This window comes from Pseudomonas sp. 50_B (genome assembly GCF_017491625.1).
GTDB classification, from domain to species: domain Bacteria; phylum Pseudomonadota; class Gammaproteobacteria; order Pseudomonadales; family Pseudomonadaceae; genus Aquipseudomonas; species Aquipseudomonas danubii.
In genome coordinates this window covers 1-56,535 of record NZ_JAFGYX010000004.1, presented here as the reverse complement: position 1 = coordinate 56,535, position 56,535 = coordinate 1, and the positions used below count along the sequence as shown (strand labels likewise).

The window sequence follows — 56,535 nt, the reverse complement described above, 5'->3', positions numbered from 1 at the left end:
CGTCGGAAGTGGAGTGCGGGCCGGCGCGATAGGTGACCCACTCGATCAGGGTCGGGCCGAGGTTGCGCCGGGCGCGTTCGGCGGCCCAGCGCGAGGCGGCGTAGACCGCGATGAAGTCGTTGCCGTCGACCCGCAGGGAAGCGATGCCGCAGCCCACGCCGCGTCCGGCGAAGGTGGTGGCTTCACCGCCGGCAATGGCCTGGAAGGTGGAGATCGCCCACTGGTTGTTGACCACGTTGAGGATCACCGGCGCGCGGTACACGTGGGCGAAGGTCAGGGCGGTGTGGAAGTCCGATTCGGCGGTGGCGCCGTCGCCGATCCAGGCCGAGGCGATCTTGGTATCGCCCTTGATCGCCGAGGCCATGCCCCAGCCCACGCCCTGCACGAACTGGGTCGCCAGGTTGCCGGAGATGGTGAAGAACCCGGATTCCTTCACCGAGTACATGATTGGCAACTGGCGTCCCTTGAGCGGATCGCGCTCGTTGGACAGCAGTTGGCAGATCATCTCCACCAGCGGCACTTCCCGGGCCATCAGGATGCTCTGCTGGCGGTAGGTGGGGAAGCACATGTCGTCGATGTTCAGGGCCAGGGCCTGGGCGCTGCCAATGGCTTCTTCACCCAGGCTCTGCATGTAGAAGGACATCTTCTTCTGGCGCTGGGCGACCACCATGCGGTTGTCGAAGATCCGCGTCTTGAGCATGGCGCGCATGCCCTTGCGCAGGATTTCCAGCGGCACGTCGTCGGCCCAGTCGCCCAGGGCGTTGCCCTGATCGTCGAGCACACGGATCAGGCCGCGGGCCAGGTCGGCGCAGTCGGCAGGTTCGATATCGATGGGAGGTTTGCGGGCCAGGCCGGCGTCGTTCAGACGCAGGTAGGTGAAGTCGGTCTTGCAGCCGGGACGGCCCGAGGGTTCGGGAACGTGCAGGCGTAGCGGTGCATACGCTGTGGTCATGGCTTTCTACGCTCGATCTTGTGGATTTCTTGTAATTGGGCGCGCTAGCTGACAGTCATTCTTTGGATAAAAGAAATCTTGTCCTACAAACATCATAGGCCGGGCGTAGGAGAATATTTATCTCTGTTTCATTGCGCTGGAAGTTATTTGCAGATAAAAAATCTGCATAAACATAAAAAACAGGTTGTTTTGTCTCATGCGCAAACTGGACCGTACCGACATCGGCATTCTCAACAGTCTTCAGGAGAATGCTCGCATCACCAACGCCGACCTCGCCCGTTCGGTGAACCTTTCACCCACGCCGTGCTTCAACCGGGTCAAGGCCATGGAGGAGCTGGGGCTGATCCGCGAGCAGGTGACCCTGCTGGATGCCGACCTGTTGGGGCTGCACGTCAACGTGTTCATTCACGTCAGCCTGGAGAAGCAGGTGGAGGAGGCGTTGCAGCACTTCGAAGAGGCCATCGCCGACCGCCCGGAAGTCATGGAGTGCTACCTGATGGCCGGCGACCCGGACTACCTGATCCGCGTGCTGGTGCCGACTATCCAGTCCCTGGAACGCTTCATGATGGACTTTCTGACCAAGGTGCCCGGTGTGGCCAACATCCGCTCCAGCTTCGCCCTCAAGCAGGTGCGCTACAAGACCGCGCTGCCGCTGCCGGCCAACGGCCTGACCCTGGGCACCTGAGGCTCAGGCGGAGACTCCGCTCCAGAGCCGATCCAGGTTCTTGAACTCCCAGTCTTCCGGGGCTTCGCGAGCGACGATGCGATCCTGGCCGTGGATCTTGGCCAGGTCGACCACGTTCTGTTCCAGGGGCAGGTTGGAGCGGGTGGAGAAGAACACCCGGACCTTGGGCGTCAGCAACGACTTGGGGTTTTGTTCGATCACTACCGCCAGGCGACCGCTTTTCAGGCGCACCAGGGCCCCAACGGGATAGATACCCACGCTCTTGACGAAGGCCTGGAACACCCGCTGACCGAAATGACCTTTCCAGGTGGACATGCGCTGGATCGCTTCGGCCGGGTCCCAGCCACGGTTGTAGGGACGATTGGAGGTCACCGCGTCGTACACATCGCAGACCGCGCCCATCTGCGCGAACAGGCTGATCTGGTTGCCGGCCAGACGGTGCGGATAGCCCGAGCCGTCGGCCTTTTCGTGGTGATGCAGGCATACATCCAGAACCAGCGCATCCACATCGGGGCTTTGACGCAGGATCGCGCCACCGGCTTCGGGGTGCAGCTTGACCCGTTCGAACTCGGTGTCCGAGAGCTTTTGCGGCTTGTTGAGAATGCTGTCGGGGATGGTCAGCTTGCCCACGTCATGCAGCAATCCGGCAACGCCTGCCAGGCGGATATAGTCCTCCGACAAGCCCAATTGCCGCGCCGTGGCCAGCATCAGCGCACAGACCGCCACTGAATGCATGTAGGTGTAGTCATCGGCGTTCTTGAGCCGCGCCAGACTGATCAGCGCATCGGGATGACGCAGCAGCGACTGGCCGATCTGCAGCACCAGATCCTCGGCTTGCTGCATCTCCAGGGCCTGGCCCATGCGCACTTCCTGGAACATCGCCATTACCGCCTTGCGCGAGTGGGCGCAGAGCTTGAGGGCGCGCTGCACTTCCTCATCCATGCTGGCCCGGGGCGTGGGCGCGGTGGCTGGTTGTGCCGTCGGCGGCAGGTCCGGCGTGGTGGTTGCACTGGCCTCGGGCAGGTCGCCACCTTTGCTGGTGTCGATCCACAGGCTGCTGAGGTTGGAGCTTCGCAGGCGTTGCAGGTCGGCATGGCTGTCGAGGACAAAGCCAGCCTTCCAGAAAGAGTGGTCCAGCCAGGAGCCACAGAACTGATGGATGTACATGCCCATCTGCAACTGATGGATCGAAATCAGTTTCAGCATCAACAACACTCCCTTTCAGGGCAGTCGGCCATTGCCGGTCATCTGGCTCCTACAGACCCGTGTAGGAGCCGGATCGCCGGCTAACAGCGCCAGCGCTTTTCTCTACCTGACGTCTTACCGGGCCTGGGCCCGCCTCACAGGGAGAAGCGTGCCACCAGTTTGTTCAAACTCACCGCCAGGGACGACAGTTCATTGCTGGCAATGGACGTCTGGCTGGCGGCGGACGAGCTTTGCAGCGACAAGTCGCGGATGCTCATCAGGTTCTGATCCACCGAGCGCGCCACCTGGGCCTGTTCCTCCGAGGCGGTGGCGATCATCAGGTTGCGTTCGTTGATCTCGCTGATGGCCTGGGCGATATGGCCGATGGCGGCGCCGGCCTCGTGGGCGATGGCCAGGGTCTGGCTGGCATCCTCGCTGCTTTGCTGCATCGACAGCATGGCCTTGCTCGAACCGTTCTGGACGCCCTGGATCATCTGCTCGATCTCCTGGGTCGAGAGCTGGGTGCGGTGGGCCAGGGCCCGCACTTCATCGGCCACCACGGCGAAACCACGGCCTTGCTCGCCGGCCCGAGCGGCCTCGATGGCCGCGTTGAGGGCCAGCAGGTTGGTCTGCTCGGCAATGGCGCGGATCACGTCCAGGACCTTGCTGATGTCCTGGGCCTGTTGCGCCAGGCCGGCCATTTCCACCCGGGTGTTTTCCACGGTGCCGGTGAGCTTCTCGATGGAGTGGATGGTCTGCTCGACCCGCTCCTTGCCCAGCCCGGCGGAGCGCTCGGATTCCTGGGTCGACTGCGAGGCGGACACCGCGTTGCGCGCCACTTCCTCCACCGCGGCGGTCATTTCGTTGACCGCGGTGGCGGCCTGATCGGTCTCCATGCTCTGTTGCTGGATGCCGGCGTTGGACTCACGGGTAATGGCGCTCATTTCCTCGGCGGCGGAGGCCAGCTGGGTCGAGGAGTCGGCAATTTGGCGGATGGTCGACTTCAGGTTGTCGAGCATGGACTGGGTGGATTTCTGCAGGTCGGTGAGTTCGTCCTGGCCGCTGACTTCCACCTGGGTTCGCAGGTCGCCCTCGGCGATTTTGCGCGTGGTGGCCAGCAGCGATTGCACCGGGCGGGTGATGCTGCGGGTGAACAGGGTGGCGATGAGCACGGTCAGGACAATCGCCAGGACGATGATCAGCGAGGTCAGGGTCAGGCCACTGTCGAACTGATGGTCGGCCAGGGTCGCCGAGTGCGCGGCACCGCTCTCGTTGATCGCGATCAGGGCTTCGATTGCGCTTTGCAAGGCATTGGCCAGGGGCACCGTGACCTGATTGATGTAGTCACTGCTCTGCTGCGCGGTGTTGGTCTTGCTGGCATCGATCAGCACCGCCAGCTTGTCCAGGTAGTCCTGGGCGCCGCGCTTGACCTGATCAAAGGCGGTTTTCTCTTCGGCGCTGGACACCAGCGGCTCGTAGTCCTTGATGGCCTGGGCCAGGGTGGCTTTCAGGCTACCCAGCTTGTCCAGGGATGCGCCTTTCTGGGCTTCGCTTTCAGTGGCGTAGTGCAGGGCCTCCAGGCGCACACGCAAGGTGGAGGATTCGATTTTCGTGGCTTGCCTGACGCTGGGCAGCCAATTGTTTCGCAGGTCCAGTGCAGCATCGTGAATCTGTCCCATTCTCCACAGCGCCAGTCCCCCCAGACCGACCACTAGTACACAGATAGCGCCAAAACTCAGGAGCGCCCTGGACGTCAGTTTCAAGTTTCTTGTCACCATACAGGCACCTTGCAGGTTGGAGTGATACCGCCAATTGCTTTTCGACTCCTTGTCGCCCTGATAGCACTGTGACTCCAAAGAGATGAAAAATCTGTAGGGATGTAAAAATATTTCTTTGCGTCCAACGCGCTTCAACCTAGCGTCGCCGCAAGGGCGGGCAACCCCGCGGCTTGACCTTTATCAACGCGCTTTTGGCGGTTTTGTAGCAAGCTTGGCGCCTCTCCAATTGCAAAGGAAAAGGCCCATGACTACGCCTCCGACAACGGCGCCCGCGGCCAAGGCTGTACTACCGATTGGATTGCTGATCGCCGTGCTGGCCATGATCGGGGTGCTGTTTCTGCCACTGCCCGCCGACCTGCCGGTGGCCGGCCAGCGGATGCTGGCGATCCTCGCCTTCGCGGTGGTGGTGTGGATCAGCGAAGCGGTGTCCTACGAGGCCAGCGCGATCATGATCACTGCACTGATGGCGTTCCTGATTGGCACCGCGCCGACCCTGCAGGACCCGACCCAGGTCTATGGCAGCTCGGCGGCCATCAGTCTGGCGCTGACCGGGTTCTCCAATTCGGCCCTGGCCCTGGTGGCCGGTGCCTTGTTCATCGCCGCCGCCATGACCCACACCGGCCTCGACCGACGCATCGCCCTGGTGACCCTGACCCGGGTCGGCACCAGCACCCGGCGCATCCTCATCGGTGCCATTGCGGTGACCATCCTCCTCAGCCTGCTGGTGCCCAGCGCCACGGCCCGCAGTGCCTGCGTGGTGCCGATCATGATGGGGGTGATCGCCGCGTTCGGCGTCGACAAGCGCTCCAATATCGCCGCCGGGCTGATGATCGTCGTGGCCCAGGGCACCAGCATCTGGAACGTCGGGATCCAGACCGCCGCGGCGCAGAACCTGCTGACCGTGGGCTTCATGGACAAGATGCTCGGCCAGCGCGTGGCCTGGCTCGACTGGCTGATCGCCGGGGCGCCCTGGGCGCTGATCATGTCCCTGGTGCTGCTGTGGCTGGTGCTCAAACTGCTGCCGCCGGAAACCGACAGCATCCCCGGCGGCAAGGAGGCGGTGGCCCAGTCCCTGGTGGACATCGGGCCCATGACCGGGCCGCAGAAGCGCCTGTTGGCGGTGTCGCTGTTGCTGCTTTTGGCCTGGTCCACCGAAGGCAAGCTGCACCCCTTCGACACCACGACCACCACCTACGCCGGGCTGGTGATCCTGCTGTTGCCGCGAGTCGGCATCATGACCTGGAAGGACGTGCAGTCGCGCATTCCCTGGGGCACGGTGATCGTCTTCGGGGTCGGCATCAGCCTCGGTTCGGCGCTGCTCAGCACCCAGGCCGGGCAATGGCTGGGCGGGCAGGTGGTGGCCCACACCGGCCTGGACCAGGTCGGGCCTTTGGCGGTGTTCGCGATTCTCGCGGCGTTCCTGATTCTCATTCACCTGGGGTTCGCCAGTGCCACGGCCCTGACCTCGGCCTTGCTGCCGATCCTGATTGCCGTGCTGCAAACCCTGCCGGGCGAGTTCAGCCGCCTGGGCATGACCATGCTCCTGGGCTTTGTCGTCAGCTACGGTTTCATCCTGCCGATCAACGCGCCGCAGAACATGGTCTGCCTGGGTACCGAGACCTTCAATGCCCGGCAGTTCGCCAAGGTCGGGCTGCTGGTGACGCTGATCGGCTACCTGTTGATGCTGGTGTTCGCCATGACCTGGTGGAAATGGCTGGGCTGGATGTAGAGCCCTTCACAGTGACCCGCTGAACACCCGGGTCACGCTGCCGGCCAGGCGCACCTTGCCCTGGCCGTCCCAGCTCACCGTCACCGGCCCGCCGTCGCACAGCACCCGCACCGGGCTGTCGAGCAAGCCGCGACGGATGCCATTGACCGCCGCCGCGCAGGAACAGGAACCGGAGCCCAGGGGGATGGCGCCATGGCGCTCCCAGATGCGCAGGCGGATGGTCTGGCGGTCGATCACCTGGATGAAGTGCACATTGGTCTTGTGTGGAAACAGCGGGTCGCTCTCGATCGTGGGACCCAGGGCGGCCACGTCCAGTTGCTCCAGATCGTCGACGAAAAAACTGCAATGGGGGTTGCCCATGCTGCATGCCGCCGGTGTTCCTGGCAGCGGCAGGTGCAGGCTGTCCAGCTCTCGGGCCAGGGGGACGTCCCGCCAGTCGAACGATGGTCGGCCCATTTCCACGGACACCGACTGATCCTCAAGGCGCAGGCAGTGCTGCAGGCCGCGGGCGGTTGTCACCTGCACCGAGGTGGCACCGCTTTCCTCCATCAGCAGGTCGGCGGCGCCGCGGGTGGCGCTGCCGCAGGTGTCCAGGCTGGAACCATCGGCGTTGAAGAAGGTCAGTTGCGCCGCACTCTCGTGGCAATCGCCGAGCACCACCAACTGATTGAAACCAATGCCGCGTCGGCGATCGCCCAGGGCCCGGGCCCGTTCGGCAGTGATCGGGTTGTCGCGGCCACGGGCATCGATCAGCACGAAGTCGTCGCCATTGGCGTGCATCTTGACAAAGTTCAGCGACATGCGAGCTCCGGTGGGCGAGGGCAGGCGACGCCCGCTTCGCCGGGCGCCAGCGAGGGCAGAATTGCGAAAAAACGCCACCGGCGCCAGCGCCTTAAAATAAAATTCATCCTGCAAGCCTGGGTACTGCCTGGACGGCGGGTTTTTCCGGCACACTGCCGGAGCACCGCGAACATCGCCGGGCGCTGCAACAGCGGCCGGTACAGCACAAGGTCACGGCATGGATCACTACGCCCCGCGCAACTGGCAGCCCCACGAAAAGCCCAGCTTGCCCGGTTCCCCCTCGACACCGCTGCACCCCGGCCACAAGCGCCTGGCCTATGCCCTGGTGGGCTTGCTGGTGGCGATTACCGGCGGCCTGGGCAACTCGCTGGTGATCGCCAATCTGCCGTACCTGCAAGGGGCGCTGGGGGCGACCACCGCGGAAATGGCCTGGTTGCCGGCGGCCTATGTGATGACCAATGTGTCGATGAACCTGCTGCTGGTGAAGTTTCGCCAGCAGTTCGGCCTGCGTGCCTTCACCGAAGTGTTCCTGGTGCTCTACGCCCTGGTGACCTTCGGCCACCTGTTCGTCAACGACCTGAGCTCGGCCATCGCCGTGCGCGCGGCCCATGGCATGGTCGGCGCGGCGCTGAGCTCCCTGGGCCTGTACTACATGGTCCAGGCCTTCCCGGCGAAATGGCGGCTCAAGGCCCTGGTGCTGGGGCTGGGTACTTCGCAGCTGGCCTTGCCCCTGGCCCGGCTGTTTTCCGAGGACCTGCTGCAGATCGCCGAATGGCGCGGCCTGTACCTGTTCGAACTGGGCCTGGCGCTGACCTCCCTGGGCTGCGTGTTCCTGCTCAAGCTGCCGCCGGGGGACCGCTTTCGCACCTTCGAGAAACTCGACTTCCTGACCTTCGCCTTGCTCGCCACAGGCGTTGCCCTGCTGTGTGCGGTGCTGTCCCTGGGGCGCATCGACTGGTGGCTGGCAGCGCCGTGGATCGGCTATGCCAGTGCCGGTTCCATCGTGCTGATCCTGGCCGGGCTGTGCATCGAACATAACCGCAGCAACCCGATGCTGATGACCCGCTGGCTGGGCAGCGGGGCGATGATCCGCCTGGCCCTGGCGGTGATCCTGATTCGCATGGTGCTGTCGGAACAGTCCACCGGCGCCGTGGGGTTTCTCCAGGCGCTGAACATGAGCAGCGAGCAGATGCGCCTGCTCTACGGGGTGATGCTGCTGGGCAGCATCGCCGGGCTGGCCACCAGCGCGCTGACCATCAACCCGGCGCACCTGTTGATGCCGCTGGTCATTTCCCTGGCGCTGATGGCCGTGGGCTCGGTGATGGACAGTTTCTCCAGCAACCTCACGCGCCCGGCCAACATGTACCTCAGCCAGTTCCTCCTGGCCTTTGGCGGCACCTTCTTTCTCGGCCCGACCATGGTCCTGGGCACCCGCAATGTGCTGACCAACCCGCGCAATCTGGTCAGCTTCTCGGTGCTGTTCGGCATCTGCCAGAACCTCGGCGGGCTGATCGGCTCGGCCTTGCTCGGGACCTTCCAGATCGTGCGCGAGAAGTACCACTCCAGCCATATCGTCGAGCAGTTGACCCTGCTCGATCCCCAGGTCCTGGCCCGGGTGCAGAGCGGCGCGGCGGCCTACGGCAAGGTCATCGCCGACCCGGACCTGCGCACCCTGCAAGGCATTCGCAGCCTGGCCAGTGCGGCCACCCGCGAAGCCAACGTGCTGGCCTATAACGATGTATTCATGCTGATCGCGGTGATTGCCGTACTCACCATGCTCTGGATATTCATCCGCAGCCTGTGGCTGATGAGCACGACCCGAGCGGTCGCGCCCGCGGCTCCCGTTCAACAAAGTGGTGCCCCAACTTCATGAGCGAAACCGTCAACCCCACCACCAATGCCATCGCCTCGACTCCCGAGCCCAACGGCCCGCCGAGTCTTCCGGCGACCGAGCCGCGCCCGCTGGCGGTGCGCATCCTCTCGTCCCTGGGCTTTGCCGCCATCGCCATCGTCGGTGTGCTGATCGTGCTCTATGCCTGGCAGCTGCCGCCGTTTTCCAGCGCCATCGAAAGCACCGAGAACGCCCTGGTGCGCGGGCAGGTGACCATCATCGGCCCGCAGCTCAGCGGCTATGTGTTCGAGGTGCCGGTGCAGGACTTCCAGCAGGTCAAGGCCGGCGACCTGCTGGTGCGCCTTGACGACCGCATCTATCGCCAGCGCCTGGACCAGTCCCTGGCGCAACTGGCGGTGCAGAAGGCGGCCCTGGCCAATGCCCTGCAGCAACGCAACAGCGCCGAAGCCACGATCAAGCTGCGCCAGGCCGCTCTGGTCGACAGCCAGGCCCAGGCGCGCAAGAGCGCGGCCGACCTGCAACGCAACCAGGCGCTGATTGCCGACGGTTCGGTGTCCCAGCGTGAGCTGGACGTGACCCGCGCGGCCAACGCCCAGACCGTCGCCGCCGTGGCCCAGGCCCAGGCGCAACTGGACATCGCCCGCCAGGACCTGCAGACGGTGATCGTCAACCGCGGCTCCCTGGAAGCGGCGGTGGCCAGCGCCGAAGCCGCGGTGGCGCTGGCGCGCATTGACCTGTCCAACACCCGCATCCTCGCGCCCCGCGACGGGCAACTGGGGCAGATCGGCGTGCGCCTGGGGGCTTATGTCAACTCCGGCGCCCAGCTCATGGCCCTGGTGCCGAACCAGCTGTGGGTGATGGCCAACATGAAGGAAACCCAGATGGACAATGTGCGGGTCGGGCAGCCGGTGAGTTTTACCGTGGACGCCCTGAACCACCGCACATTCAGCGGCAAGGTGCAGCGGATTTCCCCGGCCACCGGTTCCGAATTCGCCTTGTTGCAGGCCGACAACGCCACCGGCAACTTCGTCAAGATTGCCCAGCGCGTCCCGGTGCGGATCAGCGTCGACCCGGATCAGCCGGAGTTGGAGCGGTTGCGGCCAGGGTTATCGGTGGTGGTCAGCATCGACACCTCCGTCATGCCTTGAACCCTCTCGCCGCGGATCCTCTGTTGCCGCTGCCGCAGGCTGCGACCGGCTGCGCAGCAGACGCCAAGGATGGCGCTCCACCGCGATGCTCCAGACCAGGAGGGGGAGGCCTTGAGATCGCTGAAGGTCCTGCGGACCTTTTCGCCGCCTGCGGCAGCGGCTACAGAGGCGCGGTGCGCGGGAGGTCATGCCGCCTGCATCGGCGGCAAGGTGCCCAGTAACGAAACGGCGGCCACGGCGGCCACACCCAGCAGCCACTCCACCTGCACGCTGCTGCGCAGGCTCGACAGGCGCTGGTCGCAGCCGCGGATGCGCAGGCGATTGAACAGCGCCAGCCCGAGCATGCCCGCCACCAGCAGCACCTTGATCAGCAGGATCAGGGCAAAGCCGCTGAACAATGGCGTCGGCCACCACTGTCCGGTGAGCACCCGGACGTTGATCAGACCGGTGATCAGCAAGCCGCTGACCAGCCCGTAACCCACGCCGCTGAAGCGCTTCAACAAGGGCTCGAGAGACAGCCCCGCGGGTTGGCGCAACACCAGCAACAACACCAGCAAGCCCCCCAACCAGATGGCGACGCAACTTAGATGCACGATCTGATTGAGGATCAGCAACTGCCCCTGCAGCCCATCGAGCATGGCGCCGTGACCCACCGGAGCCAGGGTGGCCAGGAGCAGGGCGCCCAGCCCCAGTTGCAGCGGCAGGCGCCGGCCCAGCGGCGTCAGCAGCAGCCCCAGCAACAGCAGATTGAGCAGTAGGTGCCAGGTCCAGACCTGACCGAAGAAGGTCTTGCCCAGCACCAATTGCACGGTCGCCGGGTCCAGCGCCGCCGACCAGGAGCCGGCCATGCTGGCGGTGATCAGCAACAGCCAGCACAGGCCGCTGCAAAGGCCGATCAGCGTCAACCAGCGGCTGAGCCGATCGAGCTGTCGATGCACGGCGCCATGGCCGTTCTGTGCTGAATCACGGCCCAGCAACAGCGGGCGAAACACCCAGGCCCCCACCAGGGTCAGTACTACCGCAAAGTGCACGAAGCGGCACAGCACCAGCCATGACGCCACGGCTTACGGGCTCACCTTGAAGCTGTAGCTGCCTTCGCTCTTGTGGGTGTCCACCGACACCGCGTGCCACTCCACCTTGTACTCGCCAGCGCGCAGCGGCGTGGCGGCCGGGGTGACCACCAGGGTCTTCTTGTCCGCACCTTCGGTGGCCAGGCTTTTCACTGCGAGGGGGGCACCGTCCTTGCTGATCGTCACTTGAGTGAAGGCCGCTTCCACGCCTTCGGTGAACACTAGGCGCAGTTCATTGGGCGCGGCCACGCTGCTGTCGGCCGCCGGGTTCGAGCTTTTCAGATGGGCGTGGGCGAATACCGAGGAGGCGCCCAGCAGCGAGGCGAGCAGGGCGGTGGTGGTGAAGAGGTTTTTCAGTGACATGAGAGGGTTACCTTTATATAGAGGGCAGGGGCTCAACGATCGCGCAACTGCATGTGGATGATCGGAAACGGCCGGCCTTCGCCATCGGTTTCCGAGCGGCCGCAGTCGACGAAGCCGTAGTGACGATAGAAACCGTGGGCCTGTGGGTTCTGTTCATTGACGTCGACCTTGAGGCCGGGACGGCGAACGTGATTCAGAAGCGTTCGACCGATGCCCTGGCCGCGTTGGGCCGGTTCGATGAACAGCATCTGTACGGTGTTGTCGCTGGTGGCGATAAAGCCTGCGGGGCTGGCGTCGGGGTTTTCGAAGACCCAGGTCTCAAGGGCCGGCAGGTAGCTGTCGCGTACCAGCGGGTACAGGCGCTGGATGTCGTCTTCAGCAATGAAGTCATGGGTGGCGCGTACCGAACGCTCCCAGAGCGCGGTCAGCAGGGCGTCGTCCGCAGCGACGCGAGGGCGAATCGTCATGAGTGTGTTCCATCAGTAACAGGACAGATGGCCGGCGGTGGGGCAGGGCCGGCATTCGGGCAGAGACCTGTATGCCCGTGTCGCGAGTTAACGCCTGGACGGAGCACCGCAGTGGCTGCTGCAAATGAGCGGGAGGCCGATCCTACTCAATCCGGCCGGGCGGCGAAAGACCCATCGGCGGCGCGCAATGTCGCGGCCCTGACAGCCCCCGCAAGACCCGGGCGAATGCTAGTCTTGCCGCAGACTGTTTTCGTAGGAGCCCTCATGGGCAATCACAAGATCGAGATTCGTCGCAGCAACGTGGAAAAGATCCTCCTGGCGGCCGAGAAAATCTTCGCTGAAAAAGGCTATGCCGGGACCGCCATGGCCGACATCGCCGAAGAAGTGCAACTGCCGCGTTCCAACCTGCACTACTACTTCAGCACCAAGAACGAGCTGTACAGCGCCGTGCTCATGGACCTGCTGGACCTGTGGAAGCAGGACGCCCTGTGCTTCGAGATGTTCGACGACCCGCGCGTGGTGCTCAGCAGCTACATCCGCGCCAAGATGCAGCACTCGCGCAGCCGGCCCTATGGCTCCAAGGTTTGGGCCAACGAAATCATCCATGGCGCGCCGACCCTGGGCGCGGCGCTGGATGCCAGCCTGTACGACTGGGCGAAGATGAAGGAAGCCAAGATCCGCCAATGGGTCGAGGCTGGACGAATCATGCCCGTGGAACCGTCGAGCCTGCTGTACATGATCTGGGCCTCGACCCAGCATTACGCCGACTTCGACCACCAGGTGATGATCCTCAACGACCACCAGCCGCTGTCGGACCTGCAATTCGAACGCGCGGTGCAGACTGTCACCAGCGTCATCCTGCGCGGCATCGGCCTGGAGCCCTGAGCAACAGCAGCGGCCACACGACCCCCCCCGACCCTCCGCAATTCCTGTAGCCGCTGCCGAGCCTGCGAGGCTGCGAAAAGGCCCGCAGGGCCTTGCTTGGCGATCGTCCGCCAATCCTCTGTTGGCCTCAAGAACGCCGCGAGCGTACCGCTCGTTCGCAGCCTGCGGCAGCGGCTACACGAAACCATCCGATCCCCGCAATTCCTGTAGCCGCTGCCGAGCCTGCGAGGCTGCGAAAAGGCCCGCAGGGCCTTGCTTGACAGTCTCCCGCCACTCCTCTGTTGGCCTCACGAGCACCGCGAGCGTACCGCTCGTTCGCAGCCTGCGGCAGCGGCTACAAGTGGTGCGGTGTTACACGGCTTCGCGGTAGGGGTTGCGCGGGTCGTGCTGCCAGTCGAGGAAGGGTTTGCCCGTGTCCTGGGGCACCATTTCGATGCAGTCCTGCACCGGGCAGGTGATCTGGCACAGGTTGCAGCCCACGCATTCGTCGTCGATCACTTGATAGGTGTGGGTGCCGTCGGCCTGGCGGATGCTGGCAATTGCCTGGTGCGAAGTGTCTTCGCAGGCGATATGGCAACGGCCGCAACCGATGCACGCCTCCTGGTCAATTTTTGCGATCACCTGATAGTTGATGTCCAGGTACTTCCAGTCGGTGGTGTTGCCCACCGCGCGCCCGGAGAAGTCCTGCAGGCTGTGGTAGCCCTGGCTGTCCATCCACCGCGACAGGCCGTCCTTCATCTCGTCGACGATGCGAAAGCCATGCAGCATCGCCGCCGTACACACCTGCACCGCGCCGCAGCCCAGGGCCACGAACTCCGCCGCATCGCGCCAGCTGCCGATGCCGCCAATGCCGCAGATCGGCAGGCCGCGGGTCTGCGGGTCACGGGCAATCTCGGCCACCATGTTCAGGGCAATCGGCTTGACCGCCGAGCCGCAGTAGCCGCCGTGGGTGCTCTGGTTGCCCACCATCGGGTGGGCCACCATGCGCTCCAGGTCGACGCTGGTGATGGAGTTGATGGTGTTGATCAACGACACCGCATCGGCGCCGCCGCGGTGGGCGGCGCGGGCGGCCATGCGGATGTCGGTGATGTTGGGCGTCAGCTTGACGATCACCGGCAGCGAGCAGTAGGTCTTGCACCAGCGGGTCACCTGCTCGACGTACTCCGGCACCTGGCCCACCGCCGCGCCCATGCCCCGTTCCGGCATGCCGTGGGGGCAGCCGAAGTTCAGCTCGATGCCGTCGGCGCCGGTGGCTTCCACCAGGGGCAGGATGGCTTTCCAGGATTCCTCGACGCAGGGCACCATCAGCGACACGATCAAGGCGCGATCCGGCCAGTCCTTCTTCACCTGGGTGATTTCCTTGAGGTTGATCTCCAGGGAACGGTCGGTGATCAGCTCGATGTTGTTGATGCCCATGACCTCGCGGTTCGGTCCGAAATGCGCGGAATAACGCGACGATACGTTGACCGCCGCCGGGTCCTCGCCCAGGGTTTTCCAGACCACGCCGCCCCAGCCGGCCTCGAAGGCACGGACCACGTTGTAGGCCTTGTCGGTGGGCGGTGCGGAGGCCAGCCAGAACGGGTTGGGCGCCTTGATACCAGCAAAGACAATCGATAGATCGGCCATTTACGCAGCCTCCACGTTGAGCATGAGTTGGGCATGCATGGCTTCTGCGGCCAGCTTGCCGTGTTGCACTGCCTGCACGGTCAGGTCCTGGCCGAGGCTGACGCAATCGCCGCCGGCGTAGACCCCGGGAATGCTGGTGCGCAGCTGTTCGTCCACCTGGATACGTTCCCCACAACGCTGCAGTTCCCGCGCCAGTGGATCGGCCAGGGCACCGCCGTCGAACGACTGGCCGATGGCCTTGAAGATCGCGTCGGCCGCCAGCTCGAAGGTTTCCCCGGTGTGTTGCAAACGGCCTTCTTGCATGTGGGTGCGGGCGAAGCGCATGCCGCGCACCCGGCCCTGGTCATCCAGCAGCACGTCTTGCGGTGCGGCCCAGGTCAGCAGGCGCACCTGATTGGCCTTGGCGATCTCCTGCTCGTGCCCGGTGGCGCCCATGTCCTCGACGCCCCGGCGGTACACCAGGTTGACGTCCCGGGCGCCGAGGCGGGCCATTTGCACCGCCATGTCGATGGCGGTGTTGCCGGCGCCGAGGACGATGCAGCGGTCGGCCAGGGGCAGTTGGCTGAGGTCGTCGGCCTGGCGCAGTTCGCGGATGTAGTCGGTGGCGGCCAGCAGCCCGGGGGCGTCTTCATGCTCCAGCCCCAGCTGTTTGCTGGCGGCCAGCCCGAGGCCGAGGAACACCGCATCGAACTCCTGATGCAGTTGGCTCAGGCTCAGGTTGGCGCCGAGTTTATGCCCGTGGCGGATCTCGATGCCGCCAATGCCCAGCAGGAACTCCAGCTCCTGCTGAGCGAAGTCATCCACCAGCTTGTACTTAGCGATCCCGTATTCGTTGAGGCCACCGGCTTTTTCCCGGGCTTCGAAAATCACCACGTCGTGGCCGTGCAGGGCGCTGCGGTGGGCGCAGGACAAACCCGCCGGGCCGGCGCCGACCACGGCGATGCGCTTGCCGGTGGGCGCGGCGCGCTGGAACGGGTGCTCGGTGAAGTGTGCATTGTCCAGGGCATAGCGTTGCAGCAGGCCGATCAGCACCGGCGCGCACTCTTGGGCGTTGTTGCGCACGCAGGCCTGCTGGCAGAGGATTTCGGTGGGGCAGACCCGGGCGCAACTGCCGCCGAGGATATTGGCCGAGAGAATCTTCTGCGCCGCGCCCTGGACGTTGTCGGTGTGGATATTGCGGATGAACGAAGGAATGTCGATCTCGCTGGGGCAGGCGTTGACGCAGGGCGCGTCGTAGCAATACAGGCAGCGCGAGGCTTCCAGATGGGCCTGGCGGGCGTTGAGTGGTGGCGCCAGATCGCTGAAATGGCCGGCCAGGGTGGCGCCGTCCAGGGTCGGGTGGGGCAAGTGGTTCAAGGTCTTGATCACGGTTTTGGCCTCACGGTTTTTCATCTGCCTCTGACGGGCATAGGTGTTCACGAAACTGCTAGCTGTCCTGTCGTCCTGCCATCCTGTAGCCGCTGCCGAGCCTGCGAGGCTGCGAAAAGGCCCGCAGGCCTTGCCTGACGATCTCCCGCCAACCCTCTGGTGGCCGCAAGAACGCCGCGAGCGTACCGCTCGTTCGCAGCCTGCGGCAGCGGCTACACGAAGCCCCGATCCCTGCAATCCCTGTAGCCGCTGCCGAGCCTGCGAGGCTGCGAGAAGGCCCGCAGGGCCTTGCCTGGCGATCTCTTGCCAACCCTCTGGTGGCCTCAAGAACGCCGCGAGCGTATCGCTCGTTCGCAGCCTGCGGCAGCGGCTACACGAAGCCCTGATCCCCGCTATCGCTGTAGCCGCTGCCGAGCCTGCGAGGCTGCGAAAAGGCCCGCAGGGCCTTGCTTGGCGATCTCCCGCCAACCCTCTGGTGGCCTCAAGAACGCCGCGAGCGTGCCGCTCGTTCGCAGCCTGCGGCAGCGGCTACACAGAGCGTGACAGAGCGTGGATTGCATTGGGGCATTCCGGGGTCAGCGTTTGACGGCGGTCGGTTTGTGCCGCTCGGCGCGCTTGCTCAACAGGTCGAACACCGCCGGGTAGGCCGGGCGTTCGATGTAGCGACCGGCGCCGCGTTCGGCTCGCAGGTCGCCGTCGGCCCAGACCAGCTTGCCCTGGCTGATGGTGTGGCTGGGCACGCCGCGCACGGTCTTGCCTTCGAAGATGTTGAAGTCCACCTGCTGGTGGTGGGTCTTGGCGGAGATGGTCCGCGTGCCTTGCGGGTCCCAGAGCACCAGGTCGGCATCGGCGCCGACGCGGATCGCGCCCTTGCGCGGGTAGAGGTTGAAGATCTTCGCGGTGTGGGTGGAGGTCAGGGCCACAAACTCCTGCATCGACAGGCGTCCGCTGTTGACCCCTTCATCCCAGAGCACGGCCATGCGGTCCTCGATGCCGGCGGTGCCGTTGGGGATCTTGCTGAAGTCGTCGCGGCCGGCGGCTTTCTGCTCGGCGCAGAAACAGCAGTGGTCGGTGGCGGTGGTGTGCAGGTTGCCCGATTGCAGGCCGTGCCACAGCGCTTCCTGGTGGCCACGAGGGCGGAAGGGTGGGCTCATCACGTAACCGGCGGCGGTCTGCCAGTCCGGGTCGCGGTACACGCTGTCGTCCAGCAGCAGGTGGCCGGCCAGCACTTCACCGTAGACCGGTTGGCCCTTGCTGCGGGCGTAGGTGATTTCGTCCAGCGCCTCTTTGGTCGAGACGTGCACCAGGTACAGCGGCGTGCCCAGGGTTTCGGCGATACGGATCGCCCGGCTGGCGGCCTCGCCTTCCACTTGCGAGGGCCGCGACAGTGGATGGGCTTCCGGCCCGGTGATGCCCTGGGCCAGCAGCTTGCGCTGCAGGTGGTACACCAGCTCGCCGTTTTCCGCGTGCACCGTGGGCACCGCGCCCAGTTCCAGGCAGCGCTCGAAGCTGGCCACCAGGGTGTCGTCGGCGGCCATGATGGCGTTCTTGTAGGCCATGAAGTGCTTGAAACTGTTGATGCCGTGGTGCTGCACCAGCTCGGCCATTTCCTCGCGCACCTGTTCGCTCCACCAGGTGATGGCCACGTGGAAGCCGTAGTCGCTGGCGGATTTCTCGGCCCAGCCGCGCCACTGGTGGAAGGCCTCCAGCAACGACTGCTGCGGGTTGGGAATCACGAAGTCGATGATCGAGGTGGTGCCCCCCGCCAGGCCCGCCGCGGTGCCGCTGAAGAAGTCTTCGCTGGCCACGGTGCCCATGAAGGGCAGTTGCATGTGGGTGTGGGGATCGATGCCGCCGGGCATCAAGTACTGGCCGCTGCCGTCGAGTACTTCACAGCCGGCGGGAATATCCAGATTGTTGCCGATGGCGCGAATTAGACCGCCTGCGCAGAGTACATCGGCTTTGTAACTTTCATCATGGGTAATAACGGTGGCGCCACGGATCAACAGAGACATTCCGAGTTCCTCGCAGGCATGACCGACTGGTGTCGGTTCTAACTTTTTTATTGAACGCGCTGACAACTTAATAATCCTGTCAGCGGTGTCAGGATTAGAAGCTAGCCGGAGTTCAAAGAAACAGCAAGAATATTTTATATAAGCTTATATTCAATTTAACTTATTGAAAAATAACGATAAATAATGCAAATCCGCAAAATGGTGCGGCTCATCACCATTTTGACGCACTTGACAGGATCGAAAAATAGTCGAGATTTCCTATGTCAAATCAGCTGCTTGAGGAGTCGCGAGAAAGACTAATCGATAACTTGGAAAACTAACGTGCACCGCTTTGGGTCCTGACCAAACGGACAACTTGCCAAACACCCGGCCTGAGTGAGTTGGCAACTAACCGAGGGCTGCAAAGTTGGTTGAATAAAACTGAGTGGTATCAGTTGTTTACATGGATTTCGCACACTGTGCAGTAGCGAGTTCGGCCTTAGTTGGCATCTTTATTGAGTGCCGCCGCAGATCGCTGGCCAGGAGGGCGGAAGTCGTCAGTTCTCCGGCCATCGTCCGGCGCGCTGTTCCTGAGTGCGCCGGCCTGATGAGCAAAATAATCAGAACAACAGTGGAGCGGCCATGCAACAGATCAGATCCCAGGTGACCGAGCGCGAAGGCTTGTACGAGCTGGACGCCGGCAGCGACGTGCTCGACAGCCCCCGTTACAACCACGACATCGCACCAACCAAGGTCCAGGAACGCACCTGGAACAAATGGCACATCACCGCACTGTGGATCGGCATGTCGATCTGCGTGCCCACCTACACCCTGGGCGGGGTACTGACCGCCTACTTCGGCCTCAGCGTCGGCGAGGCGCTGCTGGCGATCCTGCTGGCCAATATCGTGGTGCTGGTGCCCCTGACCCTCAACGCCTTTGCCGGCACCAAGTACGGCATTCCCTTCCCGGTGCTGCTGCGCTCGTCGTTCGGCATCATCGGCTCCAACGTGCCGTGCCTGATCCGCGCCCTGGTGGCCTGCGGCTGGTTCGGCATCCAGACGATGTTCGGCGGGTTGGCGATCCACCTGTTCCTGGGCTCGATCTTCGAGGGCTGGAAGGCCCTGGGCGGCACCGGCGAGGTGATCGGCTTCATGATCTTCTGGACCCTCAACCTGTGGGTGGTGCTGCGCGGCGCCGAGTCGATCAAGTGGCTGGAAACATTGTCTGCGCCGCTGCTGGTGGCGGTGGGCATCGGCCTGCTGGTGTGGGCCTTGCCCAGCGTGTCGCTGACTGAGTTGCTGGCAATCGCGCCCAAGCGTCCCGAGGGCGCCAGCGTCACGGGTTACTTCATGGCCGGGCTCACGGCGATGGTCGGCTTCTGGGCCACCTTGTCGCTGAACATTCCCGACTTCAGCCGCTACGCGAAGAGCCAGAAGGACCAGATCCTCGGGCAGATCTTCGGCCTGCCGCTGACCATGTTCCTGTTCGCCGCCCTGGGGGTGGTGATGACCGCCGCCTCGGTGAAGCTGGTGGGCGTCACCGTATCCGATCCGGTGAGCCTGATCGGCCACATCCAGAGCCCGGGCTGGGTAGCCCTGGCCATGGCGCTGATCATCATCGCCACCTTGTCCACCAACACCGCGGCCAACATCGTCTCGCCCACCAACGACTTCCAGAACCTGGCGCCCAAGCTGATCGGTCGCACCACCGCGGTGATCCTCACTGGCCTGGTGGGGCTGGCGCTGATGGGCCACGAACAGCTGAAAAAGCTCGGCCTGCTGATTTCCGACGTCAGTCTGGAGACGGTGTATTCCAACTGGCTGCTGGGTTACTCCAGCCTGCTGGGGCCGATCGCCGGGATCATGGTGGTGGACTATTTCCTGATCAAGAAACAGCGCCTGGACCTGGCCGGCCTGTACCGCGACGACGTCTACCCGGCATGGAACTGGCACGGTTTCATCGCCTTCGGCGTACCGGTGGCCCTGACCCTGATGTCCCTGGGCAGCAGCGCCTTCAACTGGTTCTACAGCTACGGCTGGTTTACCGGTTCGGCCCTGGGCGGGTTGATCTACTACGGCCTGTGCACCTGGCGCAGCACCCAGGTGGCGACCGCCAAGACCCCAACATGAACACCCAGCCAGCGCTCACGTGCTTACCACATACGCGCGGTTTTTTGTAGGCGCTGGCTTGCCAGCGAAGACGTCGGCACGGGCGACGCACATCTTGCGCGGCCTTTCGCCGGCAAGCGCAACACCGCCCGGCCTGCTCCTACCGATTGTTGCTAGGCCGTTATCCCGGGTGATTGCGTCATGCATCCCCCGACAAAATCAGAAGAAATGCCTGAGGAGATCACCATGAACGCTGCCGTCGAGGTTCTGCAATCCAGCCATCAGCACATCAACCGCGACCGCCTGTGGCAGTCGCTCATGCAACTGGCCCAGCTCGGCGCCACGGTCAAGGGCGGGGTCTGCCGTCTGGCCCTGACCGACCTCGACCGCCAGGCCCGCGACCTGTTCGTGAAGTGGTGCGAGGAGGCCGGTTGCACGGTCACGGTGGACGGCATCGGCAACATCTTCGCCCGCCGCCCCGGGCGCAATCCGCAGCTGCCACCGGTGATGACCGGCAGCCATATCGACACCCAGCCCACCGGCGGCAAGTTCGACGGCTGCTTTGGCGTGCTGGCCGGGGTGGAAGTGCTGCGCACCCTCAATGACCTCAAGCTGGAGACCGAGGCGCCCCTGGAAGTGGTGGTGTGGACCAACGAAGAAGGCTCGCGCTTCCCGCCGTGCATGATGGGCTCCGGGGTGTTCGCCGAGAAATTCACCCTAGAGGACACCCTGGCCAAGACCGACGCCGAGGGCGTCAGCGTCGGCGAGGCGCTGAACGCCATCGGCTACGCCGGTACGCGCCCGGTCAGCGGGCACCCGGTGGGTGCCTATTTCGAGGCGCACATCGAGCAAGGCCCGATCCTGGAAGACGAGCGCAAGACCATCGGTGTGGTGCTGGGCGCCCTCGGCCAGAAGTGGTTCGACCTCAAGCTGCGAGGGGTCGAAGCCCACGCCGGCCCGACCCCCATGCACCTGCGCAAGGACGCCCTGGTGGGCGCTGCCGCGGTGGTGGCGGCGGTCAATCGTGCGGCCCTGGGGCACCAGCCCCATGCCTGCGGCACCGTCGGCTGCCTGCAAGCCTACCCGGGCTCGCGCAACGTGATTCCGGGGGAGGTGCGCATGACCCTGGACTTCCGCCACCTGGAGCCGGAGCGCCTGGATTCGATGATTGCCGAGGTGCGCCAGGTGATCGACAACACCTGCGAAGAGCACGGCCTGAGCTTCGAACTGACCCCCACCGCGGACTTCCCGCCGCTGTACTTCGACCCCGTCTGTGTCGAAGCCGTGCGCGGAGCCGCGCAGGGCTTGGGTCTGTCCCACATGGACATCGTCAGCGGCGCCGGGCACGACGCGATCTTCGTCGCCGAGCTGGGCCCGGCGGGGATGATCTTCGTGCCCTGCGAAGGCGGCATCAGCCACAACGAAATCGAAAACGCCGACCCCGACGACCTGGCCGCCGGCTGCGCCGTGCTGCTGCGGGCCATGCTCGCCGCCTCCCAATCCATCGCCCAGCGCCAACCTTAGGAGTCGGCCTGCCGGCGAAGGGGCCCGCCAGAGGTGGGCCGCCGACACCTTCGCCGGCAAGGCGCATCGTCAGGTGCTCGGCTGGCGTACACTGGCGAACTTTTCGCACGGGATGTCGACTATGCACAGGATGGCGCTTTGTCTGGCCCTGGCTCTGAGCCTGGGTGGCTGTATCGATTACAAATGGGGCCACGACTGGAAGGCCGACAGCCTCGGCGGTTGGCAGGACGCCAGCAAGGGAAGCTATGACCGGGGCACCTCGTTCAAGCTGGCCTGCGGGCCCGAGCCGCTGTATGTGAAGCTGACCTCCGCGCCGTCCCACCATCTGATGTCGCTGCTGTTCATCCCCCTGGTCCCGGCGGCCACCGGCGATGACAACCATCTGAGCATCAACGCCCGCCACCCCAGCCTCTCGGCCTGTTCGGCAGCGCAGAACCCCCTGGTGATCAAACTGGACAACCGGGTGATCAGCCATATCGGCTACGCGGCAGGTGACCAGGCGGGCAGTTGCGAGCTGCGGCTGGACGAGCGCGAGTTGCAGGGCGAGCGGGTGTCGATCGAGGTCAATCAGGCCGTGCTGCCTTGCGCCGTGGCACCGCTGACCTTGAAGAAAAACGGCTTCTTCTGCCTGCGCAAAACCGAGTTCGGCGGTTCCAAGCCTTGTGACCGTTAGGGGTGGTCGGTCGCACGAACCTAAGCTAATTCCTAAAAAGTATTTATTTTCGATTTATTAGATCGATTAGCTTTTAGCGACTGTCCTGTCTCCGAGAAGGTTCGCCCCCATGCGCCTGCCCTTTGCTTTGCGTCGTAGCTTGTCGATTACCGCCCTGGCCGGTCTGGCGCTGGGCATGGCCCTCAATGCCCAGGCCGATACCGACCTGCGCATCGGCTACCAGAAATCCTCGACCCTGCTGGCGCTGCTCAAGGCCCAGGGCACCCTGGAAAAACAACTGGCGGGGCAGGGCGTCAACATCACCTGGCACGAGTTCACCAGTGGCCTGCCGCTGGCGGAGTCGCTGAACGTGGGCAACGTCGACATCAGTGCCGATGTCGCCGACACGGTGCCGGTCTTCGCCCAGGCCGCCGGGGCCCAGCTGACCTATTTCGCCACTGAAACCCCATCCCCCGCGGCTCAGTCCATCGTCATCCCCAAGGATTCGCCGCTCAAATCCCTGGCCGACCTCAAGGGCAAGCGCATTGCCGTGACCAAGGCCGCCGGCAGCCATTACCTGCTGATCGCCGCCTTGCGCGAAGCGGGCTTGAGCTTCGCCGATATCCAGCCGGTGTACCTGACCCCGGCCGATGGCCGCGCGGCCCTGGAAACCGCCAAGGTCGATGCCTGGGTCACCTGGGAGCCCTTCGTCGCCAGCGCCCAGCGCCAGCAGGGCGCGCGGGTGCTGCACGACGGCCAGGGGCTGGCCAGTTACCGCCGCTATTACCTGGCCTCCAACGACTACGCCAAGGCCCATCCCGAGGTGCTGAACCAGGTGTTCGCCGAGTTGCAGAAGACCGGCGCCTGGGTCAAGGCACACCCGAGCGAGGCGGCCAAACTGCTGGGCCCGCTGTGGGGCAACCTGGACGTGCCGACGGTAGAGCTGGCCAACAGCCGCCGCACCTACCAGGTGGAAGCGGTCAAGCCCGATGCCCTGGGCGAGCAGCAGAAAATCGCCGATGCCTTCTACCAGGAAAAGCTCTTGCCCAAGCCGGTGGATGCCCGTGCCGTGCAGTTGTGGAGCCCCAAGAAGTTGTGATCGCTGGTTAGATTGCCTTCGCTGGCAAGCCAGCTCCTACATGCACCACGCGATGCCGTTGTAGGAGCCGGCTTGCCGGCGAACAGGTCCCCCCTTTTTTCTTGTTCACCGCCGGTTACGCCATCCCGCGCCCGGCGTCAGGAGTTCCCGTGTCTGCCGTTCACCCCCAAGAGGCTTTCGCCGTCTCAGCCTCAGCCGCCACGCCACCGAGCCCCGCCGACGTGGTGCTGGAGTTGCGCAACCTGACCAAGCACTACACCCGCCGCCGTGGCCAGAGCGCGCCGCCGGCGGTGCAGCAGGTCAGCCTCAAGGTGCGCCGTGGCGAAGTGCTGTGCCTGATGGGCACCTCCGGCAGCGGCAAGTCCACCTTGCTGCGGCATATCAACCGGCTGATCGAGCCCAGCAGTGGCGAGGTGCTGATCGACGGTTCGGCCATCAGCCAGCTGTCGGCCCAGGAACTGCGCACCCTGCGTTCGCGGCGCATCGGCATGGTGTTCCAGCACTTCGGCCTGCTGCCCCATCGCAGCGTGCGCGACAACGTCGCCTTGCCCCTGGAGCTGCGCGGCGAGCCCGAGGCCCTGCGTCACGCCGCGGCGGATGTGCAACTGCAGGCCATGGGCCTGGACGGCTGGGGCGAGCACTATCCCCATGAGCTGTCCGGCGGCATGCAGCAGCGGGTCGGGCTGGCCCGGGCGCTGGTCAGCGAGCCGGACATCCTGCTGATGGACGAACCCTTCAGCGCCCTGGACCCGACCATTCGCCGGGATCTGCAAAGCCACTTTCTGCGGGTGGTGCGCGAGCGCGGCATCACCACCTTGCTGGTGACCCACGACCCGGCCGAAGCCCTGCGCCTGGCGGACCGCATTGCCGTATTGCGCCACGGCCAGCTGATTCAACTGGGCACCCCCGCCGAACTGCTGGAGCAGCCGGCGGATGCCGAAGTGGCGGACTTCTTCCAGGAGCACGGTGCCCGCAGCGCTGCGCCTGCGGTGGCGGCGATTGCCCCGCACCCGCGCGCGACGACCCCGGCTCCGGCCCCGGTCAGCCCCGGGCTGTCCCTGGCCCAGGCCCTGCTGCTGGGGCCCGCGGCCCTGGCCGCCAGCGGTCGCGGTAGCCTGTACTGGCTGGGCTTTGCCCTGGAGCTGGGCGCCGCCGCAGCCTTGGGGCAGGGGCTGGCCACGGCCGGTTTCGCCTGGGTCGCCTTGGCGCTCATCGGCTTGCTGTCCAGCCGCCTGTTGAGTGTGACCCTGGCCCGCCGTCCCAGCCGCCTGGGCCGCTCCGGCTGGCGCCTGCCGTGGCTGGTGTTGCTGCTGTCCCAGGCCCTGGTGCTGTGGCGGGTACTGGCCGCCGATGCCTCTGGCCCCTGGCTGCAGTTTCCCGCCGACCGCCAAGTGCTGCTGGGCACCGCGGCGGCCATCGACCAGTTGATCGGCTGGTCCCAGGTCACCTTTGAAAGCAGCTTTGTCGGCGTGATAGTCGCCGTGCGCACGGTGATCGAAAGCATCGAAAGCCTGCTGGGCTGGCTGCCCTGGCCGGTGCCGGCCCTGGCCCTGGTGCTGCTGGCCTGGCGTAGCGCCGGCGCCGCCCTGGCCCTGACCAGCGCCGCGGCCTTGCTCTACATCGGCCTGTTCGGCTTCTGGGAACGGACCATCGCCACCCTGGCCCTGGTGGGTTCCTCGGTGCTGATCTCGCTGTTGATCGGCGTGCCGGCCGGCATCCTCCTGGCCAAGCGCGCCCTGGCCCGGCGCCTGATCACTCCCTTGCTGGACGTGATGCAGACCCTGCCGACCTTCGTGTACCTGATCCCGGCGGTGGCGTTCTTCTCGGTGGGCAAGACCCCGGCGGTGATCGCCACGGTGATCTTCGCCCTGGCGCCGATGATCCGCCTTACCGCCCTGGGGATTCAGGAAGTGCCCAAGACCGCCGTCGAAGCCGCCCTGGCCCACGGCGCCACGCCGTGGCAGATCCTGACCAAGGTCGAGCTGCCCCTGGCCGCGGGTTCCTTGCTGCTGGGGATCAACCAGACCCTGGTGATGAGCCTGTCGATGGTGGTGGTGGCGGCGCTGATCGGCGCCGGTGGCCTGGGCTACGACGTGATGACCGCGCTGCGCAACATCAAGGGCGGCGAGGGCATGTTGGCCGGCGCCGCGATCGTGTTCTGCGCGCTGATTCCCGATCGAATCATTCAAGCGACCCTGCGCCAGCGGGATCGCACATTGCATCAATCATGAGGTGTCCCTTGAACAAGTCGTTTACCCGTACCCTTGGCGCCGCCGCGCTGTTGTTGGGTCTGTCCCTGCCGGTGCTGGCCAAGGACAAGATCGTCATTGGCGAACAGAACTGGACCGGCGCCATCGCCATCCAGAACATCCTCGGCGAAGTGATCAAGAGCCGCCTCGACGGCGACGTTTCCTACCTCGCCGGTGACGTACCGGTGCTGTTTGCTGCTGCCGCCAAGGGCGACGGCTCGGTGGACGTGCTGACCGACATCTGGCTGCCTAACCAGTCCGCCGCCTGGGCCAAGTACGTCACCGGCGGCACCCGCTCCCTGGTGCCCAACAAGCAGCCGTACCTGGGGGTGCAAGGCTTCTACATTCCCGGTTACCTGCAAGATAAATACGGCGTTAAGTCGGTCTACGACCTGCAAAAGCCCGAAGTGGCGAAACTCTTCGAACCCCTGGGCGGCGGCAAGGCCCAACTGCTGGTGGGCCCGGCGGGCTGGGAGTCGACCTACATCGGCCAGATCAAGGCCAAGGATTTTGGCTTTGCCGACAAATTCGAATCGGTGTCCACCGAAGCCTCGGTGACCTACGCCAAGCTCGCCGCGGCCTACAAGGCCCAGCGCGGCGTGGTGTTCTACGCCTACACCCCGGACTGGATCTTCTCCGCCTTCGACCTGCGCCGCCTGGATGAACCGGCGTTCGACGGCTACGCCCAGGACAACAAGAAGGGCGACCCGCTGTACAAGGCCGACGGCTGCTGGAAATTCATCAGCCCCACGGTGGACGCCGACTGGCTGAGCAAGAGCAAGATCACCTGCGCCTACCCGGATGCCCGGGTGTATGTCCTGGCGTCCAGCGCTTTGCAAAAACGCGCACCACGGATCGCCGCGTTCCTGGAGAACTTCAGCATCGAACCCCAGGCCTTGAATGACCTGATCCTCAAGATCGAAAAGGAACAGCAGCCGGCGGCGCAGGCGGCCAAGGAATGGGTCGCCGCGCACCCGCAGATCGTTGATGGCTGGCTGGGTGCCAGCGGTGAAAAAGTGGGAGTGGCGCAATGAGTGGGGCGCCGGTGAACAGCCTCGAACAGGCGACCTTCGGCGCCGGCTGCTTCTGGGGCGCGGAAGCCGCGTTCCGGGCGCTGCCTGGAGTAGTGGACAGCCGCGTCGGCTACGCCGTGGAAGCGGCGGACGAAGCCTTGCAGATAGAAGTGGTGCAGGTGGATTTCGACCCGCAGGTGCTGACCTATACCAGCCTGATCGAACACTTCTGGGGCCTGCACGATCCCACCTCGGTGGATCGCCAGGGCGAACATGGCGGGGTGAAATATCGCTCGGCGATCTTCCACACCAACGCTGTGCAGGCCGAACAGGCGAGGGCGGCCAAGACCGCCCTGCAAGACTCCGGACGCTTCAACAAACCCGTGGCCACGGTGATCGTGCCCCTGGGCCGCTTCGAACTGGCGGATGAAGCGCACCAGCGTTACCTGGAGAAGAATGGCTTGAGCACTTGCCATATCTAGAAGCTGCAAGCCGCAAGCCGCAAGCCGCAAGCTTGGAGCTTGGAGTCTTAGTTGCTGCCTGCTCTTCGTGGCGAGGGAGCTTGCTCCCGCTGGGCTGCGCAGCGGCCCCAAACCCTGATGACGCGGTGCACCAGGATGTATGGGGTTGAGGCCCAATCGGGAGCAAGCTCCCTCGCCACAGGTCCGCGAATAGGGTTGCTACGCGACCCGCCACTGAATCACTTCCAACACCGCGCAGCCTTCTCGTGTCAGCAGGTGCACGCCACGGGTGATACGGGTCAGGTCGCAATCGCTGATGTCTTTCAGCCCCAGGGTGGAGAGGCTGTCCATCAGGTCGCGGACCACGGTGAAGCGGTGAGCGGCGCTGCTGGCCAGGTCGCTCAAGGGGGCTTGGGTGTCGAGGTAGAACACCGGGTGTTCGCTGTCGTGGGTGTCGATGGGGGTGAAGCGAGGGAGGTGATGGTCAGTCATAGCTGCGGCTCCTTTTTCAGAGCAGTCACCTTTTTCGCCGATTGGGAGGAGTAGGGCGGTAGTACGCGGAAAGACTGGCCGGAGACAGGACAGCAGTGCACCAGAAGGTGTCCCGCGCATCACCGTCATGTCCCTCGATCACTGGCGCAAAAAGCGACTGCAATGATGGTTTGATAGTCGATGCGTTCCTATATTCGACCGGCCAAGGTCGCTCGCGGATTGGGTTGCGAGTGGGGACTATAGGAGCGACGTCATAGCGCTGCAACAGGGTGGTTGGGGAGATGTTTGAGCGCTTGTTTCGTGGTGTTGGTGGCTGGTTTTGCTGGGGGGCATATCCGTTGCTGCGGGTGTGGCGGCTGGCGGTTTTGTCTTTGTGGCGAGGTTGACGGGGTACATATTCGTTGCTGCGGTCATGGCCACTTAGGGTTTCGCCCTTACGGCGAGTCCCTTTTTTTCAAACGCCAAAAAAAGGAACCAAAAAACGCTTGCCCCTCCATGGGCCCCTCGCTGGGGCTCGGGGTTCCCTCTCTCCGGCATTGCTCCGGGGGCCCGCCGCCAACCGGCCATCCATGGCCGGGTGGCGGCTAGCTCGGCATCCATGCCGAGCTGCCCCCTACGCAACGCCTGCGCTCGGCCGGCTGGGAAGGGGCCGGAAGATCAAGATCAAGATCAAAAGCCAAAGCCAAAGCCAAGGTGCGCAGGCTGGTTCCTTGTAGCCGCTGCCGAAGGCTGCGAACGAGCGCTCGCGCTCGCAAAACCAGGCGACGCGATATGTCAGGAATATCGGGGAGGCAGGTTTAGCGTCTCCTGCGGAGCCGGTCGCAGCCTTCGGCAGCGGCTACATTAACGCGAACGGCAATGAAACAGGCCGGCCGGCAGGCCGCCGTCAGATTTTGATCTTGCTGTTGATTTTGATCTTGATCTGAACGCCCCGTTAACCACGATGGCCGAACGCAGGCATTGAGCCGTGGGTAACCCGGCAGGGATGCCGGGTTAGCCGCCACCCGGCCATGGATGGCCGGTGGCGGCGGCCCACGGATCAATGCCGGAGTTCGGGCATGCCGAGCCTAGGCGAGGCACCGAGTGGAGGGGCAGGAGCCTTTGGTTACTTTGGGCTTTTCAAAGTGACTCGCTGTAAGAGCGAAACCGCCAGCGGCCGTGACCGCAGCAACGGATATGTACCCAGAACTCGCGGTAAGGGCGAGTGACTTTGGCAAAGCCGGAATGCCGGCCCAGCTCAAAATAGCCAAAGGGTTCCTGCTCCGGTTTCCGGCGCCTCGTTCCGGGCTCCTGAAGTGGGAGTGAGAGCAAGTGCAAAACCCTCAAACGCCCTGCAAGACCCTCAACGCGGCCTGAGCCAAAAAGCCCGATCGGCTTTTCTGTTCCGGATGATGTTTCACATATTCATCAATTCGATTCAGCAAATAGCCCGGCAGCGTGATGTTGAGTTTTTCCGCCTTGCCCATGTAGCGAGTGATGTCGATATCAATCACGGCCCAAGTGCAGCCTTGATACTGGGGATTGGCGGCGTGGAGGGTCACTGTGCGTGCTGTGGGAATGGCTGCTCCTTCTTCGGCCAGTAATTCCAGGTGGCCTTCGATGGCTTCGCGGGCCATGGCCATGGCGTCGTCGAGGTCGTCGCCGGCGGAGAAGCAGCCAGGAATATCGGGTACTTCCACACCCCAGGCGTGTTGGTCGTCACCGGGGAGAATGGCAATGGGATAGAGCATGGACTGATCCTCCTTCGGACCTGGGAGCCTTGAGCCTGGGTGGTTAGAGCCGGGCTTGTTTCAATATGCTGCTTACCGTTTTGACCACTAGATCTTTTTTGGGATGGGGAATGGTGACCAGGCCTGGCTTGGTTGGGTGTTTGAAGTGGTGGTGACTGCCCTTGACCCTGACCAGATACCAACCATCTGCTTCGATCTGGGCGATGAGTTGCCGGATGTTCACATCACTTTCAACTCCCTGTCGTGGTGGTGGGTATGATAACTACTTTTTTCCGCTCAACACGATCAGCAACGGTTGGCGACTCATCGGGCGAGGCGGCAAACCTCAAGCTTTTAGCTTGCCGCTTGCCGCTACAAACTTGCCGCTGACTCTCCTCCGCCTAACGCCACCACCAACCCCACACTGGCCTGCAACTCCCGGGTCTGCAGCGCCTGCAACCCCCGTTGTGCCTGCAAGGCTGCAGTCTGCGCCGTCACCACATCCAGGTAACTCACCGCCCCGGCCTGATAGCTGTTCATGGCCAAGGTCTGGGTATGCAGCGCCGCATTCACCGCTGCCTGCTGATCCAGCGCTTCCTGGCGCAAGTCCCGCAGTTGCCCGAGGTTATCCTCCACCTCGCGCACCGCTCGCAGCACTTGCCCACGGTAATGGGCGGCGGCCTCTTCGAACTCGGCATGGGCCTGGCGTTCATTGGCGCTTAGCCGCCCGCCATCGAAGATCGGCAGGTTCATCAGGGGGCCCAGGGCCCAATAGCGATTGCCCGCCGCCAGCAGGTTGCCCACGCCCTGGGTCTGCCCGCCGAGCATGCCGGTCAGGCTGAAATCCGGGTACCAGGCGGCGCGGGCGATGCCGATGCCGGCATTGGCGGCGTACACCCGGCGTTCGGCGGCGGCAATGTCGGGTCGGCGTTGCAGCAGGGTGCTGGGCAGTTGCTGGGGAATACTCGGCAGGCTCAGCAGTTGCGAAGAGGGCGCCAGGCTGAAGCGGCTGGCCGGTTCGCCCACCAGTTCGCCAATCGCATGTTCGGTGAGGTTGCGCTGGGCGCGCACTTCGTCCAGTTCCGCCTCGGCACTGGCCAGTTGGCTCTGGGCCCGGGTCAGGTCCAGTTCCGAGGCGATCTGCCCCTGATAGCGGTCGCGGGTCAGTTGCAGGGCCTGGGCGTAATCCTCCAGGGAACGGCTGAGGATCCGGCTCTGGGCATCCAGGCCGTTGAGTTGCACATACAGGCTCGCCAGCTGTTTTTGCAGGCTCAGGCGCGCCGCCGCCAGGTCGTCGCCGGAGGCCTGGGCCTGGGCATCGCCGGCTGCGGCTTGATTGCGGATTCGGCCCCAGAGGTCGAGGTCGAAGCTCAGGGCAAAACCGGCGCTGTTGCTGTTGTAGATCGACGGTTGCATGCTGCCGCGCAGGGGGCGGCTGTCCGACTGGCGCTGGCGCAACGGCTGGGCGCTGGCGCTGATCTGCGGGAACAGCCCGGCATGCAGTTGGCTGGCGTAGGCCTGGGCGCCGTCGTAGTGGGCCAGGGCCGCCGCCAGATCCGGGTTGGCTCGGAGCAGGCGTTGTTGCAGGTCATCCAGCTGCGGGTCCTGGTACAGCCGCCACCAGTGCTCGGCGAGGCCCTGGGGCGCGGCGGCCGGGTGCCAGGGGCCGTCGCTGCTCTGTTCGCGGTAGTGCGCCGGCAGATCGATGGCCGGCACCTGGTAATGGGGCGCCAGGGAGCAGCCGTGCAGGGCCAGCACCAGCAGGGCGGCGAGGGGCTTAAGCCTTGGGCGCATGCTCACCTCCGGCGTCGGCCAGTTGCACCAGGTCACCTTCGCGCAGGGCGTCCGGCGGGTTGTCGATGACGTGATCCGTGGCTTGCAGGCCCTGGTCGATCACCAGTCGCTCGCCCAGGTCCAGGCCAATATGGATGCTGCGCAGGTGCACGCGTTTTGCACTGTCGATCACCGCCACCTGGGTGCCCTGGGCACGGAAGATCAGCGCGCTGGCGGGGATGCTCACGCCGTGGGTGTCGGCAGGAATCGCCAGCGTGGCTTCGGCATAGTCGCCGGGCAGCAATGCACCGTCAGGGTTGGCGGCGACGAACTGCGCCAGCAGGGTGCCGGAGCGCGGGTCGATGGCGGTGGAGTCGCCCACCAGTTGTGCGCTGAAGTGCTGGCCCGGGTGCTCGGGCACGGTCAGTTGCGCTTGCAGGCCGGGGCGGATCACGCTGGCGTAGTTCTGCGGAATCGGCACGTAGAGCCGTAGCTTGTGGGTGTCCGCCAGGTCGAATAGCTCCGGGTCGCTGTCGTTGTCGGCCTTGATCAACTGGCCGATGTCGGTGTGGCGGGCGGTGATGGTGCCGGCGAAGGGCGCGCGAATGGTCTTGTAGTCTTCCAGCGCCGTGAGCCGTGCGTAGTCGGCGGCGGCTGCCTGGGCATTGGCCTTGGCCGCGGCGGCGTTGGAGCTTTTTTCATCGGCCTCCTGGCGCGACACCGAGTGGCTGGCCAAAAGGTGCTGCCAGCGCTCGGCGGTGGTCTGCGCCAGCCTTGCATTGGCCTGCTGCTGGATCATCCGCGCCCGGGCCTGGGCCACTTGCTGGTCCAGGTCGGGGCTGTCGATATGGGCCAGTACCTGCCCGGCGGCCACCTTGGCGCCGATGTCCTGGCTCCAGTCCTTGAGGTAGCCGCTGACCCGGGCGTGGATCGGCGCCTTGCTCCAGGCTTCCAGGTGCGCCGGCAGGCGCAGGGTGTCGCCCAGCAGGTTGTGCTGCGGCTGGAACACCAGCACCTGCGGCACGGCGGCGGTTTCGGTCCAGGCGACCACGGCCCGTTCATGCCGGGTGCGCGCCGCCAGGCCGCTGGCGACCAGCAGCGCGGCCAGGCTCAGGCCGCCGATGCCCAGGAGCATCAGGCGTTTGCGCGAAGGGGTGTGATCAGGCGACATGGGTGTTTTCTCCAACGACAGCGGATTGGGGGTGACGGCCGTGGACCAGGCTGAAGACCACGGGGACAAAGATCAGGGTGGCGACGGTGGCGAGGAGCAGCCCGCCGATCACCGCGCGGCCCAGGGGCGCGTTCTGTTCCTCGGACAGGGCCAGGGGCAGCATGCCGATGATCATCGCCAGGGCGGTCATGCACACCGGGCGAAAGCGCGTGTAGCCGGCTTCCAGGGCGGCCTTGAGGGCGTCGCCGTGTGCCGCCAGGCGCTCGCGGCAGAAGCTCACCACCAGGATCGAGTTGGCGGTAGCCACCCCCATGCACAGGATGGCCCCGGTCAGCGCCGGCACCGACAGCGAGGTGCCGCTCAGGAACAGCATCCAGACGATCCCGGCCAGGGCCGCCGGCAGGGCGGTGATGATCACGAACGGATCGACCCAGGACTGGAAGTTGACCACGATCAGCAGGTAGATCAGCACCACCGCCCCCAGCAGGCCCAGGCTCAGGCCGCTGAAGGCTTCGTGCAGGGCGTCGATCTGCCCGTGCAGGCTGACCGTGGCGCCCTTGGGGCGCAGGGCCGCGGCGTCGTCCAGGACCCTTTGCATGTCGTGGGCCACGGCGCCGAGGTCGCGTCCCTGCACGTTGGCGTACAGGTCCAGGGTCGGCTGGATGTTGTAGTGGCTGACCACCGCCGGGCTCTCGACCCGGGAGATGTCCGCCAGGCCGCCGAGGATCTGCGACTGGCCGTTGCTGCCGGTGACCGGCAGCGCCTCCAGGGCCGGCAGGCTGTCCAGGCGGTACTGCGGGGTGGCGGCGACGATGGAGTAGGACACGCCGTTCTTCGGGTTGAGCCAGAAGGTCGGCGCTACCTGGGAGCTGCCGGCGAGCGAGGCCACCATGCTGTTGGTCACGTCGCGCTCGGTGATGCCCAGGCCGTTGGCCCGCAGGCGGTCGACCTTGACCTGCAAGGACGGGTAGCCGGTGGACTGCTGGATGCGCAGGTCGGCAATGCCCGGCACATGTTGCAGGCGCCGTTGCAGTTCCAGGGCGAAGGCGCGGTTGGCTTCGGCGTTGGGCCCGGAGATTTTCACGTCCAGCGGGGCCGGGGCGCCGAAGTTGAGGATCTGGCTGCTGATGTCCGCTGGCAGGAAGGCGAACTGGCTGCCGGGGAAGCTTTCCGGCAGTGCTTCGCGCAGCTGTTTCACGTAGTCGGCACTGGGTGCGTGGCCGGGCTTGAGGGTGACCTGGATATCACCGTCCTGGGGGCCGATGGTGCCGCTGTTGCTGTAGGCCATGTCGATGCCGCTCAGGGGGATGCCGATGTTGTCGATGATGCTGTCCAGTTGCTCGGCCGGGATCACTTCGCGAATCCGCGCTTCGATGCGGTCGAAGGCCGCCGCGCTTTCCTCGATCCGCGTGCCCAGGGGCAGGCGCACGTGCAGGGCCAGGGCGCCGGCGTCGGTGGCGGGGAAGAAGTCCTGGCCCAGGCTCGGCAGTAGGGCGAAGGAGGCCAGCACGCAGGCCAGGAAGCCCAGGATGAAGGTCTTGCGCCGGCCCAGGGCCAGGTGCAGCAGGCCGTGGTAGGTGTCGCGCACGTTGGAGAAGCGCGCCTCGAAACCCTGCTGCAAGGCCAGCAGCCCGCGCACCAGGGCGCTGCGCGGCTTGGCGTGCTGTTCGCCTTCGTGGTGGTTGATGAAGGCGTCTTCCGGGTGATGCCCGGGCCCGGCTTCCGGCGCGTGGGGCTTGAGCAGGTACAGGGCCAGTGTGGGCACCAGGGTCCGCGAGAGGATGAACGAGCTGGCCATGGCGAAGATCACCGCCAGGGCCATGGGCCGGAACAGGTAACCGGCGATGCCCTGCAGCAGGAACATCGGCACGAAGACGATGCAGATGCACAGCAGCGAGACGAAGGCCGGGCCGACGATCTGCTTGGCGCCGTCGAGGATCGCCTGCTTCACCGCCTTGCCCTGTTCCAGGTGCCAGTTGATGTTCTCGATGGTCACCGTGGCGTCGTCCACCAGGATCCCCACCGCCAGGGCCAGGCCGCCCAGGGTCATGACGTTGAGGGTCTGGCCGCTGAGCGCCAGCAGGGCAATCGCGGAAAGCACCGCCAGGGGAATCGAGGCGGCGATGATCAATGTCGAGCGCCAGCTACCGAGGAACAGCAGGATCATCGCGCTGGTCAGCAGGGCGGCGATGATGCCTTCCCGGGCCACGCTGCCCACCGATTGCTTGACGAACACCGAGGCGTCCCCCAGCAGCGAAGTCTTCAGGGCCGGCGGCAGGGTTTCGTTGATCCGCGGCAGCATCTGGCGGATGCCGTCGACGATCGACAGGGTGGAGATGTTGCCGTTCTTCAGCGCCGGCATCAGCACCGCGCGACGCCCGTCGACCCGCACGATATTGGTCTGCGGCGGCGAGCCGTCGCGCACGTGGGCCACCTGGCCGATGGTGATCAGCGCACCGTCCACGGTCTTGATCGGCAGGTCGTTGAGCTCGTCGATGGCGGTCGGGCTGTTGTTCAGCAGCACCGTGTATTCATCGCCGCCGAGCTTGGCGGTGCCCACCGGGATGATCTGGTTCTGCGCCGCCAGGGCATTGCCCACGTCCTGGGCCGACAGGCCCTTGGCGGCCAGGGCTTGCGGGTCCAGGTCGAGGGTGATCTGGCGCTGCTTGCCGCCCATGGGCGTGGGCATGGCTAGCCCCGGCAGCGAGCTCAGGGGCAGGCGGATGTTGTTCTGCACCAGGTCGCGGATCTTCGCCTCCGACAGGGTCGGGCTGGAGAACGCCAGCTGCAGGATCGGCACCGTCGAGGCGCTGTAGTTGAGGATCAGCGGCGGGGTGATGCCCGGCGGCATCTGCTTGAGCACGGTTTGTGACACCGCGGTCACCTGGGCGTTGGCGGTGCGGATATCGACCCCGGGCTGGAAGAAGATCTTGACGATGCCCATGCCCGGCAGCGACTGCGATTCGATGTGCTCGATGTCATTGACCGTGGTGCTCAGGGAGCGCTCGTAGGTGTAGATAACCCGGCCGGCCATGGCGTCCGGCGACAGGCCGTTGTACTGCCAGACCACCGCCACCACCGGGATGCCGATGTCGGGAAACACGTCGGTGGGGGTACGCAGGGCCGCCAGGGGCCCGATGATGCAGATGAATATCGCCAGCACGATGAACGTGTAGGGCTTGAGCAGTGCGGTCTTGACCAGCCCGAGCATGCCGAAAACCTCCGAGGGAGTGGGATTGCAAACCTCGGCAGCCTGCAGCGACCCACCTAACACGCGGCTTTCAGCCAGGTGAAGGAAGTTTTAGGTAAGGCCTGAAATTCCTTTCACTGGGATTCATTTGTACTCGCCCCGACACCTCGACACCCTTGATGGGCATCGACGCAGCCGATTGTCCTGGACTGGCGTCGCACTCATTTCTGTCATTGGCGAGGTACGTTTTCATGACACTCAAACCGCTGTTGCTGATTCCCGCCCTGGGGCTTGCCTGCTTGCTCAGCGCCTGCGCCGGGCCGATGCCCCAGCCCGACCCCAGCCAGGCCTGGATTGGCCTGCAGGAAGAGGCGCCCAACGACCTGATGGCCGAACGGGTGGATGGGCAGAAGGTCGACGATGGGCGTTATTTTGAGGTCAAGCCCGGCGCCCATCGCCTGGACGTGACCCTGTTTGAAGAGAGCGTCGGCGACTCAAATCAGCAAGACTGCAATGGCCATATCAGCTACAGCGGCTTCAAGGCCGGTGAGCATTACAAACTGGTGGAGTCGAGCCTGGGGACCGAGGTGTCGGTTCGCTTGTATGACGCCAAGGGCAAGCAGGTGGCCAGCACCCATGGCTTTGCCTGCATGCCAGGCTGACGGGGCTGTTTGCGTCACTGAAACAAGGACGTTTCGCTCAAGCTAAAGAGACGGGGCCGACTATAGCGGCACGGTGAGCCGGGTGATGATGGAGGCCTTTATCCAGGCAACCGGGCGTTCGTCATGAAGCAAGAGGCGCAAGCGGCCGTCACCTCCACCGAGGTGGCATTCAATGAAGTGGCACGAATGATCACCGCCGCACGGCAGCGGGCGGTGCGGGCGGTGAACACTGAACTGGTGGAACTGTACTGGCAGGTCGGGGCCTATATCAGCCGCAAGCTCGAGGCGGCGGAATGGGGCGATGGCGTGGTCCAGCAATTGGCCGATTACCTGGCGCGGCAGCAGCCGGGGCTGCGGGGGTTTACCCGGCGTAACCTGTTCCGCATGCGTCAGTTCTATGAGGTCTATCGAGGGGAGGAGAAAGTGTCAGCAGTGCTGACACAATTACCCTGGACCCAGAACCTGATCATTCTTGCGCAAGGTAAATGCGCGCAAGAGCGCGAGTTTTACCTGCGCATGGCCATTCAGGAGCAGTGGTCGACCCGCGAGTTGGAACGGCAGATCAAATCCGCGCTGTTCGAACGCACGCTGACCCGCCCGGCAAGCGCCACGGCCACCTTGAAACAGGCCCGTCCCGAGGCCCTGAAGGTCTTCAAGGATGCCTACATGGTGGAGTTTCTCGGCCTGGCCCAGGGGCATGATGAAGCCGATCTGCACCAGGGGCTGGTGCGCCAGCTCAAGGATTTTCTGATCGAGATGGGGCGCGACTTCTGCTTTGTCGCTTCTGGCTATCCCCTGCAGGTCGGCGGGCGCGATTTTGCCCTGGATCTGCTGCTGTTCCATCGTGGGTTGAATTGCCTGGTGGCCGTTGAACTCAAGGTCGGGCGCTTCGAACCGGAGTACCTGGGCAAGCTGGACTTCTACCTGGAGGCCCTGGACCGCCAGGTGCGCAAACCCCATGAGAACCCGGCGCTGGGCGTGTTGCTCTGTGCCAGCAAGCATGACGAGGTGGTGGAATATGCCCTCAACCGTTCACTGTCGCCGGCGTTGATCGCCGAGTACCGGACCCAACTGCCGGACAAGAAGCTGCTGCAGGCCAAGCTGCAGGAGTTTTATGCCCTGGACACGCAGGCGCGGTGAGTCGAACGGCCATTGTGTCCGGGGTTCTGCACCGCCTTGCTGAGTCTTATGCGTACCCTGGCGCCGACCTCCGGTTCATTCCGGCTCACTGCCGAACCAGTCGGCCAGGCGTGCGCTGGCTTGTTCCCGGACCTCGGCGTTGATATGCGCAGCCACAGCCACCACTGAACCGGCCAGCAGCCCGAGGTCATCGGTGTATCCGGCCCCGGGGAGCAGGTCGGGGACCATGTCCAGCGGCAGTATGAAGTAACCCAGCGCGGCGTAGATGGTGGTCTTGGCCCAGATCGGGGTTTGTGGTCGTTGCGCGGCGTAGTAGAGCCACAGGGCTTTTTGGATCAAGGTCCGGCCGATGCGCGAGGCGTAGCGGCCGATCTTGCGCCAGAGACAGAGTTCAAGGGATTGGGTGGTGGACATGGCGTACTCCTGGGAGATACAGGTCCAGGCCATCGTCGCCGCCCGCGCCCCTGACCGGCAGAGGCCAATATTTCCCTGGCCGTTTCCCAGGCAGGAGCAGGCTCGCCGACGAAGAGGCCGGTGACGGCGTCATCAATCCTCTGTCAGGTCAGCGGTGCCAGCGAGAGCCTGCGCTGGCAAGGCCGTTCCTGTGCAGGGGGGGATGCGTGGGTGTGCGCTTCAGCCGCGTTGGCGGGCCTCCAGGCGCTGGAACAGCAACATGCCCAGGAGCATCGCCAGGACGAACACCCAGGCTTGCCAGTGCCCGCCCGGCAACAGCACCAGGGCCGGTCCCGGGCAGATCCCGGCGATGCCCCAGCCGATGCCGAACAGCAGGCTGCCGCCGATCAGGCGTCGATCGACACTGCGCTTGGCGGGAATCTGCATGGGGGCCCCGAGCAGCGAGCGCGAGTGGCCCATGGCCCAATGGAAGGGCCACCAGGCCGCCGCGATGGCGCCGAGCATCACCAGCGCCAGGGACGGGTCCCAGGTGCCGGCCAGATCGAGAAAGCCCAGGACCTTGGCCGGGTTGGCCATACCCGCCAGCAACAGGCCGATGCCGAACAGCAGGCCGGCGACAAAAGCGCTGAGTTTTCTCATGGCAGCAGCCCCAGTCCGTGGCGCAGCACCCAGACCGTGGCGAAGCCGGTGCCCATGAAGCACAGGGTGGCGATGATCGAGCGTGGCGACAGCCGGGAAATGCCGCAGACCCCGTGGCCGCTGGTGCAACCGGCGCCATAGCGGGTACCGATGCCCACCAGCAGGCCGGCGCTGATCAGGCCGAGTAGCCCGCCCTGGAACTCGGCGACGGGCAGGGTGTGAAACAGGCCCCAGAGCAGCGGCGCCAGCAGCAGCCCGAGGATGAACAGGGCTTTCTCGCCCCAGCCGTCGCTGCCCGGTTGCAGCAGGCTGCCGAGCAGGCCGCTGATTCCGGCGATGCGCCCGTTGGCGACGATCAACAGCCCGGCCGCCAGGCCGATCAACGCGCCCCCGGCCAGGGCCGAGCCTGGGGTGAAATGTGCGGCGTCAAAGAGCATATCGATTTCCTCTGCATGGCCCTTGCTGGTGCAGGGGCCGGTCATGGCTCAGGCATTTCCGCCGCGCAACCGCAGCGTCGGTGCGCACGCCTGCGCTGGCAAGCCAGTGCCCATGGGGGATCTGTACCCACTGTTGCAGGAGCCGGCTTGCCGGCGAAAGGGCCTCAATGGGACAGCCAACCCAGGGCCCCGCCCGCCAGCAGCAGCGCTGCCAGCATGCCGGTGATGGCAAACAGTTGTTGCAGGCGCGGGCCGGCCAGGTGGCTGGCCACTTGTCGTCCCAGTACCAGCCCCACCACCGCGCCCAGGGCAAAGGGCGCACCCACGGCCCAGTGCATCACGCCGCTGAGGCTGGCGGTCACCACGCTGCCCAGGGACACCAGGGCAATCACCGCCAAAGAGGTGGCGACGATGCTCTTGCTGTCCAGGTTGGTGTAGCGGCTCAGGGCCGGGATGATCACGAAGCCGCCGCCGACACCGAGCAACCCCGACAGCAGGCCCGAGAGCATGCCGGTGAAGGTCAGTGCCCGGGCGCAGGGCAGGGTCCAGCGCAAACGGCCCTGGGCCGGGTTGAGCACGCAGGGCAGGAACGCCGGACGCGCCGCCGCCCGGCCCTGTTTCAATTCCAGGCTGGCCTTGCGCAGGATGCGTCCGCAGGCGTACAGCAGCACCAGGGAAAACAGCAGGGCCAGGGGCAGGTTGGGCAGGCGGTGGGCCAGCCACAGCCCCAGCGGCGCCATGAGAATACCGATGCTGGCGACAAACCCCGCCGCACGGTAGCGCACGATGCCCTGGCGCAGGCCCAGCACCGCGCCAACGCTGGCGGCCAAGCCCACCGCCAGCAGGCCGATAGGGGCGGCCTCGACCATGCTCAAACCCAGGCCGAACACCAGCAGTGGCACCGCGAGGATGCCGCCGCCGGCTCCGGTCAGCGCCAGGATCGCGCCAATGACCGCCCCCAGCCCAGCGCCCAAAAGACTGTGTTCACTCATGTCTTCGGGGTGTCCGTGGCCAGGGTCGGTTGTGCCAGCCATTCATGGCCCTTGAGCATGCCGCGCCAGTACAGCGGCGGCAGGATTCGTTCCTTCAGCCACCAGGCGCGACGGGTCGGTTGGCGGCCGTCCAGCAGCCAGCGCGGGAAGCTCGGCGCCAGCTTGCCGCCGTAAGTGAATTCGGCGAGGACGATCTTGCCCCGTTCCACGGTCAGTGGGCAGGAGCCGTAGCCGTCGTACTCGGCCAGCCGGGTCAGGCGCTTGAGGGCCACCAGTACGTTGTTGGCCACCACCGGCGCCTGCTTGCGTGCCGCCGCGGCGGTCTTGGCATTGCTGGTGTTGGTGGCATCGCCCAGGCCGTGGACATTGATGAAGCGCTTGTGGCGCAGGCTATGGGGATCGACATCGACCCAGCCAGCGGCGTCGGCCAGGGGGCTTTGGCGGATAAAGTCCGGGGCGCATTGTGGCGGCACCACGTGCAGCAGGTCGAAGGCGCGCTCCAGGGTCTCCTGGCGGCCGTCGGCCAGGGTGCGCACGAAGGTTGCGCGCTGGGCCGGGCCGTTCACCGCCACCAGGTTGTGGCCGAAATCCAGTTCGATGCCGTACTTCTTCACGTATTCCATCAGCGCCGGCACATAGTCCGCCACGCCGAACAGCACGCCGCCGGCATTCAGGAAGCGCGGTTTGATCGACCCCAGGCGGCCGTTGCGCCGCCAGTGGTCGCAGGACAGGTACAGGGCTTTCTGCGGCGCCCCGGCGCACTTGATCGGCATTGGCGGCTGGCTGAACAGCGCCTCGCCCTGTTGCAGCTGCTGCACCTGTTGCCAGGTGTAGGGCGCCAGGTCGTAGCGGTAGTTGGAGGTCACGCCGTGGTTGCCCAGGGCCTGGGGCAGGCCGTCGATGGCCGCCCAGTCGAGCTTGAGCCCGGGGCACACCACCAGTTGGTCGTAGCCCAGCACGCGGCCGTCGTCCAGCACCAGGGCATTGTTGTCGGGTTCGAACAGGCTGACGGCGTGCTGCAGCCACTTGACGCCCTTGGGCATCAGCGCGGCCATGTTGCGTTCGGTGGACTGGGCGCTGAACACCCCGGCGCCCACCAGGGTCCAACCGGGTTGGTAGTAGTGGCTGCTGGCCGGGTCGATGATCGCCACATCCAGATGTGGATCGCGGGACATGAGGCTGGCGGCGACGGCAATGCCTGCGGCACCGCCACCGACGATCAGCACCTGATGGCTGCCGTCGACGGCGCGCAGGGCCGGGTTGAAGGGACGCATGGCAAGTTCTCCGTGTGGAGTCGGTATCGTTATAGGGTGTTCAGGGGAATCTTCAGGTAGCTCACGCCGTTGTCTTCGGGCTCGGGGAAGTGTCCGCTGCGCATGTTGACCTGCACCGAAGGCAGGATCAGCACCGGCATGTCCAGGGTTGCGTCGCGGGCTTCACGCATCTTCACGAAGCTGTCTTCGTCGACGCCCTGATGGATGTGAATGTTGTTGGCGCGTTGCTCGGCAACGGTGGTCATGTACTGCAGTTCGCGGCCGTTGGGCAGGTAGTCGTGGCACATGAACAGCCGGGTTTGCGGGGGCAGGGCGAGGATCTTGCCGATGGAGCGGTACAGGGTCCGCGCATCGGCCCCGGGGAAGTCGCAGCGGGCGGTGCCGTAGTCGGGCATGAACAGGGTGTCGCCGACAAAGGCCACGCACTCATCGCCCACTTGCACCAGGTAGGTCATGCAGGCCGGGGTATGCCCCGGGGTATGCAGGGCCCGGGCGCTGAGGCCGCCGATGGCGAACTCGGCGCCGTCTTCGAGCAGCACGTCGAACTGGCTGCCATCCCGGGCAAAGGCCGGGGCTTCGTTGAACAGCGCACCGAAGACTTTCTGCACCCGGGTGATCTGATTGCCGATGGCCACTTGGGCCCCCAGCTGGTCCTTGAGGTAGGCGGCAGCGGACAGGTGGTCGGCGTGCACGTGGGTTTCCAGAATCCAGTCGACCCGGGCCTCCAGCTCGCGCACCCGGGCGATCAGGCGGTCGGCGGACTCGGTGCGGGTGCGGCCGGATTTCGGGTCATAGTCCAGCACGCTGTCGATCAGCGCGCAGCGGCGGCTGGCCTGGTCCATCACCAGGTAGCTGATGGTCCAGGTGTGAGGGTCGAAAAAGGCTTCTACACGCAGCGTGTCGCTGATGATCATGGGGCACTCCAGGCAATGAAGGTGAGGGCAGTCTGCGCTGTCGCTCGTCCCTTGGACTGTCAATAAACGTGCCAACCTCAAACACCCGGATTGGCCACCTGTTCATTGAAGTAGAAGGCCGCAGGGGCTGCCATCAGGCGTTTTTCGAGGCGACTGCCAGCGTCATTTGGCAGTGACATGGCAGTTTGTGGCAGAAAATGGCAGAAGGCCGCGGCGTGCTTTAAGCTGCCGCCACTGCCTCGGAGTTGCCCCATGTCCCTGATCGCCACCGACCGTGCCCAGCCGTCCATGTCTGCCCTGGTGTCCTACCTCGAACACGACCCGCAACCGACCATCGTGCTCGACACCGACTACAACATCATCGCCGCCAACACCGCCTACCAGCGCCAGTTCGGCGTGGCCGGCAAGCCCCATGTGGGCGCCAAGTGCTATCGCGTGTCTCACCAGTTCGCCGTGCCCTGCGACCAGGCCGGGGAGCATTGCCCGATGCGCAAGGCCCATGACAGCCGGGTGCCGGAGCGCATGCTGCACATTCATCACACACCTCGCGGCCCCGAGCATGTGGATGTGGAGCTGCGGCCGATCATTGGCGAGGCCGGCACCGTGGTGGCCTATGTCGAACGCCTGAGCTCAGTGGCGGTGGCGTCGGTGCAGCCCCAGCAGAAGGGCCTGGTGGGGCGCTCGCCAGCCTTCAACGAAGCGCTGAGCGCCCTGCAGCGGGCAGCTCCGGCGCCGATTCCGGTGCTGCTGCAGGGTGAGTCCGGCACCGGCAAGGAACTCTTTGCCCGTGCCCTGCACGATGGCAGCCCCCGGGCCAGTGGGCCGCTGGTGGTGGTGGACTGCACCGGGCTCACCGAAACCCTGCTGGAAAGCGAACTGTTCGGCTATGAAAAGGGCGCCTTTACCGGCGCCCTGCAACGCAAGATCGGCCTGGCGGAAGCGGCCCACGGCGGCACCCTGTTTCTCGACGAAATCGGCGAGGTGCCCCTGGCCATGCAGGTCAAGCTGCTGCGCCTGATCGAGTCCGGCAGCTTCCGTCCGGTGGGCAGCCTGCGCACCGTGCACTCGGATTTTCGCCTGGTGGCGGCGACCCACAAGCCGCTCAAGGAAATGGTCGCCGCTGGCACCTTTCGCCAGGACCTGTACTACCGCATCAGCGCCTTCCCGATCCGCCTGCCGGCCCTGCGCGAACGCAGCGACGACCTGCCGCTGCTGATCGACAGCCTGCTGCGCCGCCTCGATCCCGGTGTGGTGCCGCGGGTCGATCCCCAGGCCCTGGAACAACTGCGGCTGTACACCTACCCGGGCAATATCCGCGAGCTGCGCAACATCCTCGAACGGGCGCGGTTGTTCAGTGATGACGGGGTGATCCGCCCGCAGGACCTGCCGGCAGAACTGCGCAGCCCACAGGCACCGGTCCCGGTGACCCGCCGTCGCGCCGGCAAGGACCTGGAACAGCTGGCCCATGCCCTGGAAGTCTTCGACGGCTCGCGCAGCGAACTGGCCAAGACCCTGGGCCTGAGCGAACGAACCCTGTACCGGCGCCTCAAGGCCCTGGGCCTGTAGCCGCCGGGCGGACGGCCGCAGCCGGGTTCAAGCCTCGGCCGGTGGCCGGGCCAGCGGCAGGTCGCAGGCCATCACCCACATGCCGATCTGTTCCAGGTCGGTGCTGAAGGGCACTTCACCGATCTGCCGCAGCCCGGCGCTTTCATAAAAGCGCCGGGCGCCGCTGTTGCTCTTGAGCACGTCCAGCCACAGGCAGGATTCCCCGGCGGCGCTGGCCCGTTGCAACACGTGTTCGAGCAGGCGCCGGCCATGGCCCTGGCCAGCCTGGGACTTGAGCAGGTAGATCTTCTGCAGTTCGGCCCCGAGCCGGCCGCTGCCCGGCGTCGGGCGGGCCCAGTTGAGCTTGGCAAAGCCGATGGGTTGGTGCTGCGGGTCCAGGGCCAGTAACCACAGGTGCCGGTCCCGGGCCGCTACGGACGCTTCGAGGTTGGCGGGGGAGAAGTCCTGGTCGAGAAACTGCTGCATGCCGTCAGTCGTCCAGATCGCCGCGAAGTGTTCGCGGTAGGTGGCGCAGCCTATGGCCTGCAGGGCATCGATATCGCGGCTGTCGGCTTCACGGATGGTGATCATGCTTCACTCCTTGAGGGCGGTCGGACCAGGCGCAGCAGCTTAACCCTTGGCGCGATGTGGCTCCAGTGCGCAGCGGCGGAGGTGCAGGGCACGATGGCGAGCGGCCGTGGTCGTAGTGTTCAGCCCCTTTTTTGCGGCGCGCAGCCTGTCCGCTGTGGCGCCGGTTCTGACTGGAGATGCCATGAGCCAGGCCGTACTTGCTACCGAAACCAATCGCCGCCAGTTGCAGCAGATCATCGCCGGTCTGTCCGACGGGGTGATCCTGATCGAGACCGACAAGGCCCGCAGCCTGCTCTGGGCCAATGAGGCGGCGCTGGCCATGCATGGAGTGAGCGAGGTCGGCGAGCTGGGGGCCAATGTCCGTGAGTACGCCCGGCGCTATGCCTTGCGCTATCGCAACAATCACCCCCTGGCCCTGGAGGCCTATCCCATCAATCGGGTGGCCGCCGGGGAAACCTTCAGCGACGTGGTGGTCGAGGTACAGGCCGAGATCGACGGCGAACCCCGGCACTGGGTGCACCGGGTGCGCAGCATGATCCTCACCGATCGCAGCGGCGCGCCGGAGTCCCTGGTGCTGATCCTCAGCGATGCCAGCGACTGGGCCGGCGCCGAGCAGCGCTTCGAGAAGACCTTCAACGCCAACCCGGCGCCAGCGGTGATCTGCCGCCTCAGCGACTTGCGCTACATCAAGGTCAACCAGGGCTTCCTGGAAATGACCGGCTATGCCCGGGACCAGGTGATCGGCCGTTCGGTGTACGAGCTGGATGTGCTGGAGGACGCCGAGCACAAGGACCTGGCCATCGAGCGCCTGGGCCAGGGCGCGACCATCCCGCAGATGCAGGCCGAGCTGCGCCTGCCCGACGGCGGCAGCAAGCTGGTGATCGTCGCCGGCCAGCCCCTGGACATCAACGACGAGGACTGCATGCTGTTTTCCTTCATGGACCTGGAGCCGCGGCGCAGGATCGAGATCGCCCTGCGCCAGAGCGAGGAGCGTTTTGCCAAGTCGTTCCGCCTGACCCCGGTGCCGACCCTGGTGTGCAGCGCCGAGCAGCAGATCGTCGATGTCAACGAGGCCTTTCTCAATACCTGCGGCTACAGCAGCGAAGAACTGCTGGGCAAGAACGTCGAGGCCATCGGCTTCATCGCCGAAGCCGCGGCGGCCAGCCAACTGTTCAGTCAACTGGAGAAGGCCGGCAACGTCGATGGCCTGGACCTCAAGGTGCGCCAGAAGAACGCCGGGCTGATCGATTGCGTGGCCTACGCCGACACCGTGCTCATCCAGGACAGCCCCTGTTACCTGCTGGTGCTGATGGACATCACCGAGCGCAAGCGCTCCGAACTGGAGCTGGTGGGCGCCATCGAGGAAGTGATGCGCGACGCCTCCTGGTTCAGCCGAACCCTGATCGAAAAGCTGGCCAACGTGAGAAGCCCCAAGGCCCGGGACACGCCTGGGGTGTCCTCTGCCGACCTGACGGCCCGCGAGCGGGAAGTGCTGGGGTTGATCTATCAGGGATTGGCAGACAAAGAGATTGCCGCCCAGTTGAAGCTGGCGCCCAACACCGTGCGCAACCATGTCGCCACCCTGTATTCCAAGCTCGGGGTGCACAGCCGGGGCGAAGCCATCGTCTGGGCCCGGGAGCGCGGGCTGTTCGTCGGCACGGTCGGCAGTCGGGGACGCTGAACTGGTGCATATGCACTAGGGTAACCCGTGCAAATGCGCCTTCTTTGCGTGGTGGGTGTTTTCTACCCTTGGAGCCGCCACAGGTCCGGTCAATGGGGCTGTGGCAGAGCACAACCACAGCACAAGGACAGCCCGCATGGGTGATGAACAGAGCAAGGGCACCGTGACCGATCAGGCACCGGCGGTGCTCACCCAGGCCCAATGGCGCGCCTGTATCGAACAGCGCCTGGCGCCCCTGGCCTGCAGTTTCAGCCATGCCGGCGACGGCACCCTGACCCTGCGGGTGTTCGAGCCCGACAGCGGCCGGGTCGATCTGGTGGTCAGCGGGTTGCGCATCAAGTCCCTGCAGAGCGAGGCCGACGTATTGCGGCTCATCGACGAGTTGCTCTACGAGCTGGACAGCAACTCCCTGGGCCACCTGTAGCCGCTGCCGAAGGCTGCGAACGCTCTGGGTAGCACTGCGTCGCAGGAGACGCGGCGATTTGAAGCCCGCTAGAGGTTCGTCGGGAAATCGCCAGGCAAGGTCCTGCGGACCTTTCCGCAGCTTCGCGGGCTCAGCAGCGGCTACAGGGATGGGGCGGGTCAGTGGTCGGCGATCAGGCTTGGCCGGCAATCCAGGCTCAGGCGCGCGCCGCCGCGTTCGCTGCTGCCCACTTCGAGCTTGAAGCCGTGCAGGCTGACAATCGCCGCAACGATCGACAGGCCCAGGCCAAAGCCGCCCTGGGCGTTGCTTTCGTCGACCCGGTAGAAGCGCCGGAACACCGCCGCCCGTTCCGCCGGGGGAATGCCGGGGCCTGAGTCCAGCACTTCCAGGCGCGGGCTGCCGCCGTCGTCGAGGCCGCGCAGTATCACTTCGCCGCCCGGCGGGGTGAACTTGATCGAGTTGCTCAGCAGGTTGGCCAGGGCCTCGAACAGCAGGGCGCGGTCGCCGATCAGCCGGGGCAGGCTGGCCGGCACGTCGAGCTGCAGGGTCAGGCGGCCTTCTTCGGCCAGGGGCAGGTAGAAGTCGTACAGCTCCTGAAGCAGCGGCAGCGGATCGAGTTCGAGGAAGCCCGAGCGCCGTTGCTGGTCCTCCAGTTCGGAGATGCGCAGCAATCCGCGAAAGCGCGCCATCAAGGTGTCGGCCTCGGCCAGCAGTTGGTCCATCTGCAGGGCCTGGGGCGAACCTTCCTCGGCCTGTTGCTGCAGACGATAGAGCTGGGCCCGCAGGCGGGTCAGCGGGGTGCGCAGGTCGTGGGCGATGTTGTCGCACACGCCCTTGACCTCGTGCATCAGCCGCTCGATGCGTTCGAGCATGGCGTTGACGATGGCCGCCAGCATGTCCAGCTCGTCACGCCGGTCCGACAGCGGCAGGCGCCGGGTCAGGTCGCCGGCGACGATGGCTTCGGCGCTGGCCTGGATCTGACGGATGCGCCGCAGCGGCCGGCGGCGCAGCAGATGCCAGCCGGCGACCCCGGGAATGATGGTCAGGGAAATCCCCCACAGCAGCGCGTGGAGAATGATCCGGGTCACCGCGAACAGCGAGCCATTGTCGCGCACCAGCACCAGCCAGCGGCCGTCCCGGGTGTGGGTGGCCACGGCGTCGCAGCTGTCCCGGGGCAGGCTCGTGTCGTCGGAGTCGATGCAGCTCTTCAGCTCGTGGATCTGGCCGTCCAGGGGCAGGTCCTCGGGGATCTGCCGGATCGGCCCGCTCAAGGGCCGGCGCTGCTCGTCGAACAGGCCGTAGGCGTCGATGGCGCGCATGTCGAAGGTCATGCTGGTGGCCAGGGCCTCCACCAACTGCTCGCCTTCGAAGCGGGCGAACAGGTGCTGGCGCTGCATCAGCGAGTGCTTGGCCAGGCTGTCCAGGTAGGTGGAGACTTCGTAGTACAGCACCCCCATGAGGATGCAGCTCCAGGCCACGAACAGCGTGCTGTACAGCGCCAGCAGGCGACTGCTGGAGGAGCGCCAGCCTTTAGAGGGGTTCAGCAATGACATAGCCCGAGCCTCGCACGGTGCGGATCAACGGGGTCATGCCGGGCGGGTCGATCTTCTTGCGCAGGCGGCCGATGTGCACGTCGATCAGGTTGGTTCCCGGGTCGAAGTGATAACCCCAGACCTCTTCGAAGATCATCATCCGCGAGAGGATCTGCCCGGTGTTGCGCATGAGGAATTCCAGCAGCTTGTATTCGGTGGGCAGCAGGCTCAGCAACTGGTCGGCGCGGGTCGCCTCGCGGCTGATCAGGTTCAGCTCCAGGTCGGCCACCCGCAGGCTGGTGGCGAAATCCTTGACCGTGTTCTTGCGCCGCAGCAGCACCTCGACCCGGGCCGCCATCTCGTCGGAGGCGAAGGGCTTGGTCAGGTAGTCGTCGCCGCCGGCCCGCAGGCCGCGCACCCGTTCGTCGACGTCGGAGAGGGCGCTGATCATCAGGATCGGCGTCGACACACCAATGGTGCGCAGGGTGGTGACGATGGCCAGGCCGTCCAGCTCCGGCAGCATGCGGTCCAGGGTGATCAGGTCGTAGTCGCCGCTCACGGCGCGTACCAGGCCTTCACGGCCATTGTCCACCCAGTCCACGTCGAGGCCGTGGCTGCTCAGTTCGGCGACGATCTCCCGGGCCGTCACGGCGTCGTCTTCGATGGTCAGAATGCGGGTCATAGGCGTTACCTGCTTGGCGGTTCGTGACACAGGCGGGCATTTTGCCAAGAAACCAGGGCCGGGATTCTAAATAAACTTTCATCTGGCTTGTGGTCTGGTCCGTACAGTCCAAGTCAGGGGCGTTGAAGCTTGATATCATCCGGCCAGTTTTTTGCCAGGAGGCGTCACCATGAGTGCCCTGACCCGGGTCGGCTGGAAGCCCTTTTTCGCGGTGTGCCTGATGCTGCTGTGCGGCGCGGCGGCCCAGGCGGCCAATCAGCCCTGTTCTGGAAAGAAAGGCGGCATCGCCCGTTGTGACGGCGAACTCTTCCTGTGCAACGACGGCTCCATCAGCGCCTCGAAGAAGAACTGCGCGCTGATGTTCGGTCAGCGTTCCTCCACCTCTCGTGCCGAGCCACTGCTGCGCGACGCTCAGGGTTGTACCTGCGGCAGCGGCAGTTTCTGCACTGGCCCGCGGGGCGGGGTCTACTGCCTGACCCCCAGTGGCAATAAAAGCTACAAGCGGCGTTGAAGCCCCGACTGAGCTTCTCTGTATCAAGGTGTCATGCAATGAAATACGCATCACGTTTCAAGGGGTTGCTGTGGCTGGTGGTGGCTGCTCTGCTGTTGAGTCTGGCCGTGGATCTGGCGTTGCGCCTGCCAGGCTACCTGGAGGCTTATGCCGCCGATCCCCACTATGCGCGCTGGATGCTGGGGTATCGCGGCCTGGACGTGCTGGTCATTGCCCTGATGGCGGTGATCGTGCCGGGCATCATGCGCCTGCTGGACTTTCGCCGTTCAGCCTGGCTGGCATTGCCGCTCTTTATGCTGTGGGGGCAGGGCATCGCGCAATTGACCCTGGTGGGCAACCTGCTGCTGGCGCTGTGGGTCCTTGGGCTGCTGGTGCACTGGTGCTACACCCGGGGCCGGGAGCTTTACCTGAGCAGGCGTGCCTGAGGGGGGGGGGGCCGTGCAGAACGCCCGCCACAAAACTCCCAGGCCGGTAAATTGCACGACCCTGGCGCGGGAGCTGATCGCAAGTCATTGAAATGCATTGAGTTATAAAGTTCGTGCAACTGGCACGCTGACTGCACTTGTCCCCTGGAGACGTGCAACAGCCTTTTTCATGCCTGGAGCAGAACAACAATGAACAGACCCTCTGAACACCAGCTCGCCACTGCGGACGCCTCGAGTCATTACTCGGGGGTGTCCTGGGCGGCGATCTTCGCCGGCGCCGCGGCGGCCGCAGCCTTGTCCCTGATCCTTTTACTGCTGGGCTTCGGCCTGGGCTTTTCCGCGGTTTCGCCCTGGGCCGGCAGCGGCATCAGTGCCAAGGGCCTGGGTATCTCCAGCATTGTCTGGCTGGCCCTGACGCAGATTCTCGCTGCCGGGCTGGGGGGTTACCTGGCCGGGCGCCTGCGGGTGAAGTGGGCCAATCTGCACGGCGATGAAGTGTACTTCCGGGACACGGCCCACGGCTTCCTGGCCTGGGCCGTGGCGACCCTGGTGACCGCGACCCTGGTGGTGGGCTCGGTGACGAGCGTCATCAGCGGCGGTGTGCAGGCTGGTGCCCAGGTCGTTTCCGGTGCCGCCAGCGCCGCGACCCAAGTGGCCGGTCATGCGGCGGCCCAGGGGTCCCAAGACGACTACGGCTATTTCGTCGACAGCCTGTTCCGCGATGATCGTCCGGTAGCGGTCAGCGACGACGCGGCGCGGGGCACGGTGTCGCGGATCTTCGTGCGTACCTTGAGCAACGACGGTCAGCTCTCGTCTGAGGATCGCCGCTACCTGGCGCAACTGGTGGCCCAGCGCACCAACCTCAGCCAAGCCGAAGCCGAGCGCCGGGTGGACGAGGTGTTCGCCAAGACCCAGCAAGCGCTGCATGAAGCCAGGCAAGCTGCCAGGGAGGCCGCCGACAGCGCCGCCAAGGTGGCCGCCTGGTCGTCTTTGTGGATGTTCATCGCGCTGCTGTGCGGGGCTTTCTTCGCCAGCCTGGCGGCGACCTTCGGTGGCCGTCGCCGGGATGCCGTGGTCTGGTTTGAAACCGACGTCCAGCCGCGCACCGTGGCCCCGACTCCCATTCACTGACCCAAGAGAATTCCCATGCGCTCATTACTGTTGTGGTTCCTCGGTGTGCCGATCCCGGTGATTATCCTGATCGCCATTTTCATGCACTAAGCACCCTCCCGAAACGGGTTACCCGTTGTCCATGCGCCGCTGCCGGCTTCTGCCAGCAGCGGCTTTTTTGTGGCCCGTGTCGCAAGTTTGAGAAGGGGGATGCACTGCTTGGGTGCACTCCGGCCTTTTGCTTGGCCCAGATCAATATTTCTGTCGGACAAAAGCACTAGATTGGCCCGCGCTCGGTTCTGACAGAGTTTTCGGAACCGCGGTGTTACCACGTCCTTGCCCCAGGACTGCGGGTGGCAGGACGCCGGTAACCCCACTCACTTCTCACGGATGAACCGCAATGCGTCAGATAGACCGCAATTTTGATATTCAGCCGCTGCAGCATGCGGACATGACCATCAGTCTCAACGGCCAGCCGGTCACTGCCGCCCTGGGTGAAACAGTTCTCAGCGTGATCCAGGCCACCGGCCTGCGCCAGGTGGCGCGCAATGACCACGGACAGTTGGTCGGTGCCTACTGCGGCATGGGTGTGTGCCATTGCTGCCTGGTGCAGATCGACGGCCGCCACAAGCGCCGCGCCTGCCAGACCCTGGTCAAGCCGGGCATGCAGGTGCAGACCCTGAGCAACCGCATCAGCGAGACGGAGCCCACGGTATGAGCCTGAACCCGGTGATTGTCGGCGGAGGGCCGGCGGGCATGGCGGCGGCTATCGAACTGGCCAAGCACGGCGTGCGCAGCACCCTGATCGAAGAAGCCTCGCGCCTGGGGGGCGTGGTCTTTCGCGGCCCGCTGCGCGATGGCGTGCAACTGGATTACCTGGGGCCGCGCTACTGCGAGACGCTGGCCAAGCTGCACGGCGAATTTTCCGATCACGAGCAGATGATCGAGGTGCGCCTCAACCACCGGGTGATCGGTGCCGAGGGCCTTGACAGCCTGATGCTGCTGGATGCCGACGAGCAGGTGCAGCGGGTGGCCTATGGGCAATTGTTGCTGGCGGCCGGCTGCCATGAACGCAGCGTACCGTTTCCCGGCTGGACGCTGCCGGGGGTCAAGTTGCTCGGTGGTCTGCAACTGCAGATCAAGAGCGGCGTGGTCAAGCCGCAAGGTCCTGTGGTGATCGCCGGCACCGGGCCCTTGCTGCCACTGGTGGCGTGCCAGTTGCACGCCTCGGGCGTGCGGGTGGCCGGGGTCTACGAGGCCAGTGCCTTGAGCAAGATCGCCAAGCAGAGCCTGGCCCTGCTGAACAAGCCCCAACTGTTTCTCGACGGCCTGAGCATGCTGGCCTACCTCAAGCTGCACAGCATCCCCCTGCGCTATGGCTGGGGCGTGGTCGAGGCCCAGGGCCAGGACGCCTTGAGCGTGGTCACGGTTGCCCCGTATTCCGCCGACTGGCAGCCGGACATGGCCAAGGCCGAGCGCATCGCCGCCCAGACCCTGGCGGTAGGTTACGGCTTCATTCCCCGCACCCAACTGAGCCAGCAGATGGGCCTGGATCACGGCTTCAGCGATGACGGCTATCTGCGGGCCAACGCCAACGCCTGGCAGCAGAGCAGCGAGCCGCACATCCACTTGGCCGGCGACATGGGTGGGATTCGCGGTGGTGAAGCGGCGATGCTCACCGGCCGCATCGCGGCGCTGTCGATCCTCATGCAGCGCGATGTGCTGAGCAACGAGGCGGCCTTGCAACGGCGCCAGGGCTACGAGCGCAAACTGGCCTCGATCCTGCGCTTTCGCGGCGCGGTGGACCGCTATACCGCACGTGGCACCGGGCAGATAGACCTGCCCAAGGGCGACACGGTGATTTGCCGTTGTGAACACACCACCCGCAACGATATCGAGCGCGCCCTGAGCCAGGGCGTGCAGGACATGGCCAGCCTGAAAATGCGCACCCGGGTGAGCATGGGCGACTGCCAGGGGCGGATGTGCGTCGGCTATTGCAGCGACCGCCTGCGCCAGGCCACCGGACGCAAGGATGTGGGCTGGATTCGCCCGCGCTTCCCGTTGGACCCGATTCCGTTTTCCGCCTTTGCAGCCCCAGACCAGGAGGTCCCCGGACATGAGTAAGTATTACGACGTGGTGATTGCCGGTGGCGGCGTGATCGGGGCGTCCTGCGCCTATCAGTTGTCCAAGCGCAAAGACCTCAGAGTGGCGCTGATCGACGCCAAGCGTCCGGGCAACGCCAGCCGGGCTTCGGCCGGCGGCCTGTGGGCCATCGGTGAGTCGGTGGGCCTGGGCTGCGGAGTGATCTTCTTTCGCATGATGTCGGCCAACCGCAAGCGCGAGGCCCAGGGTTCGGCGGTGGTGGTGGACTCCAGCACCCCGCACATCCTGCCGCAGTCGTTCTTCGACTTCGCCCTGCAGTCCAACGAGCTGTACCCGCGCCTGCACCGCGAACTGATCGGCCTGCACGGCATGGACTTCAAGTTCGAACAGACCGGGCTCAAGTTCGTCATCTATGACGACGAGGACCGCCTGTACGCCGAACACATTGTCGGTTGCATCCCGCACCTGTCCGATCAAGTGCGCTGGCTCGACCAAGCGGCCCTGCGCGCCGCCGAGCCGAAGGTCAGCCACGAAGCCCAGGGCGCCCTGGAGTTCCTCTGCGACCACCAGGTCAACCCCTTCCGCCTGACTGATGCCTACACCGAAGGCGCACGGCAGAACGGCGTGGATGTGTACTTCAACACCAACGTCACCGGGGTCCTGCATCAGGGCAACCGGGTCAGTGGAGTACAGACCGCCGAGGCCGGGCTGTTCCATTGCTCGACCCTGATCAATGCCGCTGGTGCCTGGGCCGCCGAGCTGAGCCTGCAGGCCACTGGGGTGGAGATTCCGGTCAAGCCGGTGAAGGGCCAGATCCTCCTCACCGAGCGCATGCCCAAGCTGCTCAATGGTTGCCTGACCACCAGCGACTGCTACATGGCGCAGAAGGACAACGGCGAGATCCTGATTGGCAGCACCACCGAGGACAAGGGCTTCGACGTCAGCACCACCTACCCGGAAATCAACGGTCTGGTGCAGGGGGCGGTGCGCTGCATTCCCGAGCTGGCTCAGGTCAACCTCAAGCGCTGCTGGGCGGGCCTGCGTCCGGGCTCGCCGGACGAGTTGCCGATTCTTGGGCCGATGGATGGGGTCGAGGGTTACCTCAATGCCTGCGGGCACTTCCGCACCGGCATCCTGACCTCGGCCATCACCGGCGTACTGCTGGACAAACTGGTGAACGACGAAGCCCTGCCGCTGGACATCACCCCGTTCCTGGCCCGGCGTTTCGCCACCGCCCCGGTAAAGAAACAGCCCGAACCGGCCTGACAGATCCCCACGAGGATCTGTTGGACTTGCGTAGGAGCTGGCTTGCCAGCGAAAGCGTTTCCAAGAGCGCCGCACGGCTCGCGGGCCTCTTCGCCGGCAAGCCGGCTCCTACGGTCGGCAGGGTCTGTTGGACTTGCGTAGGAACTGGTTTGCCAGCGAAAGCGTTTCCAAGAGCGCTGCATGGCTCAGGGGGCTCTTCGCCAGCAAGCCGGCTACGGTGATGGCGCTGTGTGGGTCAGGTGGCGGGGGTGTCGAGGAACACCGGCAGCTGTTCGGCGTATTCGGCAAAACCGCGCACCGCCGGGAATTGCTCGGGACCGAACAGGTCCGCCAGCATCATCTGGCTGAAACTCCAGGCCACCGCCAGGCTGATCCCGGCCTGGCTCAGGGCGCCGTCCTGGGGCAAGGGCTGTTTCTGCAGTTCCTGTTCCAACTCGGTATAGGCGGCCTGCAATTGGCCGCCGATCCGCTCCAGCCAGGGGCCGTGCTGTTTCTCCGCCGGACGCAGCTTTCGTTCGTAGACAATCTGCACCGACTTCTCACAGGCCGCCAGGGCCAGGCCGATCAACCGCAACTCATGCAAACGCGCTGGCAGGGCCAGGGGCATCAGGCTCCTTTGCGGGCCGGCCAGGCTTTCCAGGTAATCGAGGATCAGGCTCGAATCCATCAGCACCTCACCCCCGTCGCAGACCAGGGTTGGTGCCTTGACCACCGGGTTGATGGCCTTGAACTGCTCGAAGGTGCTGAACACCGAGAGCGAATGATGCTCGAAGGGCAGGTCCATGCATTTGAGGCTGATGGCGACGCGGCGCACATAGGGTGAATCGAGCATTCCAATGAGTTTCATCGCGTATTTCCTTGTCTTGAACGGCGCAACGGATGGGGAAGGCGCGGTTAATGTAGCGGCATTGAATCGGCCTTGCACAGCTCCTTGTCATGGCTCAGCAGCGGCTACAGGCCAATGCCGATCGGGGATTTGTGTAGCCGCTGCCGCAGGCTGCGAACGGCACGAAGGGCCGCAGCGTTCTTTAGGCCGCTGCGGGTTTGGCGGGCGATCGTCAGGCAAGGCCCTGCGGGCCTTTGCGCAGCTTCGCCGTGGCTCAGCAGCGGCTACAGGGCCAGTGCCGATCCGAGGTTGGTGTAGCCGCTGCCGCAGGCTGCGAACGGCACGAAGGGCCGCGGCGCTCTTGAGGCTGCTACGGGTTTGGCGGGCGATCGTCAGGCAAGGCCCTGCGGGCCTTTGCGCAGCTTCGCCGTGGCTCAGCAGCGGCTACAGGGCCAGTGCCGATCCGAGGTTGTGTAGCCGCTGCCGCAGGCTGCGAACGGCACGAAGGGCCGCGGCGCTCTTGAGGCCGCTGCGAGTTTGGCGGGTGATCGCCAGGCAAGGCCCTGCGGGCCTTTGCGCAGCTTCGCCGTGGCTCGGCAGCGGCTACAGGGCCAGTGCCGATCCGAGGTTGGTGTAGCCGCTGCCGCAGGCTGCGAACGGCACGAAGGGCCGCAGCGTTCTTGAGGCCGCTGCGGGTTTGGCGGGCGATCGTCAGGCAAGGTCCTGCGGACCTTTGCGCAGCTTCGCGGGCTCAGCAGCGGCTACAGCCAGGCAGGTAATCGGCGACCGGTAGGTTGCGCGTCGCGTGCTCACAGGTGCTAGGGCTGCCGTGGTCGCAGGCACCACCAGACCAGGCCCAGGGCGAGGCTGGACAGGCCGGTCAGGGCCTGCAGCGAGCCGGCCGGGTGGTTCGCCAGCAGGCTGGCAAGCAAGCCGCAGCCGGCGGTCAGGGCCATCTGGATAAAGAAGAACAGCCCCGAAGCGGTGCCCGCCACCGCCGCATAGGGTTGCAGGATCGCCAACTGGCAGGCGGGTATCGCCAGGCCCACCGAGAACATCAGCGGCAGCATCGGCAGGACGATCGCCCACAGGCTGTCGGGCCACAGGCTGCGAGCGAGCAGCAACAGGCCGGCGCCCGCCAGGTTCAACAGGCAGGCCCGGGCTATCAGGCGGTCGGCGCTGTGGCGCGCGCCCAGGCGCTGGAACAGCCGCGAACCCAGCAGGTAGCCGGCCACGGTGGCGGCGAATACCAGGGCGTAGGCCGTGGGTGACAGCCCCAGCTGGCGCTGCAACAGCGCCGACGATTGCAGGATGAAAGGGAAATAGCTGCAGTACAGGCAGCCGATGGCCAGGGAATAGCGCATGAAATAGCGCTCGCCCAGCAGGCGCAGGTACAGGCTAGGCAGGCTTCTGGCGGCCACGGGGCAGAGCTGCGGCGGGCGGGTTTCGGCAAGCCGTTTGTACATCAGCAGCCAGGCCGCCGCGGCCACCAGGCTCAGGCACAGGAACAGCCCGCGCCAGCCCAGCAGGTGGTCGATCAGGCTGCCCAGCGGCGGCGCCAGCATCGGCGACAGGGCAATGCCCATGGACAGCAGCCCGAGCAGGCGCGGCTGCTCTTCGGGGGCGCAGCGGTCGCGGACCATGACCCGGCCGATCAGGGTGCCGCAGCAACCGCCCAACGCTTGCAGCAGGCGGGCGACCATCAGCACCTCGACGCTGGCGGCGAGCATGCAGGCCAGGCTGGCCAGTAGGAACAGCGCGGTGCCCGCCAGCAGTACCGGGCGCCGGCCATAACGGTCGCACAGCGGCCCGCCCAGCAGCATCGACAGGGCATAGCCGAGCATGTACAGGCTCAGGGTCAGTTGCAGCTGGGCATCGCTGGCCACCAGGTCGTCGGCCATGGCCGGCAGCGCCGGCAGGTACAGGTCGATGCTGATCCGTGGCAGGCAGACCACCACCAGCAGCAATAGGGTCCAGAGCCAGGGAGCAAGGGGGCGTGTAACAGCAATGGAGCGGGGCGG

General features: G+C 65.3%; 50 protein-coding genes (1 of these 50 only partly in view). 23 read left to right on the top strand and 27 right to left on the bottom strand.

The window, feature by feature from the left end:
* Positions 1-952, bottom strand: partial view of a 3-methyl-2-oxobutanoate dehydrogenase (2-methylpropanoyl-transferring) subunit alpha gene (locus J5M73_RS06970; RefSeq protein ID WP_102864402.1) — the 5' portion only. 284 nt of this gene lie to the left of the window's left edge; 952 of the gene's 1,236 nt are visible here — the first part of the coding sequence; the start codon lies at positions 950-952; the stop codon falls past the left edge of the window.
* A 196-nt stretch (positions 953-1,148) separates the two neighbouring features.
* Here J5M73_RS06970 and bkdR point away from each other — a divergent pair, with 196 nt between their 5' ends.
* Positions 1,149-1,637: a Bkd operon transcriptional regulator BkdR gene (bkdR, locus tag J5M73_RS06965; protein WP_060838848.1), complete on the top strand. Its 489-nt coding sequence runs from the start codon at positions 1,149-1,151 to the stop codon at positions 1,635-1,637.
* A 3-nt stretch (positions 1,638-1,640) separates the two neighbouring features.
* Here the strand turns inward: bkdR and J5M73_RS06960 are convergent, their stop codons facing one another.
* Both J5M73_RS06960 and J5M73_RS06955 read right to left on the bottom strand, forming a co-directional pair.
* Entirely contained in the window at positions 1,641-2,843 is a 1,203-nt protein-coding gene (locus tag J5M73_RS06960; RefSeq protein ID WP_102864403.1) for an HD-GYP domain-containing protein, read from the bottom strand.
* Positions 2,844-2,977: 134 nt separating this feature from the next.
* Positions 2,978-4,600 (bottom strand): methyl-accepting chemotaxis protein, encoded by a 1,623-nt coding sequence (locus J5M73_RS06955; protein WP_102864589.1) that lies wholly within the window; start codon positions 4,598-4,600, stop codon positions 2,978-2,980.
* Between the two features lie 244 nt (positions 4,601-4,844).
* On the opposite strand from J5M73_RS06955, the gene J5M73_RS06950 reads away from it, so the two are divergent.
* A complete protein-coding gene (locus J5M73_RS06950) occupies positions 4,845-6,329 on the top strand; it encodes a DASS family sodium-coupled anion symporter (RefSeq protein ID WP_102864404.1) in 1,485 nt (494 codons plus the stop codon).
* A gap of 6 nt (positions 6,330-6,335) precedes the next feature.
* On the opposite strand, the gene dapF is transcribed toward J5M73_RS06950, so the two are convergent.
* On the bottom strand, positions 6,336-7,130 hold the full coding sequence (dapF, locus tag J5M73_RS06945; protein ID WP_102864405.1) for a diaminopimelate epimerase: 795 nt from the start codon (positions 7,128-7,130) through the stop codon (positions 6,336-6,338).
* A gap of 217 nt (positions 7,131-7,347) precedes the next feature.
* On the opposite strand from dapF, the gene J5M73_RS06940 reads away from it, so the two are divergent.
* Together J5M73_RS06940 and J5M73_RS06935 are read left to right on the top strand one after the other, a co-directional pair.
* A complete protein-coding gene (locus J5M73_RS06940; protein WP_102864406.1) occupies positions 7,348-9,003 on the top strand; it encodes an MFS transporter in 1,656 nt (551 codons plus the stop codon).
* On the top strand, positions 9,000-10,130 hold the full coding sequence (locus J5M73_RS06935; RefSeq protein WP_102864407.1) for an HlyD family secretion protein: 1,131 nt from the start codon (positions 9,000-9,002) through the stop codon (positions 10,128-10,130). The genes J5M73_RS06940 and J5M73_RS06935 overlap by 4 nt, the downstream gene beginning before the upstream one ends.
* A 185-nt stretch (positions 10,131-10,315) precedes the next feature.
* Here the strand turns inward: J5M73_RS06935 and copD are convergent, their stop codons facing one another.
* The 3 genes from copD to J5M73_RS06920 are packed head-to-tail and all read right to left on the bottom strand — an operon-like array spanning position 10,316 to position 12,030.
* On the bottom strand, positions 10,316-11,191 hold the full coding sequence (gene copD, locus J5M73_RS06930) for a copper homeostasis membrane protein CopD (RefSeq protein ID WP_207815235.1): 876 nt from the start codon (positions 11,189-11,191) through the stop codon (positions 10,316-10,318).
* Between the two features lie 3 nt (positions 11,192-11,194).
* Entirely contained in the window at positions 11,195-11,563 is a 369-nt protein-coding gene (gene copC, locus J5M73_RS06925) for a copper homeostasis periplasmic binding protein CopC (RefSeq protein ID WP_102864408.1), read from the bottom strand.
* A gap of 32 nt (positions 11,564-11,595) precedes the next feature.
* Positions 11,596-12,030 (bottom strand): GNAT family N-acetyltransferase, encoded by a 435-nt coding sequence (locus tag J5M73_RS06920; RefSeq protein WP_102864409.1) that lies wholly within the window; start codon positions 12,028-12,030, stop codon positions 11,596-11,598.
* 264 nt (positions 12,031-12,294) lie between these two features.
* Here J5M73_RS06920 and J5M73_RS06915 point away from each other — a divergent pair, with 264 nt between their 5' ends.
* Complete coding sequence (locus J5M73_RS06915; RefSeq protein WP_102864410.1) at positions 12,295-12,915, top strand: TetR/AcrR family transcriptional regulator; 621 nt, start codon at positions 12,295-12,297, stop codon at positions 12,913-12,915.
* A 351-nt stretch (positions 12,916-13,266) separates the two neighbouring features.
* Here the strand turns inward: J5M73_RS06915 and preA are convergent, their stop codons facing one another.
* The 3 genes from preA to hydA form a co-directional block, all read right to left on the bottom strand.
* Positions 13,267-14,541: an NAD-dependent dihydropyrimidine dehydrogenase subunit PreA gene (preA, locus tag J5M73_RS06910; RefSeq protein ID WP_102864411.1), complete on the bottom strand. Its 1,275-nt coding sequence runs from the start codon at positions 14,539-14,541 to the stop codon at positions 13,267-13,269.
* Positions 14,542-15,909, bottom strand: a complete 1,368-nt coding sequence (locus J5M73_RS06905) for an NAD(P)-dependent oxidoreductase (RefSeq protein ID WP_207815380.1) — start codon at positions 15,907-15,909, stop codon at positions 14,542-14,544.
* 575 nt (positions 15,910-16,484) lie between these two features.
* Positions 16,485-17,924, bottom strand: a complete 1,440-nt coding sequence (gene hydA, locus J5M73_RS06900; RefSeq protein ID WP_115582248.1) for a dihydropyrimidinase — start codon at positions 17,922-17,924, stop codon at positions 16,485-16,487.
* A gap of 621 nt (positions 17,925-18,545) precedes the next feature.
* Here hydA and J5M73_RS06895 point away from each other — a divergent pair.
* The 7 genes from J5M73_RS06895 (at position 18,546) to msrA (ending at position 27,031) form a co-directional block, all read left to right on the top strand.
* Positions 18,546-20,033 carry an NCS1 family nucleobase:cation symporter-1 gene (locus J5M73_RS06895; RefSeq protein ID WP_207815232.1) on the top strand — a complete coding sequence of 496 codons (1,488 nt, stop codon included), beginning with the start codon at positions 18,546-18,548 and terminating at the stop codon, positions 20,031-20,033.
* A 225-nt stretch (positions 20,034-20,258) separates the two neighbouring features.
* Entirely contained in the window at positions 20,259-21,536 is a 1,278-nt protein-coding gene (locus tag J5M73_RS06890; RefSeq protein WP_207815230.1) for a Zn-dependent hydrolase, read from the top strand.
* Positions 21,537-21,657: 121 nt separating this feature from the next.
* Positions 21,658-22,209: a hypothetical protein gene (locus J5M73_RS06885; RefSeq protein ID WP_243433701.1), complete on the top strand. Its 552-nt coding sequence runs from the start codon at positions 21,658-21,660 to the stop codon at positions 22,207-22,209.
* Between the two features lie 109 nt (positions 22,210-22,318).
* Positions 22,319-23,287 carry an aliphatic sulfonate ABC transporter substrate-binding protein gene (locus tag J5M73_RS06880; RefSeq protein WP_060838862.1) on the top strand — a complete coding sequence of 323 codons (969 nt, stop codon included), beginning with the start codon at positions 22,319-22,321 and terminating at the stop codon, positions 23,285-23,287.
* A gap of 149 nt (positions 23,288-23,436) precedes the next feature.
* On the top strand, positions 23,437-25,518 hold the full coding sequence (locus J5M73_RS06875; RefSeq protein WP_207815228.1) for an ATP-binding cassette domain-containing protein: 2,082 nt from the start codon (positions 23,437-23,439) through the stop codon (positions 25,516-25,518).
* A complete protein-coding gene (locus J5M73_RS06870; RefSeq protein ID WP_041117702.1) occupies positions 25,515-26,570 on the top strand; it encodes a glycine betaine ABC transporter substrate-binding protein in 1,056 nt (351 codons plus the stop codon). Before J5M73_RS06875 ends, J5M73_RS06870 begins: the two co-directional genes overlap by 4 nt.
* Before the next feature lie 11 nt (positions 26,571-26,581).
* Entirely contained in the window at positions 26,582-27,031 is a 450-nt protein-coding gene (msrA, locus tag J5M73_RS06865; RefSeq protein ID WP_207815378.1) for a peptide-methionine (S)-S-oxide reductase MsrA, read from the top strand.
* A gap of 198 nt (positions 27,032-27,229) precedes the next feature.
* Here the strand turns inward: msrA and J5M73_RS06860 are convergent, their stop codons facing one another.
* From J5M73_RS06860 to J5M73_RS06835, 6 genes are all read right to left on the bottom strand, one after another.
* Positions 27,230-27,502, bottom strand: coding sequence for a hypothetical protein (locus J5M73_RS06860; RefSeq protein WP_102864417.1), 273 nt, complete (start codon positions 27,500-27,502; stop codon positions 27,230-27,232).
* Positions 27,503-28,824: 1,322 nt separating this feature from the next.
* Positions 28,825-29,232, bottom strand: coding sequence for a type II toxin-antitoxin system HicB family antitoxin (locus J5M73_RS06855; protein ID WP_102864418.1), 408 nt, complete (start codon positions 29,230-29,232; stop codon positions 28,825-28,827).
* 43 nt (positions 29,233-29,275) lie between these two features.
* Positions 29,276-29,455 (bottom strand): type II toxin-antitoxin system HicA family toxin, encoded by a 180-nt coding sequence (locus J5M73_RS06850; protein ID WP_207815226.1) that lies wholly within the window; start codon positions 29,453-29,455, stop codon positions 29,276-29,278.
* 128 nt (positions 29,456-29,583) lie between these two features.
* Positions 29,584-31,005, bottom strand: a complete 1,422-nt coding sequence (locus tag J5M73_RS06845) for an efflux transporter outer membrane subunit (RefSeq protein WP_207815224.1) — start codon at positions 31,003-31,005, stop codon at positions 29,584-29,586.
* Positions 30,989-32,155 carry an efflux RND transporter periplasmic adaptor subunit gene (locus tag J5M73_RS06840; RefSeq protein ID WP_207167634.1) on the bottom strand — a complete coding sequence of 389 codons (1,167 nt, stop codon included), beginning with the start codon at positions 32,153-32,155 and terminating at the stop codon, positions 30,989-30,991. The genes J5M73_RS06845 and J5M73_RS06840 overlap by 17 nt, the downstream gene beginning before the upstream one ends.
* Positions 32,145-35,366 (bottom strand): efflux RND transporter permease subunit, encoded by a 3,222-nt coding sequence (locus tag J5M73_RS06835; RefSeq protein ID WP_207815222.1) that lies wholly within the window; start codon positions 35,364-35,366, stop codon positions 32,145-32,147. Before J5M73_RS06835 ends, J5M73_RS06840 begins: the two co-directional genes overlap by 11 nt.
* Positions 35,367-35,596: 230 nt before the next feature.
* On the opposite strand from J5M73_RS06835, the gene J5M73_RS06830 reads away from it, so the two are divergent.
* Together J5M73_RS06830 and J5M73_RS06825 are read left to right on the top strand one after the other, a co-directional pair.
* Complete coding sequence (locus J5M73_RS06830; protein ID WP_102864423.1) at positions 35,597-36,007, top strand: hypothetical protein; 411 nt, start codon at positions 35,597-35,599, stop codon at positions 36,005-36,007.
* A 123-nt stretch (positions 36,008-36,130) separates the two neighbouring features.
* The gene (locus tag J5M73_RS06825) at positions 36,131-37,147 is read left to right on the top strand and encodes a PDDEXK nuclease domain-containing protein (RefSeq protein ID WP_102864424.1); all 1,017 of its coding nucleotides are present in this window, start codon (positions 36,131-36,133) and stop codon (positions 37,145-37,147) included.
* Between the two features lie 75 nt (positions 37,148-37,222).
* Here the strand turns inward: J5M73_RS06825 and J5M73_RS06820 are convergent, their stop codons facing one another.
* The 6 genes from J5M73_RS06820 to J5M73_RS06795 form a co-directional block, all read right to left on the bottom strand.
* The gene (locus J5M73_RS06820) at positions 37,223-37,561 is read right to left on the bottom strand and encodes a YkvA family protein (protein WP_102864425.1); all 339 of its coding nucleotides are present in this window, start codon (positions 37,559-37,561) and stop codon (positions 37,223-37,225) included.
* 219 nt (positions 37,562-37,780) lie between these two features.
* Positions 37,781-38,200, bottom strand: a complete 420-nt coding sequence (locus tag J5M73_RS06815) for a DUF6691 family protein (protein ID WP_207815215.1) — start codon at positions 38,198-38,200, stop codon at positions 37,781-37,783.
* On the bottom strand, positions 38,197-38,637 hold the full coding sequence (locus J5M73_RS06810; protein WP_102864592.1) for a YeeE/YedE: 441 nt from the start codon (positions 38,635-38,637) through the stop codon (positions 38,197-38,199). The genes J5M73_RS06815 and J5M73_RS06810 overlap by 4 nt, the downstream gene beginning before the upstream one ends.
* Positions 38,638-38,801: 164 nt before the next feature.
* Complete coding sequence (locus J5M73_RS06805; RefSeq protein WP_102864427.1) at positions 38,802-39,629, bottom strand: sulfite exporter TauE/SafE family protein; 828 nt, start codon at positions 39,627-39,629, stop codon at positions 38,802-38,804.
* Entirely contained in the window at positions 39,626-40,903 is a 1,278-nt protein-coding gene (locus J5M73_RS06800; protein WP_102864428.1) for an FAD/NAD(P)-binding oxidoreductase, read from the bottom strand. The genes J5M73_RS06805 and J5M73_RS06800 overlap by 4 nt, the downstream gene beginning before the upstream one ends.
* Positions 40,904-40,932: 29 nt before the next feature.
* On the bottom strand, positions 40,933-41,817 hold the full coding sequence (locus tag J5M73_RS06795; protein ID WP_207815213.1) for an MBL fold metallo-hydrolase: 885 nt from the start codon (positions 41,815-41,817) through the stop codon (positions 40,933-40,935).
* A gap of 252 nt (positions 41,818-42,069) precedes the next feature.
* Here J5M73_RS06795 and J5M73_RS06790 point away from each other — a divergent pair, with 252 nt between their 5' ends.
* Complete coding sequence (locus J5M73_RS06790) at positions 42,070-43,383, top strand: sigma 54-interacting transcriptional regulator (RefSeq protein ID WP_110597261.1); 1,314 nt, start codon at positions 42,070-42,072, stop codon at positions 43,381-43,383.
* Positions 43,384-43,410: 27 nt separating this feature from the next.
* Here the strand turns inward: J5M73_RS06790 and J5M73_RS06785 are convergent, their stop codons facing one another.
* Positions 43,411-43,953 carry an N-acetyltransferase gene (locus tag J5M73_RS06785; protein ID WP_102864431.1) on the bottom strand — a complete coding sequence of 181 codons (543 nt, stop codon included), beginning with the start codon at positions 43,951-43,953 and terminating at the stop codon, positions 43,411-43,413.
* Between the two features lie 181 nt (positions 43,954-44,134).
* Here J5M73_RS06785 and J5M73_RS06780 point away from each other — a divergent pair, with 181 nt between their 5' ends.
* Positions 44,135-45,634, top strand: a complete 1,500-nt coding sequence (locus J5M73_RS06780; RefSeq protein WP_102864432.1) for a helix-turn-helix transcriptional regulator — start codon at positions 44,135-44,137, stop codon at positions 45,632-45,634.
* 136 nt (positions 45,635-45,770) lie between these two features.
* Entirely contained in the window at positions 45,771-46,058 is a 288-nt protein-coding gene (locus tag J5M73_RS06775; protein WP_060838880.1) for a DUF1652 domain-containing protein, read from the top strand.
* Between the two features lie 158 nt (positions 46,059-46,216).
* On the opposite strand, the gene J5M73_RS06770 is transcribed toward J5M73_RS06775, so the two are convergent.
* Together J5M73_RS06770 and J5M73_RS06765 are read right to left on the bottom strand one after the other, a co-directional pair.
* Entirely contained in the window at positions 46,217-47,611 is a 1,395-nt protein-coding gene (locus J5M73_RS06770) for a HAMP domain-containing sensor histidine kinase (protein ID WP_102864433.1), read from the bottom strand.
* Positions 47,589-48,272: a response regulator transcription factor gene (locus J5M73_RS06765; protein ID WP_060838882.1), complete on the bottom strand. Its 684-nt coding sequence runs from the start codon at positions 48,270-48,272 to the stop codon at positions 47,589-47,591. The genes J5M73_RS06770 and J5M73_RS06765 overlap by 23 nt, the downstream gene beginning before the upstream one ends.
* Before the next feature lie 169 nt (positions 48,273-48,441).
* On the opposite strand from J5M73_RS06765, the gene J5M73_RS06760 reads away from it, so the two are divergent.
* The 6 genes from J5M73_RS06760 (at position 48,442) to hcnC (ending at position 53,688) form a co-directional block, all read left to right on the top strand.
* The gene (locus J5M73_RS06760; protein ID WP_102864434.1) at positions 48,442-48,783 is read left to right on the top strand and encodes a hypothetical protein; all 342 of its coding nucleotides are present in this window, start codon (positions 48,442-48,444) and stop codon (positions 48,781-48,783) included.
* A 38-nt stretch (positions 48,784-48,821) separates the two neighbouring features.
* Entirely contained in the window at positions 48,822-49,208 is a 387-nt protein-coding gene (locus J5M73_RS06755) for a hypothetical protein (RefSeq protein WP_102864435.1), read from the top strand.
* Between the two features lie 189 nt (positions 49,209-49,397).
* Positions 49,398-50,339, top strand: a complete 942-nt coding sequence (locus J5M73_RS06750) for a hypothetical protein (RefSeq protein WP_102864436.1) — start codon at positions 49,398-49,400, stop codon at positions 50,337-50,339.
* A gap of 379 nt (positions 50,340-50,718) precedes the next feature.
* Positions 50,719-51,036, top strand: a complete 318-nt coding sequence (hcnA, locus tag J5M73_RS06745) for a cyanide-forming glycine dehydrogenase subunit HcnA (RefSeq protein WP_102864437.1) — start codon at positions 50,719-50,721, stop codon at positions 51,034-51,036.
* The gene (gene hcnB, locus J5M73_RS06740; RefSeq protein WP_102864438.1) at positions 51,033-52,442 is read left to right on the top strand and encodes a cyanide-forming glycine dehydrogenase subunit HcnB; all 1,410 of its coding nucleotides are present in this window, start codon (positions 51,033-51,035) and stop codon (positions 52,440-52,442) included. Before hcnA ends, hcnB begins: the two co-directional genes overlap by 4 nt.
* Positions 52,435-53,688: a cyanide-forming glycine dehydrogenase subunit HcnC gene (gene hcnC / locus J5M73_RS06735; RefSeq protein WP_102864439.1), complete on the top strand. Its 1,254-nt coding sequence runs from the start codon at positions 52,435-52,437 to the stop codon at positions 53,686-53,688. The genes hcnB and hcnC overlap by 8 nt, the downstream gene beginning before the upstream one ends.
* 235 nt (positions 53,689-53,923) lie before the next feature.
* Here the strand turns inward: hcnC and J5M73_RS06730 are convergent, their stop codons facing one another.
* Both J5M73_RS06730 and J5M73_RS06725 read right to left on the bottom strand, forming a co-directional pair.
* Positions 53,924-54,535 (bottom strand): glutathione S-transferase, encoded by a 612-nt coding sequence (locus J5M73_RS06730; RefSeq protein WP_102864440.1) that lies wholly within the window; start codon positions 54,533-54,535, stop codon positions 53,924-53,926.
* 797 nt (positions 54,536-55,332) lie between these two features.
* A partial coding sequence (locus J5M73_RS06725) for a multidrug effflux MFS transporter (RefSeq protein ID WP_243433699.1) occupies positions 55,333-56,535 on the bottom strand: 1,203 nt, incomplete at its 5' end.

Bases quoted from the DNA above. Each gene is read 5' to 3' on its own strand.
- bkdR (WP_060838848.1), top strand. From the start codon at position 1,149: ATGCGCAAACTGGACCGTACCGACATCGGCATTCTCAACAGTCTTCAG.
- J5M73_RS06790 (WP_110597261.1), top strand. From the start codon at position 42,070: ATGTCCCTGATCGCCACCGACCGTGCCCAGCCGTCCATGTCTGCCCTG.
- J5M73_RS06955 (WP_102864589.1), bottom strand. From the start codon at position 4,600: ATGGTGACAAGAAACTTGAAACTGACGTCCAGGGCGCTCCTGAGTTTT.
- copC (WP_102864408.1), bottom strand. From the start codon at position 11,563: ATGTCACTGAAAAACCTCTTCACCACCACCGCCCTGCTCGCCTCGCTG.
- J5M73_RS06960 (WP_102864403.1), bottom strand. From the start codon at position 2,843: ATGCTGAAACTGATTTCGATCCATCAGTTGCAGATGGGCATGTACATC.
- hcnC (WP_102864439.1), top strand. From the start codon at position 52,435: ATGAGTAAGTATTACGACGTGGTGATTGCCGGTGGCGGCGTGATCGGG.
- J5M73_RS06940 (WP_102864406.1), top strand. From the start codon at position 7,348: ATGGATCACTACGCCCCGCGCAACTGGCAGCCCCACGAAAAGCCCAGC.
- J5M73_RS06870 (WP_041117702.1), top strand. From the start codon at position 25,515: ATGAGGTGTCCCTTGAACAAGTCGTTTACCCGTACCCTTGGCGCCGCC.
- dapF (WP_102864405.1), bottom strand. From the start codon at position 7,130: ATGTCGCTGAACTTTGTCAAGATGCACGCCAATGGCGACGACTTCGTG.
- J5M73_RS06795 (WP_207815213.1), bottom strand. From the start codon at position 41,817: ATGATCATCAGCGACACGCTGCGTGTAGAAGCCTTTTTCGACCCTCAC.
- J5M73_RS06780 (WP_102864432.1), top strand. From the start codon at position 44,135: ATGAGCCAGGCCGTACTTGCTACCGAAACCAATCGCCGCCAGTTGCAG.
- J5M73_RS06915 (WP_102864410.1), top strand. From the start codon at position 12,295: ATGGGCAATCACAAGATCGAGATTCGTCGCAGCAACGTGGAAAAGATC.
- J5M73_RS06885 (WP_243433701.1), top strand. From the start codon at position 21,658: ATGCACAGGATGGCGCTTTGTCTGGCCCTGGCTCTGAGCCTGGGTGGC.
- J5M73_RS06825 (WP_102864424.1), top strand. From the start codon at position 36,131: ATGAAGCAAGAGGCGCAAGCGGCCGTCACCTCCACCGAGGTGGCATTC.
- J5M73_RS06860 (WP_102864417.1), bottom strand. From the start codon at position 27,502: ATGACTGACCATCACCTCCCTCGCTTCACCCCCATCGACACCCACGAC.
- J5M73_RS06730 (WP_102864440.1), bottom strand. From the start codon at position 54,535: ATGAAACTCATTGGAATGCTCGATTCACCCTATGTGCGCCGCGTCGCC.
- J5M73_RS06845 (WP_207815224.1), bottom strand. From the start codon at position 31,005: ATGCGCCCAAGGCTTAAGCCCCTCGCCGCCCTGCTGGTGCTGGCCCTG.
- J5M73_RS06810 (WP_102864592.1), bottom strand. From the start codon at position 38,637: ATGCTCTTTGACGCCGCACATTTCACCCCAGGCTCGGCCCTGGCCGGG.
- J5M73_RS06830 (WP_102864423.1), top strand. From the start codon at position 35,597: ATGACACTCAAACCGCTGTTGCTGATTCCCGCCCTGGGGCTTGCCTGC.
- J5M73_RS06855 (WP_102864418.1), bottom strand. From the start codon at position 29,232: ATGCTCTATCCCATTGCCATTCTCCCCGGTGACGACCAACACGCCTGG.
- J5M73_RS06800 (WP_102864428.1), bottom strand. From the start codon at position 40,903: ATGCGTCCCTTCAACCCGGCCCTGCGCGCCGTCGACGGCAGCCATCAG.
- hcnA (WP_102864437.1), top strand. From the start codon at position 50,719: ATGCGTCAGATAGACCGCAATTTTGATATTCAGCCGCTGCAGCATGCG.
- J5M73_RS06935 (WP_102864407.1), top strand. From the start codon at position 9,000: ATGAGCGAAACCGTCAACCCCACCACCAATGCCATCGCCTCGACTCCC.
- J5M73_RS06950 (WP_102864404.1), top strand. From the start codon at position 4,845: ATGACTACGCCTCCGACAACGGCGCCCGCGGCCAAGGCTGTACTACCG.
- J5M73_RS06840 (WP_207167634.1), bottom strand. From the start codon at position 32,155: ATGTCGCCTGATCACACCCCTTCGCGCAAACGCCTGATGCTCCTGGGC.
- J5M73_RS06815 (WP_207815215.1), bottom strand. From the start codon at position 38,200: ATGAGAAAACTCAGCGCTTTTGTCGCCGGCCTGCTGTTCGGCATCGGC.
- J5M73_RS06760 (WP_102864434.1), top strand. From the start codon at position 48,442: ATGAGTGCCCTGACCCGGGTCGGCTGGAAGCCCTTTTTCGCGGTGTGC.
- J5M73_RS06755 (WP_102864435.1), top strand. From the start codon at position 48,822: ATGAAATACGCATCACGTTTCAAGGGGTTGCTGTGGCTGGTGGTGGCT.
- J5M73_RS06835 (WP_207815222.1), bottom strand. From the start codon at position 35,366: ATGCTCGGGCTGGTCAAGACCGCACTGCTCAAGCCCTACACGTTCATC.
- J5M73_RS06820 (WP_102864425.1), bottom strand. From the start codon at position 37,561: ATGTCCACCACCCAATCCCTTGAACTCTGTCTCTGGCGCAAGATCGGC.
- J5M73_RS06805 (WP_102864427.1), bottom strand. From the start codon at position 39,629: ATGAGTGAACACAGTCTTTTGGGCGCTGGGCTGGGGGCGGTCATTGGC.
- preA (WP_102864411.1), bottom strand. From the start codon at position 14,541: ATGGCCGATCTATCGATTGTCTTTGCTGGTATCAAGGCGCCCAACCCG.
- J5M73_RS06895 (WP_207815232.1), top strand. From the start codon at position 18,546: ATGCAACAGATCAGATCCCAGGTGACCGAGCGCGAAGGCTTGTACGAG.
- J5M73_RS06920 (WP_102864409.1), bottom strand. From the start codon at position 12,030: ATGACGATTCGCCCTCGCGTCGCTGCGGACGACGCCCTGCTGACCGCG.
- J5M73_RS06890 (WP_207815230.1), top strand. From the start codon at position 20,259: ATGAACGCTGCCGTCGAGGTTCTGCAATCCAGCCATCAGCACATCAAC.
- hydA (WP_115582248.1), bottom strand. From the start codon at position 17,924: ATGTCTCTGTTGATCCGTGGCGCCACCGTTATTACCCATGATGAAAGT.
- J5M73_RS06775 (WP_060838880.1), top strand. From the start codon at position 45,771: ATGGGTGATGAACAGAGCAAGGGCACCGTGACCGATCAGGCACCGGCG.
- J5M73_RS06770 (WP_102864433.1), bottom strand. From the start codon at position 47,611: ATGTCATTGCTGAACCCCTCTAAAGGCTGGCGCTCCTCCAGCAGTCGC.
- J5M73_RS06765 (WP_060838882.1), bottom strand. From the start codon at position 48,272: ATGACCCGCATTCTGACCATCGAAGACGACGCCGTGACGGCCCGGGAG.
- J5M73_RS06785 (WP_102864431.1), bottom strand. From the start codon at position 43,953: ATGATCACCATCCGTGAAGCCGACAGCCGCGATATCGATGCCCTGCAG.
- J5M73_RS06750 (WP_102864436.1), top strand. From the start codon at position 49,398: ATGAACAGACCCTCTGAACACCAGCTCGCCACTGCGGACGCCTCGAGT.
- hcnB (WP_102864438.1), top strand. From the start codon at position 51,033: ATGAGCCTGAACCCGGTGATTGTCGGCGGAGGGCCGGCGGGCATGGCG.
- J5M73_RS06880 (WP_060838862.1), top strand. From the start codon at position 22,319: ATGCGCCTGCCCTTTGCTTTGCGTCGTAGCTTGTCGATTACCGCCCTG.